Source organism: Mesorhizobium comanense, from assembly GCF_005503535.1.
Taxonomy (GTDB): Bacteria; Pseudomonadota; Alphaproteobacteria; order Rhizobiales; family Rhizobiaceae; genus Mesorhizobium; species Mesorhizobium comanense.
Genome location: NZ_SCNN01000014.1, coordinates 1 through 55,848 on the forward strand (window position 1 = coordinate 1; position 55,848 = coordinate 55,848).

At 63.1% G+C, this 55,848-nt stretch carries 55 protein-coding genes and 1 pseudogene (1 of these 56 only partly in view); 24 read left to right on the top strand and 32 right to left on the bottom strand.

The window, feature by feature from the left end:
* Positions 1-294, bottom strand: a pseudogene (locus tag FFS37_RS22345) (cytochrome c oxidase assembly factor Coa1 family protein); the annotation flags it as partial.
* A gap of 314 nt (positions 295-608) precedes the next feature.
* On the opposite strand from FFS37_RS22345, the gene FFS37_RS22350 reads away from it, so the two are divergent.
* Positions 609-977, top strand: a complete 369-nt coding sequence (locus FFS37_RS22350; protein WP_137933145.1) for a hypothetical protein — start codon at positions 609-611, stop codon at positions 975-977.
* Between the two features lie 86 nt (positions 978-1,063).
* Here FFS37_RS22350 and FFS37_RS22355 read toward each other — a convergent pair whose 3' ends face one another.
* From FFS37_RS22355 to FFS37_RS22380, 5 genes are all read right to left on the bottom strand, one after another.
* Positions 1,064-1,396, bottom strand: a complete 333-nt coding sequence (locus FFS37_RS22355) for a hypothetical protein (protein ID WP_332311491.1) — start codon at positions 1,394-1,396, stop codon at positions 1,064-1,066.
* A 163-nt stretch (positions 1,397-1,559) separates the two neighbouring features.
* The gene (locus FFS37_RS22360; RefSeq protein ID WP_137933146.1) at positions 1,560-2,939 is read right to left on the bottom strand and encodes an aspartate aminotransferase family protein; all 1,380 of its coding nucleotides are present in this window, start codon (positions 2,937-2,939) and stop codon (positions 1,560-1,562) included.
* Positions 2,940-3,183: 244 nt separating this feature from the next.
* Positions 3,184-5,253, bottom strand: coding sequence for a prolyl oligopeptidase family serine peptidase (locus FFS37_RS22370; RefSeq protein ID WP_137933148.1), 2,070 nt, complete (start codon positions 5,251-5,253; stop codon positions 3,184-3,186).
* A gap of 104 nt (positions 5,254-5,357) precedes the next feature.
* Positions 5,358-6,485, bottom strand: coding sequence for an MFS transporter (locus FFS37_RS22375; protein ID WP_137933295.1), 1,128 nt, complete (start codon positions 6,483-6,485; stop codon positions 5,358-5,360).
* 32 nt (positions 6,486-6,517) lie between these two features.
* Positions 6,518-7,699, bottom strand: coding sequence for an MFS transporter (locus FFS37_RS22380; RefSeq protein ID WP_137933149.1), 1,182 nt, complete (start codon positions 7,697-7,699; stop codon positions 6,518-6,520).
* Between the two features lie 243 nt (positions 7,700-7,942).
* On the opposite strand from FFS37_RS22380, the gene FFS37_RS22385 reads away from it, so the two are divergent.
* The 3 genes from FFS37_RS22385 to FFS37_RS22395 all read left to right on the top strand — a co-directional run bounded on the left by FFS37_RS22385 (position 7,943) and on the right by FFS37_RS22395 (position 13,529).
* Positions 7,943-9,520 (top strand): trimethylamine methyltransferase family protein, encoded by a 1,578-nt coding sequence (locus FFS37_RS22385; RefSeq protein WP_137933150.1) that lies wholly within the window; start codon positions 7,943-7,945, stop codon positions 9,518-9,520.
* A 73-nt stretch (positions 9,521-9,593) separates the two neighbouring features.
* Entirely contained in the window at positions 9,594-12,164 is a 2,571-nt protein-coding gene (locus FFS37_RS22390; protein ID WP_137933151.1) for a GcvT family protein, read from the top strand.
* A gap of 9 nt (positions 12,165-12,173) precedes the next feature.
* On the top strand, positions 12,174-13,529 hold the full coding sequence (locus tag FFS37_RS22395) for a M24 family metallopeptidase (protein ID WP_137933152.1): 1,356 nt from the start codon (positions 12,174-12,176) through the stop codon (positions 13,527-13,529).
* On the opposite strand, the gene FFS37_RS22400 is transcribed toward FFS37_RS22395, so the two are convergent.
* Both FFS37_RS22400 and FFS37_RS22405 read right to left on the bottom strand, forming a co-directional pair.
* Positions 13,494-14,321: a phosphate/phosphite/phosphonate ABC transporter substrate-binding protein gene (locus FFS37_RS22400; RefSeq protein ID WP_137933153.1), complete on the bottom strand. Its 828-nt coding sequence runs from the start codon at positions 14,319-14,321 to the stop codon at positions 13,494-13,496. The genes FFS37_RS22395 and FFS37_RS22400 overlap by 36 nt on opposite strands.
* A 94-nt stretch (positions 14,322-14,415) precedes the next feature.
* Positions 14,416-15,435, bottom strand: a complete 1,020-nt coding sequence (locus FFS37_RS22405) for a fatty acid desaturase (protein WP_171026368.1) — start codon at positions 15,433-15,435, stop codon at positions 14,416-14,418.
* 231 nt (positions 15,436-15,666) lie between these two features.
* On the opposite strand from FFS37_RS22405, the gene FFS37_RS22410 reads away from it, so the two are divergent.
* The 3 genes from FFS37_RS22410 (at position 15,667) to bmt (ending at position 18,316) form a co-directional block, all read left to right on the top strand.
* On the top strand, positions 15,667-16,524 hold the full coding sequence (locus FFS37_RS22410) for a helix-turn-helix domain-containing protein (RefSeq protein WP_137933154.1): 858 nt from the start codon (positions 15,667-15,669) through the stop codon (positions 16,522-16,524).
* A 52-nt stretch (positions 16,525-16,576) separates the two neighbouring features.
* On the top strand, positions 16,577-17,179 hold the full coding sequence (locus FFS37_RS22415) for a DUF1989 domain-containing protein (protein ID WP_137933155.1): 603 nt from the start codon (positions 16,577-16,579) through the stop codon (positions 17,177-17,179).
* Positions 17,180-17,293: 114 nt separating this feature from the next.
* Positions 17,294-18,316, top strand: coding sequence for a betaine--homocysteine S-methyltransferase (gene bmt / locus FFS37_RS22420; RefSeq protein WP_137933156.1), 1,023 nt, complete (start codon positions 17,294-17,296; stop codon positions 18,314-18,316).
* Between the two features lie 14 nt (positions 18,317-18,330).
* Here the strand turns inward: bmt and FFS37_RS35810 are convergent, their stop codons facing one another.
* The 4 genes from FFS37_RS35810 to FFS37_RS22440 all read right to left on the bottom strand — a co-directional run bounded on the left by FFS37_RS35810 (position 18,331) and on the right by FFS37_RS22440 (position 22,324).
* A complete protein-coding gene (locus FFS37_RS35810) occupies positions 18,331-18,597 on the bottom strand; it encodes a hypothetical protein (RefSeq protein ID WP_171026369.1) in 267 nt (88 codons plus the stop codon).
* Between the two features lie 133 nt (positions 18,598-18,730).
* Positions 18,731-19,522: a glutamine amidotransferase-related protein gene (locus FFS37_RS22430; RefSeq protein WP_232375738.1), complete on the bottom strand. Its 792-nt coding sequence runs from the start codon at positions 19,520-19,522 to the stop codon at positions 18,731-18,733.
* A 64-nt stretch (positions 19,523-19,586) separates the two neighbouring features.
* On the bottom strand, positions 19,587-21,761 hold the full coding sequence (locus FFS37_RS22435; RefSeq protein WP_137933157.1) for a VWA domain-containing protein: 2,175 nt from the start codon (positions 21,759-21,761) through the stop codon (positions 19,587-19,589).
* A gap of 2 nt (positions 21,762-21,763) precedes the next feature.
* Positions 21,764-22,324, bottom strand: a complete 561-nt coding sequence (locus FFS37_RS22440; protein WP_137933158.1) for an RNA polymerase sigma factor — start codon at positions 22,322-22,324, stop codon at positions 21,764-21,766.
* Positions 22,325-22,522: 198 nt separating this feature from the next.
* Between FFS37_RS22440 and FFS37_RS22445 the strand changes: the two genes are divergently transcribed.
* Both FFS37_RS22445 and FFS37_RS22450 read left to right on the top strand, forming a co-directional pair.
* Positions 22,523-23,101: a chromate transporter gene (locus FFS37_RS22445; RefSeq protein WP_171026370.1), complete on the top strand. Its 579-nt coding sequence runs from the start codon at positions 22,523-22,525 to the stop codon at positions 23,099-23,101.
* Positions 23,101-23,652: a chromate transporter gene (locus FFS37_RS22450; RefSeq protein ID WP_137933159.1), complete on the top strand. Its 552-nt coding sequence runs from the start codon at positions 23,101-23,103 to the stop codon at positions 23,650-23,652. The genes FFS37_RS22445 and FFS37_RS22450 overlap by 1 nt, the downstream gene beginning before the upstream one ends.
* A 50-nt stretch (positions 23,653-23,702) precedes the next feature.
* Here FFS37_RS22450 and FFS37_RS22455 read toward each other — a convergent pair whose 3' ends face one another.
* The 5 genes from FFS37_RS22455 to FFS37_RS22475 form a co-directional block, all read right to left on the bottom strand.
* Complete coding sequence (locus FFS37_RS22455) at positions 23,703-24,440, bottom strand: dienelactone hydrolase family protein (protein WP_137933160.1); 738 nt, start codon at positions 24,438-24,440, stop codon at positions 23,703-23,705.
* A 154-nt stretch (positions 24,441-24,594) separates the two neighbouring features.
* A complete protein-coding gene (locus FFS37_RS22460; protein ID WP_137933161.1) occupies positions 24,595-25,890 on the bottom strand; it encodes a CynX/NimT family MFS transporter in 1,296 nt (431 codons plus the stop codon).
* Complete coding sequence (locus FFS37_RS22465; RefSeq protein WP_137933162.1) at positions 25,887-26,564, bottom strand: FadR/GntR family transcriptional regulator; 678 nt, start codon at positions 26,562-26,564, stop codon at positions 25,887-25,889. Before FFS37_RS22465 ends, FFS37_RS22460 begins: the two co-directional genes overlap by 4 nt.
* Positions 26,565-26,660: 96 nt before the next feature.
* Entirely contained in the window at positions 26,661-27,338 is a 678-nt protein-coding gene (locus tag FFS37_RS22470; protein ID WP_232375739.1) for a 4Fe-4S dicluster domain-containing protein, read from the bottom strand.
* A 107-nt stretch (positions 27,339-27,445) separates the two neighbouring features.
* On the bottom strand, positions 27,446-29,020 hold the full coding sequence (locus tag FFS37_RS22475; protein ID WP_137933164.1) for a trimethylamine methyltransferase family protein: 1,575 nt from the start codon (positions 29,018-29,020) through the stop codon (positions 27,446-27,448).
* Positions 29,021-29,309: 289 nt separating this feature from the next.
* On the opposite strand from FFS37_RS22475, the gene FFS37_RS22480 reads away from it, so the two are divergent.
* Both FFS37_RS22480 and FFS37_RS22485 read left to right on the top strand, forming a co-directional pair.
* The gene (locus FFS37_RS22480; protein ID WP_032930649.1) at positions 29,310-30,008 is read left to right on the top strand and encodes a corrinoid protein; all 699 of its coding nucleotides are present in this window, start codon (positions 29,310-29,312) and stop codon (positions 30,006-30,008) included.
* 105 nt (positions 30,009-30,113) lie between these two features.
* Complete coding sequence (locus FFS37_RS22485; RefSeq protein ID WP_137933165.1) at positions 30,114-30,743, top strand: DUF1638 domain-containing protein; 630 nt, start codon at positions 30,114-30,116, stop codon at positions 30,741-30,743.
* Positions 30,744-30,754: 11 nt separating this feature from the next.
* On the opposite strand, the gene FFS37_RS22490 is transcribed toward FFS37_RS22485, so the two are convergent.
* The gene (locus tag FFS37_RS22490; protein WP_137933166.1) at positions 30,755-31,675 is read right to left on the bottom strand and encodes an NAD-dependent epimerase/dehydratase family protein; all 921 of its coding nucleotides are present in this window, start codon (positions 31,673-31,675) and stop codon (positions 30,755-30,757) included.
* 137 nt (positions 31,676-31,812) lie between these two features.
* On the opposite strand from FFS37_RS22490, the gene FFS37_RS22495 reads away from it, so the two are divergent.
* The 6 genes from FFS37_RS22495 to FFS37_RS22520 all read left to right on the top strand — a co-directional run bounded on the left by FFS37_RS22495 (position 31,813) and on the right by FFS37_RS22520 (position 36,496).
* Entirely contained in the window at positions 31,813-32,388 is a 576-nt protein-coding gene (locus tag FFS37_RS22495; RefSeq protein WP_137933167.1) for a DUF4893 domain-containing protein, read from the top strand.
* 103 nt (positions 32,389-32,491) lie between these two features.
* Positions 32,492-33,274: a formyl transferase gene (locus tag FFS37_RS22500; RefSeq protein WP_137933168.1), complete on the top strand. Its 783-nt coding sequence runs from the start codon at positions 32,492-32,494 to the stop codon at positions 33,272-33,274.
* Between the two features lie 189 nt (positions 33,275-33,463).
* Positions 33,464-33,766 carry a virulence factor gene (locus tag FFS37_RS22505; protein WP_137933169.1) on the top strand — a complete coding sequence of 101 codons (303 nt, stop codon included), beginning with the start codon at positions 33,464-33,466 and terminating at the stop codon, positions 33,764-33,766.
* Positions 33,759-34,355 carry a methylenetetrahydrofolate reductase C-terminal domain-containing protein gene (locus FFS37_RS22510; RefSeq protein ID WP_137933170.1) on the top strand — a complete coding sequence of 199 codons (597 nt, stop codon included), beginning with the start codon at positions 33,759-33,761 and terminating at the stop codon, positions 34,353-34,355. The genes FFS37_RS22505 and FFS37_RS22510 overlap by 8 nt, the downstream gene beginning before the upstream one ends.
* Positions 34,352-35,443, top strand: a complete 1,092-nt coding sequence (locus FFS37_RS22515; protein WP_137933171.1) for a methylenetetrahydrofolate reductase — start codon at positions 34,352-34,354, stop codon at positions 35,441-35,443. The genes FFS37_RS22510 and FFS37_RS22515 overlap by 4 nt, the downstream gene beginning before the upstream one ends.
* 81 nt (positions 35,444-35,524) lie before the next feature.
* Positions 35,525-36,496 (top strand): methyltetrahydrofolate cobalamin methyltransferase, encoded by a 972-nt coding sequence (locus FFS37_RS22520; protein WP_137933172.1) that lies wholly within the window; start codon positions 35,525-35,527, stop codon positions 36,494-36,496.
* A 79-nt stretch (positions 36,497-36,575) separates the two neighbouring features.
* Here FFS37_RS22520 and FFS37_RS22525 read toward each other — a convergent pair whose 3' ends face one another.
* The gene (locus FFS37_RS22525) at positions 36,576-36,836 is read right to left on the bottom strand and encodes a hypothetical protein (RefSeq protein WP_137933173.1); all 261 of its coding nucleotides are present in this window, start codon (positions 36,834-36,836) and stop codon (positions 36,576-36,578) included.
* Positions 36,837-36,907: 71 nt separating this feature from the next.
* Between FFS37_RS22525 and FFS37_RS22530 the strand changes: the two genes are divergently transcribed.
* Entirely contained in the window at positions 36,908-38,977 is a 2,070-nt protein-coding gene (locus FFS37_RS22530; RefSeq protein WP_137933174.1) for an ASKHA domain-containing protein, read from the top strand.
* 13 nt (positions 38,978-38,990) lie between these two features.
* Here FFS37_RS22530 and FFS37_RS22535 read toward each other — a convergent pair whose 3' ends face one another.
* Positions 38,991-39,983 (bottom strand): acyltransferase family protein, encoded by a 993-nt coding sequence (locus FFS37_RS22535; protein WP_232375740.1) that lies wholly within the window; start codon positions 39,981-39,983, stop codon positions 38,991-38,993.
* A gap of 378 nt (positions 39,984-40,361) precedes the next feature.
* Between FFS37_RS22535 and FFS37_RS35815 the strand changes: the two genes are divergently transcribed.
* Entirely contained in the window at positions 40,362-40,547 is a 186-nt protein-coding gene (locus tag FFS37_RS35815; protein ID WP_171026371.1) for a hypothetical protein, read from the top strand.
* 231 nt (positions 40,548-40,778) lie between these two features.
* Complete coding sequence (locus FFS37_RS22545; RefSeq protein WP_137933176.1) at positions 40,779-41,726, top strand: alpha/beta hydrolase; 948 nt, start codon at positions 40,779-40,781, stop codon at positions 41,724-41,726.
* Positions 41,727-41,763: 37 nt separating this feature from the next.
* On the opposite strand, the gene FFS37_RS22550 is transcribed toward FFS37_RS22545, so the two are convergent.
* Entirely contained in the window at positions 41,764-42,219 is a 456-nt protein-coding gene (locus tag FFS37_RS22550) for a DUF5680 domain-containing protein (RefSeq protein ID WP_137933177.1), read from the bottom strand.
* Positions 42,220-42,341: 122 nt separating this feature from the next.
* Positions 42,342-43,241: a LysR substrate-binding domain-containing protein gene (locus FFS37_RS22555; RefSeq protein WP_137933178.1), complete on the bottom strand. Its 900-nt coding sequence runs from the start codon at positions 43,239-43,241 to the stop codon at positions 42,342-42,344.
* Between the two features lie 218 nt (positions 43,242-43,459).
* On the opposite strand from FFS37_RS22555, the gene FFS37_RS22560 reads away from it, so the two are divergent.
* Together FFS37_RS22560 and FFS37_RS36480 are read left to right on the top strand one after the other, a co-directional pair.
* Complete coding sequence (locus tag FFS37_RS22560; protein ID WP_137933179.1) at positions 43,460-43,630, top strand: hypothetical protein; 171 nt, start codon at positions 43,460-43,462, stop codon at positions 43,628-43,630.
* Positions 43,631-44,079: 449 nt separating this feature from the next.
* Positions 44,080-44,214 carry a hypothetical protein gene (locus tag FFS37_RS36480; protein WP_137933180.1) on the top strand — a complete coding sequence of 45 codons (135 nt, stop codon included), beginning with the start codon at positions 44,080-44,082 and terminating at the stop codon, positions 44,212-44,214.
* 57 nt (positions 44,215-44,271) lie between these two features.
* Here the strand turns inward: FFS37_RS36480 and FFS37_RS35820 are convergent, their stop codons facing one another.
* Positions 44,272-44,430, bottom strand: a complete 159-nt coding sequence (locus tag FFS37_RS35820) for a hypothetical protein (RefSeq protein ID WP_171026372.1) — start codon at positions 44,428-44,430, stop codon at positions 44,272-44,274.
* Positions 44,431-44,559: 129 nt separating this feature from the next.
* Between FFS37_RS35820 and FFS37_RS22575 the strand changes: the two genes are divergently transcribed.
* Complete coding sequence (locus FFS37_RS22575; RefSeq protein WP_408631446.1) at positions 44,560-45,498, top strand: GlxA family transcriptional regulator; 939 nt, start codon at positions 44,560-44,562, stop codon at positions 45,496-45,498.
* Between the two features lie 20 nt (positions 45,499-45,518).
* On the opposite strand, the gene FFS37_RS22580 is transcribed toward FFS37_RS22575, so the two are convergent.
* From FFS37_RS22580 to FFS37_RS22595, 4 genes are all read right to left on the bottom strand, one after another.
* Positions 45,519-46,316 (bottom strand): ABC transporter ATP-binding protein, encoded by a 798-nt coding sequence (locus FFS37_RS22580; RefSeq protein ID WP_137933182.1) that lies wholly within the window; start codon positions 46,314-46,316, stop codon positions 45,519-45,521.
* Positions 46,313-47,086: an ABC transporter permease gene (locus FFS37_RS22585; RefSeq protein ID WP_137933183.1), complete on the bottom strand. Its 774-nt coding sequence runs from the start codon at positions 47,084-47,086 to the stop codon at positions 46,313-46,315. The genes FFS37_RS22580 and FFS37_RS22585 overlap by 4 nt, the downstream gene beginning before the upstream one ends.
* Before the next feature lie 67 nt (positions 47,087-47,153).
* Positions 47,154-48,104, bottom strand: a complete 951-nt coding sequence (locus tag FFS37_RS22590) for an ABC transporter substrate-binding protein (protein ID WP_137933184.1) — start codon at positions 48,102-48,104, stop codon at positions 47,154-47,156.
* A gap of 143 nt (positions 48,105-48,247) precedes the next feature.
* Positions 48,248-49,042, bottom strand: a complete 795-nt coding sequence (locus FFS37_RS22595) for a class I SAM-dependent methyltransferase (RefSeq protein ID WP_137933185.1) — start codon at positions 49,040-49,042, stop codon at positions 48,248-48,250.
* A gap of 92 nt (positions 49,043-49,134) precedes the next feature.
* Between FFS37_RS22595 and FFS37_RS22600 the strand changes: the two genes are divergently transcribed.
* Positions 49,135-49,980, top strand: coding sequence for an ATP-grasp domain-containing protein (locus tag FFS37_RS22600; protein ID WP_137933186.1), 846 nt, complete (start codon positions 49,135-49,137; stop codon positions 49,978-49,980).
* 138 nt (positions 49,981-50,118) lie between these two features.
* On the opposite strand, the gene FFS37_RS22605 is transcribed toward FFS37_RS22600, so the two are convergent.
* The 5 genes from FFS37_RS22605 to FFS37_RS22625 form a co-directional block, all read right to left on the bottom strand.
* On the bottom strand, positions 50,119-50,460 hold the full coding sequence (locus FFS37_RS22605; RefSeq protein ID WP_137933187.1) for a peptidase inhibitor family I36 protein: 342 nt from the start codon (positions 50,458-50,460) through the stop codon (positions 50,119-50,121).
* Positions 50,461-50,558: 98 nt separating this feature from the next.
* Entirely contained in the window at positions 50,559-51,407 is an 849-nt protein-coding gene (locus FFS37_RS22610) for a DUF1194 domain-containing protein (RefSeq protein WP_137933188.1), read from the bottom strand.
* Positions 51,408-51,498: 91 nt separating this feature from the next.
* The gene (locus tag FFS37_RS22615) at positions 51,499-54,060 is read right to left on the bottom strand and encodes a GcvT family protein (protein ID WP_137933189.1); all 2,562 of its coding nucleotides are present in this window, start codon (positions 54,058-54,060) and stop codon (positions 51,499-51,501) included.
* 166 nt (positions 54,061-54,226) lie between these two features.
* A complete protein-coding gene (locus FFS37_RS22620) occupies positions 54,227-54,964 on the bottom strand; it encodes a siderophore-interacting protein (protein WP_232375741.1) in 738 nt (245 codons plus the stop codon).
* A 53-nt stretch (positions 54,965-55,017) separates the two neighbouring features.
* Positions 55,018-55,848: the 3' portion of a PNPOx family protein gene (locus tag FFS37_RS22625; RefSeq protein ID WP_137933190.1), read on the bottom strand. The gene runs 180 nt beyond the window's last position; 831 of the gene's 1,011 nt are visible here — the last part of the coding sequence; its start codon lies beyond the right edge, outside the window — the gene reads right to left on this strand; it ends in the stop codon at positions 55,018-55,020.

Here is a 55,848-nt window from a genome sequence, read left to right on the forward strand (position 1 = left end):
CGCGCAGCCACCGATGCTGACCACCCAGACGGCAAGGCCGGCGATCGCCCAGTTGCGTTGCGTCTTGCGGAATTGCTCGGCGTCGCGCCAGGCCCGGTTCTGCCAGGCCCAGCGGCTGCCGCGCGCGCCGAGCACGAAGATCATGACCAGATTGACGATCGGGACCAGCGCCAGCAGTGCGATGAAGGTGCTGTTGCCGATGCCCCAGATCCAATTGAGAAAGAAAGCGCCCCAATTCCAGCGATCGAGCTCGGGGGGAATTTCGGCGGGTTGGTTGAGCGGTTGTCCGGCCATTCTGTCCCCCATCGGCAAAGACTCCTTCGCGGGATTCTAGAGCAATTCCCGGAAAAGTGTGCAACGGTTTTCGTGGAAGAAGTGCGAAGCGCTTCCTCTTGGGAATTGCGTAACAACAAGGAATTAGAGCAGACGCCGCCAAACCGGAACGGGCTTAGGTCGACCGCCGGCGGCAATCAGCCTCTTGCCGGCAATTCACCTTCGCCGCAAGGCTGGCCACAAGCTCCTCGAGCCAATTCGGGCGCACTCCCACGATGGCACGGCTTGCCTATTGCTCGACCTTGCTGGATGTTGATTAAAAGCGGGGGCAGGACATGGCTATATTGAACAACATGCGGGCACTACTTGCGGCCCTGGTGTTGTTGGCATGCTCTTCGGCATTTGCGGGGGTCAACGATCCCACCTGGAACCCACCCCGTCGCTTCGATCATGCCTTTGCCGGCAAGCTGACCATCAAGCGGCTGCCTCAGCGGGAAGTCGAAAGAGCCTGTCGTGCGCTTTTCGCGAAGCACAAAATCAGGGCAGAGTCTCTCACCAACTGGCGCGGCTGTTCGCTTCCCGTGTCGAAACACTCATGCATAGTTATCGTCGTGAACAAGACATTCATGCGCGCAACGCCAGCGGCGGTTATTCGACACGAAGTCGGCCACTGCAACGGTTGGCCGGCAAACCATCCGAACTGATTCAGGACGGCCTTGTGGAATACTGGCCCTCGGACGCGCTTGCGTCTCTCCGGGCCACGCTACAGGTTCTCACAAGGCGGCCTGGCTTATGCCTTGGTGGACAAACGCCGGAAATTTGCTTTCACCACGCGGCTGGCCGGTTTCAACCCGGCGCTGATCGAATTCGCCGCCGCGATGCCGTTGAACAGCGACGGCGTGCGGCCGGAAAGCACCTCCGGCCAGAAGCGCGCGGCCGATTGCCAAAGAGCCATTTGCGCGGCAAATGCGCCCTCAGCCGCAGCTGTTGCCTTTTCGTGCACGGCGCGCGCGGTTTCAGGGCTATTGACCCTGCCGTTTTCCGCAACCATCAACGGCAGCCGCATCATCGCCACCATGGGCGCGAGCATCAAATCCGCGCCGATGCCGGCAGCTTCCCGCACGCGCCGCGTCCTGCGATTTCTTGGCATTGGCCACCCCTGTCGCGACCGTGATGGCCGCTGCCGTCCCAATACGCGCCAGCGGCCGGATTCGTTCCCTGACCGGGACGGGATGTTTACGGGCCGGGCCTCCTGCTCGAGGAAGCGCCCGGCCCGGTTTCGGGCTTTAACGCTTGCGCAGATCGGCTTGCGCCAGGTCCAACGCCTTGCCGATACGCTCGCAAGCCATGTCGATGGTGTCGCGTGTCCAGATCAGCGGCGGCGACAGGATCATCGTGTCACCCGTGGCGCGCAGCATCATGCCGTTGGCGATTGCGTGGTCGCGCACGGTGACCGCCGCACTTCCCGACGGCAGGAAGCGTTCCTTGGTCGCCTTGTCCTTGACGATCTCGATCGCGCCCATCAGGCCGATCGAACGCACCTCGCCGACCAGATCGTGCCCGGCGATGCGCTCCTGCAGCGCCTTGGCGAAATAGGGCCCGGTGTCGTTCTTGACGCGTTCGACCAGCCCTTCCCGTTCGATGATCTCGAGGTTCTTCAGCGCCACCGCGCAGGCCACCGGATGCCCTGAATAGGTGTAGCCGTGATTGAACTCGCCGCCCTTCTCGACCAGCGTCGAGGTGATGCGATCGCCGACCAGCAATGCGGACAGCGGCTGATAGCCCGACGTCAGCGCCTTGGCGGTGGTGATGGTGTCGGGTTCGATGCCGAGCGTCTGGGCCGCGAACCATTCGCCCGTGCGGCCATAGCCGGTGATGACTTCGTCGAGCATCAGAAGCACATCATATTTGCGGCAGATGCGCTGCACCTCGGGCCAGTAGCTCGCCGGCGGGATCTTGACGCCGCCCGCGCCCATCACCGGCTCGCCGATGAAGGCCGCCACCTTGTCGGCACCGGCCTCGAGGATCGCATCCTCGACGGCCTTGGCCGCGCGCAGGCCGAAATCATGGTCGCTTTCGCCCGGCAGCGCCAGTTCGTAGGCATAGGGCATCATCACATGGACGATGTTGGGCACCGCGCCGCCGAGCTGCTTGTGCATGGCGTCCATGCCCCCGAGCGACGTGCCAGCAACCGTCGAGCCGTGATAGGCCATCTTGCGCGAGATGATGCGGTTCTTCTCCGGCTTGCCTTCCAGCACCCAGTAGTGGCGTACAAGGCGCAGCGCCGTGTCGTTGGCTTCCGAGCCGGATGAACCATAGAACACCTGGTTGACATGCTTCGGCGCGATCTCGGCCAGCTTCTTCGACAACAGCACCGGCGTCGGCGTCGAGCATTTGAAGAAGGAGTTGTAATAAGGCAGTTCCTTCATCTGGGCATAGGCGGCTTCGGCCAGTTCGTCGCGGCCATAGCCGATGTTGACGCACCACAGCCCGGCCATGCCGTCGAGGATTTCGGCTCCCTCGGAATCGTAGATGAACGGCCCGTTGGCGTGGCTGATGATGCGCGAACCGGCCTCGCGCAATTCCTTGTGGTCGGTGAAGGGATGCAGGTGATGTGCGGCGTCGATCTGCTGAAGCTGCTTCAGCGAATAATTCTGATAGGTCATGTCTCTGATCTTTCCTCTGAAATCATTCCGGCGGTGCCGGGGCGAATTCGTCAGAGGCTGGCTGGCGGCGAATAGCCAATACGGGCACACAGCCGCAAAAGCTCGGCGCGCAGCGTGCGCGGTGACGGTGTCACCGCGACCCGGAATGCGCGAGCCAAAATACTGACGAGAGCCATGGCCCGCACCTTAGAGCAAAGGCTGGTCCAGGTGAACCACCCTTTGCTTGGCCCATCCCGAATTGTGTCTAGACCTTCGGGTTGAGCGCCCGCTGCAGGAACACATACTTCATCGCCGTCTGCGCGGCTTGTGGCCGGCGATCGCCACGTCCGCCATGTCCGCCTTCTGTTTCCTCGAAGAACAGCGTGCCGTCATGTCCAGCCTCCTGCAGGCGCGCCGCCATCTTGCGGGCATGGCCGGGATGGACACGGTCGTCGGCGGTCGAGGTTGTCAGCAGCACCGGCGGATAGACGACATCCGCCTTGACATGCTGGTAAGGCGAATAAGCGGAAAGCCACTTGGCGTCTTCCGGCTTGGACGGGTCGCCATATTCGGCCATCCACGAGGCCCCCGGCGGCAGCTCGGTGTAGCGCAGCATGTCGAGCAGCGGGACCTCGATGATGACAGCTCCGTAAAGCTCTGGATGCTGGGTCAGCGAAACGCCGGTCAGAAGGCCTCCGTTGGAACCGCCCTGTATGCCGAGCGACGCGGCAGTGGCGATGCCGCGCCGGACGACATCCTGCGCAACAGCGGCGAAATCGTCGAAGCCGTTCTGGCGTTTACCTTTCAGTGCAGCCTGATGCCAGGCCGGGCCGAACTCGCCGCCGCCGCGGATGCAGGCCTGCACATAGGCGTTGCCCTTTTCCAGCCAGAGCCTGCCGCGCACGCCGGCATAGCCGGGCTGCAACGGCACTTCGAAGCCGCCATAGCCATAGAGCAGCGTCGGCACCGGCCCTTTCTGGTCGCGCCGCCTGACGACGAAATACGGGATCATCGTGCCGTCCTTCGAGCGAGCCTCGAACTGCTCCGAGATCAGCGGCGAGGCATCGAAACGGGCCGGCTGCGACTTCACCGTCGCCAGCGTCTCGCCATCGTCGTCGGACCAGATGATCGAACTCGGCGTCAGAAAATCGGTGAAGGAGAAGGACACGCTCGAGCCGAAATGCTCGGCATGGCTGATGCCGACGGTGCCATTTTCGGGCAAGGCGACAGGCTTCAGCGACCAGTTGCCATTCTCGCGCTCGCACACGAGAACCTTGCCGCGCACATTATCGAGCAGGTTGATGAAAAGCCTGTCTTGCGTCCTGGCGATGCCGGCGATCGACGCACGATGCGCCGGCGCCAGCAAGGTCTCGACGGTTCCGAAAACACCGGTTTCGATCCAGTGCGCGAAATCGAGCGAATAGAGACCGTCCGGCTCACATTTGGTACCGTCCGGCGCGGCCCAGGGCGTGCGCACCCCGAACACCAGCTGATCCTTGAAAAGCGCGGTGTCGGTGACATCGTCCGGCAGCGGGATACGCCTGTTTTCACCCGAGGGCAGGCGCAGGAAACTGTGCGAGGCGAAGAAATTGAGGGTCCTGGCAAGAAACACGTGACGCTTGTCGCCGTCGAACTCGACGCCGGCGCCAACCGCAAGATCCTCGGTCAGCCCTTCGAAGATCGGCGTCGCGTCTTCCAGCCTCGTACCGCGCTTCCAGAGTTTGACGACGCGCGGATATCCGGACTCCGTCCTGTCGGTCTCCTCGAAAGCCGCGGAGACGATCACCGTGTCCTTGTCCAGCCATCCGAAGGTCGACTTCGATGCCGGCGCACGGAACCCGTCCTCGACAAAAGACCTGGTTTCGATGTCGAACTCCCGCATCTCGCTAGCGTCGCCGCCATCGGGCGACATGGAGAGCAGGCAGCGGCTGAACTCCGGATAGAGTCGGTTGGCGCCGCTGAAAACCCACTTTATGCCTTCCTTCGCCGCCAGCTGGTCGAAGTCGAGGATCGTTTCCCATTCGGGCTTGTCGGTCTTGTAGGAAGCGACCGACGTGCGCCGCCACAGGCCTAGCACATTGGCCTTGTCCTGCCAGAAATTATAGACGTGACCGGCTATCGCATTGCCGACGGCAACGTTGTCCTCCGCCGTCATCAGGTCGAGCGCCGTCTGGAACATGGGCTGGTACGACGGGTCGCCCTGCAACTCACCGACCGTGATCTCGTTCTGGCGGCGCACCCAGTCCAGCGACTGTTTGCTGGTCCTGTCTTCCAGCCACAGGAAGGGATCGCTTGCCTTGTCGGAAGGCTGGGCTTTGGTCGTCGAGGAAGTCATGCAAGTCTCCGGAAGGATTTTCAGGCAGCCTTGCCTACATCGCGTCGTCGGCGCCGACATTCAAGATGCGACATGGTGTTTTGCGGCCCGCCGTTCATGCCGCCTCAAAGCACCCGCCGGCGTAAAACCGTGGCCAGGGCCAGCACGGCGCAGATGGCTCCGAGCGTGAGCGGCAAGCCGCCCGCGCCGATCACGTCCATCACGCTGCCGGCAAGCGGCGGGACCAGAATGCCTCCGACGCCCCACATCAGGGAGAATGCCGCATTGCCGGCCACCAGCGCCGAGCCGCTGAAGCGCTCGCCGAGCTCGATGATCGACATTGTGTAGATGCCATAGGACACCGCTCCCCAGACGAAGACGCAGGGCCAGATCAGCGGCGTTTCGATCAGCACCGGCAAGGTCACGCAGCCGAACAAGGTGAGCAGGAGGCAGATGAAGCGTACCAGGCGCGCGGTCAGCCGCTCGGCCAACAGCCCCAGCGGCACCTGCATGGCGATGTTGCCGGCGATCATCACAGACAGCAGCGCCGACATGCGCACCTCGGCGATGCCATGATGCGTGCCGTAGACGGGCAACAGCGCCAGCACCGCCTGTTCGAATCCGGCCGCCACGATCACCGCCGACAGAAGCAGCCAGGCGAGTGGCATGAACCCCATCACCGAAACCTGATGCCCTGCTTCATCCACCTTGGGCAGGCGCGGCAGCACCGACGCCAGGCAGATGCCGCACAGGACAAAGGCGCAGATGCCGACGAGGAAGGGCGGCCATCCCTGCGTGCCGACGGCAAGCAGGCATAGCGGGCCGGCGGCGAAACCGGCGGAGATGATCGTCGAATAGACGCCCATGATGCGGCCGCGCTTTGCCGGCGGCGCCAGCGCGATGACCCAGATCTCGCTTAAGACATAGAGCGGATTGGTCACCACCCCGATGAGGAAGCGTAGCGGAAACCAGAGATAGACGTTCTGCGTCCAGCCGATGAGCGCCAGCACAACAGCCGAAAGCGCCGCGCATGTGAGCGCCGTGCGCCCTGCCCCGAAGCGCCTCGCCAGGCCCGGGATCAGAGGAGATGACAGGATGAAGCCGATCGGCGTCATGGCGGCCGACAGGCCGATCATCGCCGGAGAGACGCCCTGTCTTTGCAGGATGAAGCTGAGCAGCGGATAGGATAACCCCTGTGCGATGGCGAACACCGAGACCGTCGCAATGACGCCGGTGATCCGGGCCCATTGCATGCCGGTTTCGCTGGTATCCGGGCCGGACGCGCTCACGCCTTGCCGCTCCGGCGTACCGACGAGCGATAGAGCGCAAAGATGACCAGCAGGGCGTCGAGGGCAGCGATCACCACGGGTAGTCCCAGCGGGCCGATGCCTTGCATCAGCAGACCGGCGCCCGGCGGGCCGACAATGCCGCCGACGCCCCACAGCAAGGCAAAAGCTGCATTGCCGGTGACCAGCAGCGTGCCCTTGAAGCGGCCGCCGAGCTCCACCAGCGCCATGGTGTAGACGCCGTAGCCGACCGCGCCCATCACCAGCAACACCCCCCAGATCAGCGGCGTGGTGATCAGCAGCGGCAGCAGGGCCGCGCAGATAGCCGTCGCCACCGCGCAGGCCAGGATCATCGGGCGACCGCCGAACCGCTCGGCCAGCAGGCCGAGCGGAATCTGCAACAGGATGTTGCCCAGGGAAAGCGCCATCACCAGCGCGGCGAGCCTGGCCTCCGGCAGGCCATAGCCGGTGCCGAAGACCGGAACCAGCGCATAGGTGCTCTGCTGGACGGCCGCCGACACCAGAACGGCCAGAAGCAGCGCCGGCGCCAGCCGGGCAAAGCCGATAAAGCTGCCGGCGGGCTGCCCGTCATCCTCGAAGCCCGTAAGCTTCGAAGAGACAAGGCGCAGAATGATCGCGCAAAGCAAGAAACCGCCAATGCCGACGCTGAATGGCGCCCAGCCTTCAATGCCGACGAAGGTCAGCGTAAACGGACCGGCGGCATAGCCGGCGCCCATCAGCGTGTTGAACACGCCCATGACCCGCCCGCGCCGCGACGGCGGCGCCAGCGACAGCGCCCAGACCTCGCCGAGGATGTAGAGCGGGTTGATGACGACGCCGATTACGAAGCGGATGACATACCAGGCCACCCAGTTCTGCAGGTATCCGATGCCAAGGAAGCACAGTGCTCCGATCAGCGAGCAGCCGACGGCGAGATTGCGCGCACCCACCAGCCGTACCGCCGCCGGCACGAACGAGGCCGACAGGATCAGCCCGAGCGGCATCATGGCCGCCGACAAGCCGATCAGGCCGGGCGACAGGCCCTGCTTCTGCATCAGCAGCGTGAACAGTGGCGAGCTCAGGCCCTGCGCGGCGCCGAACATGGCCAATGCGGCGGTGACGCCGGCAAGCGCTGCCCACTGCGTTCCCGCTTCGCCGTCGCTCGAGCCGGTTGCCACCATGCCGTCATTCCATGTGAGGTACCGGCTGACCGGCAAGCTGCACTAGCTACGGGCTTGGACAGGCGAAAGAAAGGGCCGGCAAGTGAAATCCGCTTGCTCCAAGAGGGCGTGGCAGGCGACGGCACCTCGTGCTTGCCGTTTGGGCATGTCGCTTCCCTCGCCCTAGTGGTCGCCGCCTCCGCAATGGCCGGACGGCAGCCGGTCCATTATGCCGCCCGCTATTCGTACCCTGCGAGGACCACCATGACCGCCGCCACACAACCCTTGGAACCGGCCCAGGCGCCAGACCGTGCCCGCCGCGGCGGGCGCGCGGGAAAGCGCGCCGGCGGCTCGGCCGCGTTCGAGCAGCCCGCTTTCCGGCAGTTGAAGAACCCTCTGACCCCGACCAAGCTGGTTTCGGAGGACGAGCTGGAATCGATCCACCTCGCCTCCCTGCGCGTACTCAGGGAAATCGGCGTCGATGTCCTGCATGACGAGGCCCGGCGCATCATGAAGGCGCATGGCGCCGACGTGCGCGAAGGCTCGGAGCGCGTGCGCTTCGACAGCGACATGATCCTCGAGCTGGTTTCGCACTGTCCCTCGGAGTTCACACTCCATGCGCGCAACCCCGCGCACAATCTGCGCTTCGGCGGCAACAACGTCATCCTGTCGATGATGGCGTCGGCGCCCAATTGCTCCGACATCGATCGCGGCCGCCGGCCCGGCAACCAGGCCGACTACCGCAATTTCCTGCGCCTGGCGCAGATGCACAACATCTTGAACTGCACCGGCGGCTATCCCGTCGAGCCGATCGATATCCACCCCTCGGTCCGCCACCTCGAATGCATTCGTGACCTCGCCACGCTGACCGACAAGGTGTTCCACATCTATTCGCTCGGCAAGGAGCGCAATGTCGACGGCATCGAGATCACCCGTATCGCACGCGGCATCAGCCGCGAGCAGTTGATGGCGGAGCCGTCGGTCTTCACCATCATCAACACCAATTCCCCGCTGAAGCTCGACGTGCCGATGATGGAAGGCATCATCCAGATGTCGAGCATGGGCCAGGTCGTCATCGTCACGCCGTTCACGCTCTCCGGCGCCATGGCGCCCGTCACCATCGCCGGCGCACTGGTGCAGCAGAATGCCGAGGCGCTGTCGGGCATCGCCTTCGCACAGATGGTCAGGAAGGGCGCGCCGGTCGGCTATGGCGGCTTCACCTCCAATGTCGACATGAAGTCGGGCGCCCCGGCTTTCGGCACGCCCGAATACATGAAGGCGCAACTCGTCGGCGGCCAGCTCGCCCGCCGCTACCAAATTCCCTACCGCACCTCGAACACCTGCGCCGCCAACACGGTCGACGCGCAGGCGGCCTATGAGAGCGTGTTCTCGCTGTGGGGCGCCATCCAGGGCGGCGGTAACCTGATGATGCACGGCGCCGGCTGGCTCGAAGGCGGCCTGCGCTGCTCGTACGAGAAGACCATTCTCGACATCGACCTTCTGCAGATGGTGGCCGAATTCCTGACCCCGCTCGACCTGTCGGAAGAGGCGCTGGGCTTCGACGCCATCCAGTCGGTCGGTCCCGGTGGCCACTTCTTCGGCACCCAGCACACGCAGGACCGCTACAAGACCGCCTTCTACTCGCCTGTTCTCTCGGACTGGCGCAATTTCGAGACCTGGGCGGAAGCCGGATCGCCGACAGCGATGGAAAAGGCCAACAAGGTCTGGAAAGAGCGGCTGGCATCCTATGAGGAACCCTACATGGACCCGGCGATCCGCGAAGAGCTCAATGATTTCGTCCAGAAGCGAACCGCCGAAGGCGGCGCACCGACCGACTTTTGATCAGCCTGGTGCGCGATATCGCGCGGTCGGCAGACACATCTGATTCAATTTACACAAAAACGGACCTATCTTCATGAAATCCCATGTAAAAGCGGTGGTTATCGGCGGCGGCGTCGTCGGCTGCTCGGTGCTCTATCACCTGGCCAAGGCCGGCTGGACCGACATCATGCTGATCGAGCGCTCGGAGCTCACCTCCGGCTCGTCCTGGCACGCGGCCGGCGGCTTCCACACGCTGAACGGCGACCCGAACGTCGCCAAGCTTCAAGCCTACACTGTGCAGCTCTACAAGGAGATTGAGGAAATCTCGGGCCAGTCCTGCTCGCTCCATTTGACCGGCGGCGTGATGATGGCCGACACGCCCGAGCGCATGGACTTCCTGCGGCTGGCGCACGCCAAGGGCCGCTACCTCGGCATGGACACCGAACTGATCACGCCGTCCGAAGCCAAGGCGATGTTCCCGCTGATGGACGAGACCAATTTCGTCGGCGCCATGTGGGATCCGGTCGAAGGCCATCTTGATCCCTCCGGCACCACCATCGCCTATTCCAAGGCGGCCAAGAAGCTGGGCGCCGAGATCGTGCTGCGCAACCGCGTCGTCGACCTGACGCAGCAGCCGGACGGCACCTGGAACGTCGTCACGGAACAGGGCACGGTTCATGCCGAGCATGTCGTCAATTGCGGCGGCCTGTGGGCACGCGAGATCGGCCGCATGGTCGGCGTCGAGCTACCGGTGCTGGCCATGGAGCACATGTACCTCTTGACCGAGCCGATGCCCGAGGTCGAGGAATTCAACAAGTCGACCGGCCGCGAGATGATCGGCGTGCTCGACTTCAAGGGCGAGATCTACACGCGCCAGGAGCGCAACGGCATCCTGCTCGGCACCTATGAGAAGGCCTGCAAGCCGTGGTCGCCGGTCAACACGCCTTGGGATTTCGGCCATGAACTGCTGCCGCCGGACCTCGACCGCATCGCACCGTCGCTGGAGATCGGCTTCAAGCATTTCCCCGGCATCGAGAAGGCTGGCATCAAGCAGATCATCAACGGCCCCTTCACCTTCGCGCTCGACGGCAACCCGCTGGTCGGCCCGGTGCAGGGGCTGACCAACTTCTGGTGTGCCTGCGCGGTCATGGCCGGCTTCAGCCAAGGCGGCGGCGTCGGCCTCGCTCTGTCCAACTGGATGGTCCATGGCGACCCCGGCTTCGACGTCTGGGGCATGGATGTCGCTCGTTTCGGCGAGTGGGCCGGCCTGCGCTACACCAACGCCAAGGTGCGCGAAAACTATTCGCGCCGCTTCTCGATCCGCTTCCCCAATGAGGAATTGCCGGCGGCACGCCCCGCGCAGACGACGCCGCTCTACGACACGATGCTCGCCAACAACGCCGTCATGGGCGACAGCTGGGGTCTCGAAACCCCACTGTGGTTCGCGCCGAAGGGCAAGGAGCCCAAGGACGTCGTCTCCTTCCATCGCTCCAACGATTTCGGACCGATCGGCGAGGAAGTCCGCGCCACGCGCGATGGCGTCGGCGTCACCGAAATCGCCAACTTCGCCAAATACGAAGTGTCGGGACCGGGCGCCGAAGAGTTCCTCAACCGGCTGATGACCAACCGCATGCCGAAGACCGGCCGCATCGTGCTGACCCCGATGATCAACGAGTTCGGCAAGCTGATCGGCGACTTCACCATCGCCAAGGCCGGTGAGGACCGCTTCATGATCTGGGGTTCGTCCGCCGCCCAGAAATACCATATGCGCTGGTTCGAGAAGCACCTGCCCAAGGATGGTTCGGTGCGTATCCACCGCTTCGACCAGACGCTGGTCGGCCTTTCCATAGCGGGTCCGAAATCGCGTGACCTGCTGCAGAAGCTGGTCGATGTCGACGTCTCGACCAAGGCTTTCCGCTTCATGGACTTCCGTGAGATGGCGGTGGGCGGCGCGCCCTGCCTGGTCAACCGCATCACCTATACGGGCGATCTCGGCTATGAGATCTGGATGGCGCCCGCCTATCAGCGCCTTGTTTACAAGGCGATCAAGGACGCCGGCGAGGAATTCGGCATCGTCGATTTCGGCATGCGCGCGCTGCTGTCGATGCGCCTGGAAAAGAACTTTCCGACCTGGTTCCGCGAGCTCAGGCCGATCTACGGCCCCTTCGAAGGTTCGATGGACCGCTTCATCAAGCTGGAGAAGAACGACTTCATCGGCCGTGAAGCGGCCGCCAAGGAACAGGCCGAAGGGCCGAAGCTGCGCCGCGTCTCCTTCATCGTCGATGCTGCCGATGCCGACGTGATGGGCGATGAGCCGATCTGGGCCAAGGTCAGCAAGGACTATGGTACGGTGGAAAAGCCGCATGGCTACGGCGCACCGCGCTTCGACGACAAGGGCAAGGAAGTGCGTGGCTCCAAGGCCGCCGAAGGCGCCTCCGCGGTGCGCGGCATCGTCGATGGCGAATGGCGCGTGGTCGGCTGGGTGACTTCGGGCGGCTATGCGCATTATGTGCAGAAGTCGATGGCGCAGGGCTACGTTCCCGCGGCACTGGCCGAGGACGAAAGTGCTGGCCTGTTCGAGATCGAGATTCTCGGCCACCGGCGTCCGGCCCGCATCAATGTCGAGGCGCCGTTCGACCCAAGCGGCGAGAAGATGCGGACCTGAGACCCGGCCATGGACAGCGTAGCGCCAAAGGGAAGCTTCGGACGGCATCGCAAGATCATGCCGTTCGAGCCGGGCTCGATCGAGGCCCTGCGGGAAGCTTCTCGCGAAAAGGCGGCATCGCTGAACCAGCATGTGCTGGGTTACGGCGCCCAGGCTGAATCGGAATGGGCGGCGGCAGGCATTGCCGCGCCCGATCTGCCGGCGATGCGCAAGTACCGGCTGGACCGCATCCGCGCCGAGCTGAAGCGTCGCGGCTACGCCGGCGCCCTGCTCTACGACCCGGTCAACATCCGCTACGCTACCGACTCGACCAACATGCAGCTGTGGGTGGCGCACAATCCGACCCGGCACTGTTTCGTCGCCACCGAAGGTCCGGTGGTCCTGTTCGACTATTTCTCCTGCGAGCACCTGTCCGACCATTCCGGTGTCGTCGACGAGGTGCGGCCGGCGGTGTCGTGGATGTATCTCTATGGCGGTGAATTGACGGATCAGAAAGTCCGGCGCTGGGCCGCGGGCATCGCCGATCTCGTCAGGGAGCATGGCGGCGGCAACAATCGTATCGCCGTCGATCACCTCAACCCTGAGGGGGTCGAGGAACTTGCCCGTCTGGGCATTTGCATCGGCAATGGCGAAGCGGTGATGGAAAATGCCCGGCTGATCAAATCGCCGGACGAAATCCTGGCCATGCGGCGCTCGATCGTCGCCTGCGAGGCGGCGATGGCCGAGATGGAACAGGCGCTGAAGCCCGGTATCTCCGAGAACGAATTGTGGGCGCAACTTCATCGCGGCAACATCGCGCGCGGCGGCGAGTGGATCGAGACGCGGCTTTTGGCGTCGGGTCCGCGCACCAATCCCTGGTTCCAGGAGTGCTCGTCACGCATCATCGAGGCGGGCGATCTCGTCGCCTTCGACACCGACCTGATCGGCCCTTACGGCTTCTGCGCCGACCTCTCTCGGACCTGGCTGTGCGGCGATACAAAGCCGACTAATGAACAGCGCGATCTGTTCCGCATCGCCGCCGACCAGATCGAACACAACACAGCGCTGATGCGACCAGGCATCTCGTTTCGCGATCTTGTCGAGCGCTCGGTCGTCCCACCGGGAGACTGCTTTCCGACGCGCTACGGCGTGCTTTATCACGGCGTCGGGCTGGCCGATGAGTATCCAACCCTGCCGCATGCCGGCGACTGGACGACAGACACGCCGGATGGCGTGATCGAACCTGGCATGGTGCTGTGCGTGGAAAGCTATATCGGCCGGCTGGGCGGCCGTGAAGGCGTCAAGATCGAAGAGCAGATCCTGATCACTTCAGACGGCAACGAGCAGCTTTCAACCTACCCGCTGGACCCGCGGCTGCTCGGCTGAGCCGCCAAGGGCTTCGCGCATTGCCCGGACCGTCTTCTCTGGCGTCGTCCGGGCGGTGATGTACGGAAGCCCCTTGCGCCGCATAGTCCAGCCGACGATCACGACCTTGCCCGCCGCCGGCTCGAAACGCTGCGCCAGCGCCCAGCTCTCGCAATCGATCGCGGCTATGTCGGCCCTGCCCTCGGCAACGGCGACGATGGAGGCGCGATGGCCGCCGCTGGCGCTGCGCGACGAGAAGATGTCCAGCGTTTCACCGGCTGCTTCCAGGTCGCGCGTCAGCCCGATGATGCCCGACATCGAATCGGTGCTGTTGAAGGTGAAGCGCTTGCCGCGCATGAGACCGAGCGGCAGCGAGGCTTTGCCGTCCGAAGGCGATCTGACCTCCGGCCCCTCGCCCGTCCGCATCACCAGCGCGCTCGAATAGAGTTCGCCCTGCCCGCCTTCGCAAGCATCGTAGCTTGGCTGGCCGACCACCTGCACATGCTTGGACAGGCCGAGTTCCATCGGGCCCCAGCAGGTCTGCGCGAACAGCAACGCCGGATGCAGCCAAAGCTGGTGGTAGTCGAGTTCGTCAGACGGCAACGTTGCCGGATCCGGCGCGATCAGAGCTCCCCGGGCATCATGGATGCCGCCCGGCACGGCGGGCAGATAACCGTTGCGGCGCACGATCGTTTGCGGCGCCTCGATGCCCATTTGCCGGAAGGCATCCCGCAACTGCGCCCATTGCGCGTCGACCTCGCCGCGCACTTCGGGCCAATCATACATCGGCAACGCCGCAATCAATTCGCTCATGCCGATATCAAACCATCATGTCTGGAGAAAGGATCGCAAAAACGCGTCGCCCAATCAGACTTGGCCGACACGGACATCGCGTTGCCAGCGGATGTTATTCCTTGGGCGGCTCGGCCGGAACCGGCGCCGTGCCAAGCCCATTGATGCTGCGCGCCCGCACGCGCGGCTTGAAGGCCCTGCCCGGCTCGGGCGCCCGACGCAGCACCGGATGCACGATCGGTTCCTTGGCCTTGAAGGCATAGGCTTTGACCAGCGCAAAATAGTTCGGATAGGCATAGCCATTGTTCATCCGCAGCCACTCCTCGCGACGATCGCGAAAAAGCTTCGGCAACCGGTACCAGGCGATGGTCGGGCTTTTGTGGTGGACGAAATGCAGGTTGTTGTTGAGGAACAGGAACGACAGCGGCGAACGCTCGATGATCACCGTGCGGCCTTCCGGATGTTCGGACCACTGATGTTCGGCATAAGTGCGGATCGAGATCAGGGACTGGCCAAGCCAGACCGGCACCAGGACATAAAGCCAAAGCGGAATGCCGAACCCGAACTGCACGACAGGCAGCACGACGGCAAGACCGATGGCATGCAGCAGCCAGGCCTTTCGGATCGCCCTGTCACCGGCGATCACATGCTTGGCGTCATCGATGAAGAAGCCGATGCAGGACAGCCACGGGCCGAGCACCAAGCGGCCAACCATCGTGTTGTTGACCTTGAGCAGGAACTTCATCCACGACGGCATTTCCTCGTGCACCCAGAGCGCCTGGTAATAGCTCTCAGGATCGTCCAGCGGATCGGTCAGCCGCTCGTCGGCATGGTGGCGCAGATGGATGGTCTTGAAACGGCGGAACGGCCAGGCAAGGCCGATCAGCAGGAAAACGAAAGCCTCGTTGACCAATGCGTTGCGCGTCGGATGACCATGCAGAACCTCATGCATGATCGAGGACTGAAGCGCCAGCGTCAGCGCCATGACGATGAGGGCAAGGACGGGATAGGATGGCCAGAGGAAGAAGCCGGCGGCAAGCCAGGTGCCGTAGCAGAAGAAGGCGAGAACCACGGTCGGCCATTCCACGACCGCTTTGCTGCTTCGACGGATGCTCTTGCCAGGTATGCTTGCCATGCTATCGACCACTGTCCCTCAGTCGCCGGAACCCCAACTGGTTCCTGACAGCATAGTGTCAGGAGAAACGATTCCACTCAACGCGACAAAGTATACAAAATGTTGCGATTGCGCATTTTTGACAGCACATGTTACACATTGTAAACAAGCTTAGGGATTCATTTACGCCTGGAAGGTCGTGATAACCGGCCCCCGCGCAAATTTATCCTCCCCCTTGCGTGAGGACGGACGATGGACAAACGCGATCTGTCAGCAATCTTTCGGGAGCGCCTGAGGCTGCTCCTGACACGGTCGGACCTAAACCAGTCCGCTTTCGCGACAGCGGTCGGCATCGATCGCTCGGCGCTGTCACAGCTCATGTCTGGCGCTTCGACACGGCTTCCCAGGGCGGAGACGCTTCTCAACATCGCCGCCGAATTCAAGGTGTCGCTCGATTGGTTGCTGGGCCTTAGCCAGGACGAAGGCGTCACCGGCGAGATCCGTGAAAGTCTCGAGATCGAGGAAGCGCCCGACGGCTTCGACCGGACGTTGCTCGCCAAATGGTTCGCCGAGGCCGCGGGCACCAAGATCCGTTATGTGCCGGCCGGCATTCCCGATCTGCTGCGGACCCGCGCGCTGGTCGACTACGAGGCCAACATCACCAATCGGAGCCGCCTCGCCCAGGCGAGCGAAACGCAATACCGCATCGAATACAACCGGCGTCCGGAAACCGACATGGAAGTCTGCATGCCGCGCCATACACTTGAAATCTTCGCCCGCGGCCTAGGCGTCTGGGACCGTTTTCCGGAGGCCGACCGTCGCCAGCAGCTCGCCCATATGGCGACACTGCTCGACGATCTCTACCCGACCTTCCGCCTGTTTCTCTATGACGGCCGCATGCGCTACTCGATCCCGCTCACCATCTTCGGCCCCTATCGCGCCGCCATCTATGTCGGCGACATGTATGTGGTGCTGAACGCCACGCAACCGATCCAGGCCCTGACCCAGCATTTCGACAATCTGATCCGGGCCGCCGACATCAACCCTCATGAGGCGGCAGGCTACGCACGCAATCTGGCTGGCATGTCGTTCCCATCAGGCTCTGTCTGATCGGCGGCGATCGTGATCATTCGAGACTATCCGCATCTCGAAAGGACAGCCCATGTCAGAACCTCGCCGCATCGTCGTTCCCCCTCAGTCCGGCCGCTCCATCCGCGTCGCACGGGGCGACCTGATCCGCATCATCGACACGAAAGGGCAGCAGGTCGCCGACCTCTGGGCGTTCGCCACACAGCCGACGCTCGACTGGCTGAGCACATCGCAGACCCGCGACATCACCGAGCGGCTCTTTCCCGGTATCGGCGACCATTTCTACAGTGCCGCCGCGAAGCCGATGCTCACGCTGATCGAGAACGCATCGCCCGGCCCGCACGACATGCTCTACCCTGCCTGCGACTCGGCGCTTTACGAACGTGCCGGCTTCCCCAACCATCCCAACTGCCGGGACAATCTGATGCAGGCGCTGGCCGCCGAGGGCATATCGCTGCCCTTCGCACCCGACCCCGTCGATCTCTTCCAGAATTCGCTGCCGCAGCCGGATGGAAGGCTGGTGGTCGAGGCTTCGATCAATCCGCCGGGCGGCAATGTGACGTTGCGCGCCGAACAGGACCTGCTGCTGGTGGTCACCGCCTGCTCGGTCGACTACTACCCGACCAATGGCGGGGTCTGCACCGAGATCGAAGTCGAAATCACCTCCGGCTCGTGAGCCGGCCTTCGATTCGAACGCAATGCCAAGGGCAAATCCCTGGGGGCAAACATTGACTGGACATAAAGACTTCTTTATATCCTTATCCGAATTCTAAACACGAAAGCCAATCCGATGCCTCAGACCAATCCGATCGACGCCCTGCTGGCCGAAAAGGGCGTGCTTTTGGCCGATGGCGCCACCGGCACCAACCTGTTCGCCATGGGGCTGGAGGCTGGCGAGGCGCCGGAACTGCTGAACGAAACCGCGCCGGACACCATCACCAGCCTGCACCAGAATTTCGTCGATGCCGGCGCCGACATCATCCTCACCAACTCCTTCGGTGGCACCCGGCATCGCCTCAAGCTGCACCATGCGCAGGATCGCGTGCACGCGCTGAACAAGCGTGCCGCCGAGATTGCCCGCGCGGTCGCCGACAAGGCCGGCCGCAAGGTTATCGTCGCGGGCTCGGTCGGCCCGACCGGCGAGCTTCTGGTGCCGCTGGGCGCCATGACTTATGAAGAAGCGGTGGACGCCTTCGCCGAGCAGATAGAAGGGCTCAAGCAAGGCGGCGCCGAAGTCGCCTGGATCGAGACCATGTCGGCTCCCGACGAGATCCGCGCCGCAGCCGAGGCGGCGATCCGCGTCGGCCTGCCCTACACCTATACCGGCTCCTTCGACACTGCCGGGCGCACCATGATGGGCCTGCTGCCGAAAGACATCCATGGGGTCGCCGATGGGCTGTCGCAGGCTCCGCTCGGCGTTGGCGCCAATTGTGGCGTCGGCGCCTCCGATATCCTGGCCTCGCTGCTCGACATGACCGAGGCGAAGCCGGAGGCAACCGTCATCGTCAAGGGCAATTGCGGCATTCCCGAATTCCGTGGCACCGAAATCCATTATTCCGGCACGCCCGAATTGATGGCCGACTATGTGCGCCTGGCTGTCGATGCCGGCGCCAGGATCGTCGGCGGCTGCTGCGGCACCTCGTTCCAGCACCTCGCCGCCATGCGCAAGGCGCTGGACGCCCATACCAGGGCGGATCGCCCGACGGTGGAAACCATCGTCGAGCGCATCGGCCCGATGCGCAACAAGGTGGCGACGGCAAACACCGCCGAGACCAGCGAAGCCCGCCGCGAACGACGCCGCGGCCGGAGCTGAGACTATTGCTTTGATTATTCGCTGTTGTCGGCGTAGCTCGACTGCGCCGACTTGAAGTCGACCACGTTGTCGCCGCGCATCGTCATCAGCGCGCCTGATGAGGCCGGGTCGGTTATCTGGTCCAGCATGGCGCGAAAGCGGTCATTGGTCAGCGCCGACATCGCAGTGTGACGTGCTTGCGCGACATTGTCGCTGATGCGCCTGGATTCGGCTGATGGAGACGATGAAACCGAGGCGTCGCGTGACGGCGGTGTCCAACTGGCGATGGTGGTGATCTGCAATTCCGGCTCCCTCAAGCCCAAGTCTGGAGCACTGAATAGCAATTCGGAATTGCGATCACGTTCCGCAAATGCGTTGCAATTTAACGATCCCGCATTGATCCGCATGCCGGTGGAAAATATCGCGGCCGAACCGCTAGCTCAAAGGCGGAAAAAGCTTTCGCAAAAACCCGTCGAACCACGCCGCCTGGATCGGATCGTGAAGGCTCATCAGGCGATCCTGTTCCTCGCGCGTCTGCGCGCCCGGCTTGTCGTAATTCGCTGCCGGGCGGTCCTGCACCCGCTTGAACGCGGCTGGCGTCACTTCGGCATGAAACTGCAGCCCGTAAACCTTCTCGCCGATGCGAAAGGCCTGATTGGGAAAGAGATCGCTCGAGGCAAGGCGCTGGGCGCCTTCAGGCAGGTCGAACCCATGCCAGTGTGACTGGGTGACATGGATCGGCGCGGACAGGAAATCCTGTGCCCCGTCGGTCGGGTAGATCGGATAGCAGCCGAACTCATGTACACCGCTCTCCGGTGGGCCGACATGCGCGCCGTGAAGCCAGGCGATTTGCTGAGCGCCCTGGCAAATGCCGAGCAGCGGGACACCGGCATTCATGCAGAAGTCGATAAAGCGATATTCGTCCAGCAGGAATGGATGCAGCGCCGTATCATAGACATTGTACATGCCGCCGTAGACGACGCCGCCTGCGACACCGTCATCCGCATCGAGCGCTTCTCCGGCATAGGCTCGGCGCAGGACTGGCTCGTAGCCGTTTTGCTGGAGGTGGGCGAACACACGATCATCGGCGGGTTCGTCGCTGTGCCGCACCAGAACGATACGCTTCTGCATGGTCCTGCCCTTCCTCTCGCCAGAATGGGTGGTCCAAGGCAGCCACGCAATCAAAAAAAGGCCGGCAAGGGAATTACCCTCGCCGGCCTGCCTCACCCGCCCGTAGGCCGGTTTCCCGTATCAGAACGATCCCATCTGAAGGAAACCGGCCGTATCACCCCTACCGATTATCACCCAGCGCCGAGGCAAGGCGCACAAGCGAGAGGAACTCGGACCTGTACCCAAACGGGTCGGCTCCTCGGGCGGCAGTGGCGATCTCCATGATCTTGTCGTAACCGAACTTGGCGGTCGCATCCTCGTCGCGCAGCTTCTGGCCGAAGGCTGCGACCGCGACGGAGAAACGCTGATCGGTGCTGGCTTCGTCGAAGGACGCGACCTCATTGGCCGATGTCACCGGCGTGGTGATCAGCTTGGAGACATCCTCGTTCGGCAGCTTGTAGCGGATCTTGACGAAGGCATATTCGTCCGCATTGGCGACACCGCCATCGTTCACCGTCGCCTGGCCGTAGCGCAGCTGATCGATCTGCTCGCCGCCGCTGCCTTTCGGCGTGATCTCGTAGATCGCGGTGACCGAATGACCCGAGCCGATGTCGCCTGCGTCGACACGGTCATTGTTGAAATCCTCGCGGTTGAGCGCCCGGGTCTCGTAGCCGATCAGCCGGTATTCCGAGACCTTCTGCGGGTTGAACTCGACCTGGATCTTGACGTCTTTGGCGATCGGGAAGAGCGTCGAGGACGCATCCTGGACAAGCACCTTCTCAGCCTCGGCCAGCGTATCGATGTAGGCGGCGGTGCCATTGCCGTTCTGGGCGATTGTCTGCATCATCTGGTCGTTGAGATTGTCGTGGCCGAAGCCGAACACCGACAGGAAGACGCCGCTCTTGCGCTCCTGCTCGATCAGCCGCTTCAGGTCGTCGTCGTCGCTCTGGCCGACATTGAAATCGCCATCGGTGGCAAGCATCACCCGGTTGACACCGTCCTTGATGAAGGATTGCTGGGCAAGCTTGTAGGCCTCCTTGATCCCAGCCTCGCCAGCGGTCGACCCGCCCGGCTGCAGATTGTCGATGGCGTTGAGGATCTTGTCCTTCTCGGCGGCCCTGGTCGGCATCAGAACGGTGCCGGCCTCACCGGCATAGGTGACGATGGAGATCGTGTCGTCGGCCTTCAGCTTGCTGACCAGCAGCCGGAACGCCGACTTGAGCAGCGGCAGCTTGTCCGGTTCGTCCATCGAACCCGAGACATCGATCAGGAAGACCAGATTGGCCTTGGGCTGCTCGGTCGGCTTGATGTCGAAGCCCTTGATGGCGACATGCATCAGCTTGGTGTGGCTGTTCCACGGCGTCGGCATGACGCTGACCGTCGAGTTGAAGGGGGTGGAGGCGGAGTCCGGCCCCTTCCAGTCATAGGGGAAGTAGTTGATCATCTCCTCGACACGCACCGTGTCGGCCTGCGGCAAGGCCCCCTCCTTCAGCGAACGGCGCACGAAGGAATAGGACGCGGTGTCGACGTCGATCGAGAAGGTCGAGACCGGATCTTCGAGCGCCGCATGGACCGGATTGGTCTTGAAGTCCTCGACGCGATTGCGGTTTTCCTCTTGCGCCGTCACCTGGTCAGCGGGCGCGATGGCCGGCCGCGGCGCCATCAGCTTGGACTCGGCCATGGGGGCAACCCTGGAATTCCTGGGCGCACTGGTCGTGCCGTCCAGCGCGAGTTCTTCGGTCGGCGCCGGCGCAGGCTGCAAAGTGCCCGCCGCCGGCTCATTGACCGTTGCCGGAGCATCAGCCGGCACACCACGTCCCCGCGTATCCTGCTGCGCAGCGGCACCGTTTGCAGCGGATTCGGATTTCGTCGGCGCGGCCGGCGCCACAAGCGCGTCGCCGGCATCACGGCTTTCCACATCCGCGTCGGTCTTCTTGTCCTTGGCCTGCGAAGCGACGGCCACCGGCTCGGTGACCGTCTGATCCCCCGGCGCCTGCTTGGCCAGCGGCTTCACGGTGGTCGGCTTGTCGGCCAGCGTCTCGGTGATCTTCTCGTCGCCGCCGAATTTCGGCGGCTGTTCCCTCAGCAGATGGAAGGTGGCGTATCCGGCGATCGGCAGGGCGACGAGCCCGGCAAGGGCCGGCGTGGCAATGAGTTTCTTTTGCATGATCTCGCTCCAGAGCTTTTGTGCTCGCTCTGTGAGACGAAGCCCGCCGGCCGATCCTTGGGTAACGGCGGAAATATTTTCCTGATCATAGGCACGCATGGCGGCTTCGAAGGCGCGGGCCTTCGCGCCCTGGCCCGGTGCCGGTACAGCTGTGTCGCGCAGCCTGTTGAGTTCGTTGTCGTCGACCATGGTCACACTTCCCCGGCCGAGCGCATCAGCGTCTTCAGCCGTTTCTTCGCTTCATGGATGTGCCAGGAAACCGTCGTCTCGGAGATCGCCATCGCCTCGGCGGCCGCCGCATGGCTCAAGCCTTCGCCATAGACGAGCAGCACGGCGTCGCGCTGCTTGTCCGGCAATTGCCGCACCGCCGCCCATAGTGCCTCGGCGGGATCCTCGCTCTCGGCCGGAGCCTCGCCCGAGATCAGCGCGTGAACGCCATAGGCCTCGGTCTTGACCGTCTCGCGTGCGGTTTTTCGCATCATGTCCCGCGCGGCGTTCATCGTCATGGTATAGAGCCATGTCGTGAAAGCGCCGCCGCCGCGATAGTCGCGGATCGCCTTGCCGAGCCGGACGCAGACTTCCTGGGCGATGTCTTCGGCGTCGGCTTTCCTGCCGCACCAGCGATAGGCGGCGCGATAGACGAAGTCATAGTGGCGCTCCAGCAATTTGCCGAAGGCCCCCCTGTCTCCGCCCTTCGCCCGCCCGATCAGGTCGGCGTCGGAGGCTTCGCTCTCATCCAGCATCATCGCCATCATTTGCCTGTTGGACGAAGGCTAATGACCAATCCTTGGGGCGATGCAAAGATTTTTTTCGACCTGGTGCTTTGACGCCCGGACGCTCGCCGGGGCGGCTTCACATCAGGCGCAAGAAAGCGTGACCTGTCGTCATCGGCCACAGCGCTGGCAATTCCATCTCGACTCGGGTCTCTGGTTCTCTTGTCCAACAACGAAATGGCCACAGCCGAAACGTTGAACATGTCGGAACCGGAAGCACCATCCGCGCCCAGCTATTCGCAGCTCTTCTGGATTTTCACCCGCATCGCCCTGACCAGTTTCGGCGGTGGATTGAGCGGCTGGCTGCTGCGGGAGTTTGTTCAAAACCGCAAGTGGATGACGCAGGAGGAGTTTCTCAACGGCCTGTCGATTTCCCAGGCGCTGCCGGGCGTGAACGTCAAGAACATGGCGGTCTGGATCGGCTACAGGCTGCTTGGCTGGCGTGGCGCCGCCATTGGGTTTGTCGGCATCATCGTCCCGCCTGCCATCGTCATTGTCCTGCTGGGAACGCTGTTCTCCTCGTTGTCGCACTATCCGCTGACGCATGTGGCATTGATGGGAGCAGCGGCGGCGGCGGTTGGCCTGTCACTGTCCATGGGCATCACGGCGGCGCGAGCTGTGCCTCGCAACGCTGTGCCCCTTGCGATCATGGCGGCCACCTTCATTGCCGTCGCACTTCTGCACTGGCCGCTTTTCTGGGTCGTCCTGACCGCCGGTTTCGTCAGCGTGGCCTATGCCTACGCCAGGGCAGGTTGATGAGCGACAACCCGCAAACTTCGTTGTTACTAAGCCTGCTGGCGGTATTTGCGCCGCTTTCCCTCGTGACCATCGGCGGCGGACAAAGCGCCATTGCCGACATCAACCGGCAGGTTGTCGACGTCCATCAGTGGATGAGCCAGGCGCAGTTCGTCGACGCCTTCGCCATCTCGCGGATGGCTCCGGGACCGGGATCCCTGCTGGTGACGTTGATCGGCTGGCAAGTCGCGGGTTTTTGGGGCGCCGTCGTTGCAACGATGGCCATTTTCGGTCCGACCACCTTTCTCATCTACGCGGTCGCCCATATCTGGTCCCGCAAAGGCGGGGAGCGTTGGAAGCGGGCGCTGGAGGCCGGGCTCCGGCCGGTGGCCGCGGGTATGATCCTTGCCGCGGGCTATGTGTTGCTGCAGGCCATGGATGGCGGCTGGTTCGCGCGCGCCATCGCGTTCGCTTCAACGGCAACCCTGCTCCTGACCAAGGTAAATCCGCTGCTTTTGATCGGTGCCGGCGTCACCGTTTTCATCGGGCTGCATGCGCTCGGCCTAGTCTAGACCATCATCTCCAGTCGCGGATCGCTTGTGACAAATGTCCGCACGAAGGCTCAGATCAGCGTCTCGGCAAACAGCGTGATCAGCCTTTGCCAATGCCGCTCCGCGCCGGCTTGGTCGTAGACGCCGTGATCGGGCACGCACCAGCCATGCGCCATGCCGACATAGTTCTCCAGCAGGTGGTCGACTTCGGCGTTTCTCAGCGCCTCCTCGAGCCGCGTCGACTGCTCTGGCGGAAAGCTGCGGTCGACGCCGGCCATGCCGACATAAACGCGCGCCTTGATCGAACCGGCCTTGCGGTGCGGGCTGTCCTCGGCATCGCTGGCGAGATTGCCGCCATGGAAACTGGCGGCGGCCTTGATCCTTTCGGGATAGGTCGCGGCGGCATTGAGCGCCCGCGCGCCGCCCATGCAATAGCCGACGGAACCGATCGGACCGGTGACCCCCTCGCCTGCAAGCGCATCAAGGAAGGCCGAACTGTCGTTGATCGTCATGGCCTGCGTCGTGCCGGTCACCAATGCCATCAGCGCCGCCTTGGTCTTTTCCTCGGTGAAGGCGGTCTTGGCGTCGAACGGGCCATAGGGTGCGTTGCGATAGAAGAGGTCGGGCACCAGCACCGCGTAGCCCTCGGCCGCAAGCCGATCGGCCATGCCGTCGAGCGCCGGGCGCGGGCCGAACGCGTCCTGGTAGAGGATGACACCTGCCTTGGCTTGGGAAACTTTAGCCGATCGGAACAGACCGGCTGTCGCCACGCCGTCGCTGGTCCTGATGCTGAGGTTCTGTTTGGTCATCACGCGCTCCGTTCGGCAGATGTGCGATACATATCCGTGCGAACCGTCACGGCAAGGCGTCCCCTGCCGCTGACGGTCAACATTTCGTGCAGGATCGTACGAGACATCGCAAGAACGGCTGCCGCCGTTCCATGCACAGGATGTTTATGCAAGCCTAGCTGTCGAGACGCACGGTCCGCGCGCCGACAAGCTGCGCGCGGCCGGCGCCGAACCCCATGATGGCCGCCCCGAGCCCAAGCGCGACGAACAGGAAAGCCGTCTCCGAAAAGCTGCCGGTCCAGCCGCGAATCAGCCCCACCAGCAACGGTCCGAATGCCGCGAGCACATAGCCCACGCCTTGAGCCATGCCGGAGAGATGGGCCGCGACGTGCGAATCCGGCGACCGCAGCACGATCAGCGTCATGGCGGCTGCGATCAGCCCGCCCTGTCCTATTCCTTGCAGAACCGCCCAGAACAGGATGGTCGAGGTCGGCGCGAAAAGAATGCCGAGCAGCGCTGTCACCGCGATGGCGATGAGAACAACGTTGACGACCCGCTGGTCCTTCAGCCTGACCGCGATCGAGGGCACGGCAAGGCAGGTGATGACCTGCGTCATCACCGACAGCGAGGCGATAGCGCCGGCGGTCGCCGCATCGAAGCCACGCTCGCGCAGGATCGGCGCCAACCAGCCGAAGATGCAATAGGCGATCGCCGACTGCAGGCCCATGAAGAGCGTCACCTGCCAGGCCAGACGGTCGCGCCAAAGCCCAACGACGCGAAAGCCGTTGTGGCTGATCTGCCGCCGGCTGCCCAGCGCCTGCGGGATCCAGATCAAAAGCACGAGCAATGTCGGCACCGCCCAGGCGGCGAGCGCTCCCGACCATGAGCCGGTAACCCGATGCTCGATCGGCAAAGTGAAGCCCGAGGCGACGGCTGAACTGGCGCAGAGCGCCATGGTGTAAAGCCCGGTCATGACAGCGGTGTTGTCGGCGAAATCGCGCTTAACCAGCCCAGGCAACAAAACATTGCCGATGGCAATGGCGCTTCCGGCAAGGAAGGTGGCCACAAAAAGCAATGGCACGGATTCGAACCCGCGCAGGCCCGTTCCCAGGACCAGCAGCGCAAGCGCACCCAGCAAGGTGCGTTCGGCTCCGTAGCGCTGCGCCAACCTTGGCGCGAAGGGCGCGAACAGACCGAGGCACAGAACGGGCAGCGTCGTCAGCAGGCTGGCGCCCGTCGTCGACAGCCCGGTTGCCTGCATCACTTCGGGCAACAGCACAGACAGGCTGGAAAACAGGAAGCGCAGGGTGAAGGCGATCAGCACAAGGCTCGCGCCAAGCACGATGCGGGCGACACGGCTGCGCCCTTCGGGCGCAAGCGGCTGCGGCAGGTTATCGGCCTCGGCGTCGATGAGGCCCAGCCCTGCGAAGGCCTCGGCCTTCGGGGCGGGTTGGGGAAATGCCTGGTTCATTGGGACAGCAGTCTTTCAAGTTGGGCAAGCACCGGCGCCATGAAGGCATGGACGGCGGCAAGCGCGCGGTCCGGATCGCCTTCGGCTATGGCGTCGACGATGGCCGCATGCGCCTGCTGGTCCGGTTCGGGCAGGTCGCCGCCGATGGTGGCATGGATGGTTTCCGCGATGGCGGCGGTGAAGAAGTCGTAGAGCTCCATCATCGCCTTGTTGCCGGACGCCGCGACGACCGATTTGTGGAAGGCGATGTCCCGGCGGATAAAGGCTTCGCTGCCGCCCTCCGCGACGGTGCCGCGCTCGGCCAGCAATCGGCGCATCCTGCCGAGATCGGCGGGCGTTCTTCGTAAGGCGGCCAGCCGCGCGGCCTCAAGATCCAGCGCTGCCCGCGCCTCCCATTGATCACGCAGGCCGGTACGCTTGACGCGGTCGAGCGCCGCTGAAGAATCGACGGTGGAGCGCACATAGGTGCCCGAACCCTGGCGCGTATCCAGCAACCCTTGCGAGACCAGCACCCTCACCGCCTCGCGCACCGTGCCGCGGCTGACCGACAGAAGGTCGCTGAGAGCCGCTTCATTCGGGATGCGCTCGCCGACATTCCAGCGGCCACCCAGGATTTCGGCGCGCAGGCTTCCGGTCGCACTGTCGGTAAGGTTGAGTCTGCTGGCTGGCTGCATGGGTCTATTCATCAAATCATCGGATGACTTGATGAATAGACCTGCTTCTGACAGCCGTCAAGGTGCGCGCTGGACGCGGCCAATTGCAGGTATGGATCAGTCGGCCGGCCGCGCGAAGCTCGCCATGTGGAACGCCTGGACCTCGGGCGGGTAGCGATAGGATGTGCCATAGGGGCAGGCATTGCGGTCGAGGCAACCACCGCTCCGGCACGGCTCGCCGTCGGGTCCCCGCACATGCGACAGGCAAGCCTGGTAGGCGAAGCCCTCTCTCGAATAGGCATCGACCGGACAGGACTTCAGGCAGGGCTTTTCGATACAGCGGTCGCAGAGGTGAATGGTCTCACCAGCCTCCGGAAACTCGATCTGCTGCTCGAACAGCAACGCACCGCGATAGGCGTGCCAAAGCCCGTATTGCGGGTGCATGAGAATACCGAGCGGCGACGGCTTCAGCCCTTCCGCCCGCATCGCCCATTGCTGGAACGGCAGATAAGGCTTGTCGGACGGAGAGACCGCGCGCGCGCGGAATACGAGTGCCACCTCGCCGATGACCTGCCGTGACCAAGTGTCAAGCGGATTGGCAATCGCTTGGGGCTGCTGCCCCCGCCAACGCAGGAAATGCGGCCAAGGCGCCGCACCCGCCTGCCCGACCAGCAGCACTGACTTGGCCGTGACATTCGAGATGCCGGTCGGTGGCGTATCGCCTGATCTGAAATTGAAGCCGCCGCGAAGGATGAGGCCATTGACGCCAAGCGCGGCGGTGATCTCTTCGATCATGCCGCGCGCACAAATCATCCCTTCCTGTCCGGATCGGAGAAGGCACTCCGCCAGACTTCCTTGTGGATGATGTTGGCGACTTTAGCCCCGCCTGACTCGGGCTCCTTTCAAGTGAAGGCGTCGGGCATCGATCCCTTCTTCCTGGCGATGAATTCCTTCAGGGCTTCGTCGATACCCTCGTCGAGATGCGGCGCCTCGTAGCTCTCCAGCCAGCGGCGGGCGAGTTCGTTGGCGCGTTGCGGCGCGGTCTTCTCGCCTTCGGCCAGCCACTGCTCATACGAGTTGTTGTCGGCGATGTTGGAGCGGTAGAAGGCGGTCTGGAAATTCGCCTGGGTGTGGTCGCAGCCGAGATAGTGGCTGCCGGGACCGACCTGGCGAATGGCGTCCATCGCCTGGCCGTTTTCCGACAGGTCGACGCCTTCGGCGAATTTCTGCTGCATGCCGAGCTGGTCGATATCCATCATGAATTTCTCGTAGCATGACGCCAGCCCGCCCTCGAGCCAGCCGGCCGAGTGGAGGACAAAGTTGGTGCCGGCGAGAATGGTCGAATTCAGCGTATTGGCGCTTTCATAAGCCGCCTGCGCATCCGGAACCTTGGAAGCGCAGAGCGAGCCGCCGGTGCGGAACGGCAGGCCGAGGCGGCGTGCGAGCTGCGCGGCGCCATAAGACACCAGCGACGGCTCGGGCGTGCCGAAGGTCGGCGCGCCAGACTGCATCGAGATCGACGAGGCGAAGGTGCCGAACAGCACAGGCGCGCCGGGCCGGATCAGCTGCGTGAACGAGGCGCCGGCCAGCACTTCGGCCAGAACCTGCGTCAGCGTGCCGGCGACCGTCACCGGGCTCATCGCGCCGGCGAGGATGAACGGCGTGACGATGCAGGCCTGGTTGTGGCGCGAATAGACTTTCAGCGCGCCGAGCATGGTTTCGTCGAACACCATCGGCGAGTTGGCGTTGATCAGGCTGGTCAACACCGTGTTGTTCTCGACGAAGTCGTCGCCGAACACGATCTTGGCCATCGCCACCGTATCCTCGGCACGCTCCGGCGCGGTCACCGAGCCCATGAACGGCTTGTCGGAATATTTGATGTGCGAATAGACCATGTCGAGGTGGCGTTTGTTGACCGGCACGTCGACCGGCTCGCACACCGTGCCGCCCGAGTGATGGATCGATGGCGCCATATAGGCGAGCTTCACGAAATTCTGGAAATCCTCGATGGTGGCATAGCGCCTGACGCCGTCGAGGTCGCGCACGAAGGGCGGGCCGTAGACCGGCGCGAACACGGTGGCGTTGCCGCCGATCTGCACCGAGCGCTCCGCGTTGCGGGCATGCTGCGTATAGATGGAGGGCGCGGTCTTGAGCAGTGAGCGGCACAGCCCTTTCGGGAAATGCACGCGCTCGCCCTTGACGTCGGCGCCGGCCTCTTTCCACAGTTGCAGCGCTTCGGCGTCGTCGCGGAAGATGATGCCGATCTCCTCGAGCACCGTATCGGTGTTCTTCTCGATCAGCGCCAGCCCTTCCTCGTTCAGCACCTCGTACACGTTGATCTGGCGCTTGATATAGGTCAGCTGCGTGCCGGGTCCGCCGCCGGACCGTGCCGCGCGCCGGGCCGCCGCTCCGCCGCTGGCGCTGCGCCCGCGCCGTCCGCCTGACGCTTCCTGGTCGACTGCCGCCTGTTCGCTCATGATCGCTCTTCCCTGACTGTGGACTGGCCTGAACAGGGCCTGTCCTGAACCGTTATGGCCGCATGGCGCGGCTTTGACCGGATCGTAGCCATGCACCCTATTCGAAACGGCCCGTCCGCGCCAACGCCTGTCGCAAAATCGACAAGAAAACCGATAGATTTTCCAGTCGCTTTCCTTTTGCGGGAAGTCGCAAATCAGCTATGGATGGCTGCCCGTTGCGGGTTAGGTATGAGCGCCATTATTTTGTGCCTTGCGACACAGTCGCGATGCCGTGAGGAGCTGGATTAAAATGTCCGACGACGAGATCATCCTTTCTGAACTTTCCGACGATGAGTTGGTGCAGCAGATGCACGACGACCTCTATGACGGGTTGAAGGAAGAGATCGAGGAAGGCACGCGCATCCTGCTCGAGCGCGGCTGGGCGCCCTACAAGGTGCTGACCGAGGCGCTGGTCGAAGGCATGCGCATCGTTGGCGAGGATTTCCGCGACGGCATCCTGTTCGTTCCCGAAGTGCTGCTTTCCGCCAACGCCATGAAGGCCGGAATGTTCATCCTGCGCCCGCTACTTGCCGCCACCGGCGCGCCGAAGCAGGGCAAGATGGTGATCGGCACCGTCAAGGGCGACATTCACGACATCGGCAAGAACCTCGTCGGCATGATGATGGAAGGCGCCGGCTTCGACGTCATCGACCTCGGCATCAACAACGCGGTCGAGAAATATCTCGATGCCATCGAACAGCACCAGCCTGATATCATCGGCATGTCGGCGCTGCTCACCACCACCATGCCCTACATGAAGGTGGTCATCGACACGATGAAGGAAAAGGGCATCCGCGACGACTATGTCGTGCTGGTCGGCGGCGCGCCGCTCAACGAGGAATTCGGCAAGGCCGTCGGCGCCGACGCCTATTGCCGCGACGCGGCGGTGGCGGTCGAGACCGCCAAGGACTTCATGAAGCGCAAGCACAACGTGCGCGCTTCGGCCTGATCCAAGGCATCAGGAAGAACCGGAAAAGCCGCGCCTTGCAGCGCGGCTTTTTTGTTACCAGATGAAGGACGTGATTGCGGGCAATGAAAGCATTCGGCTGAGATCATGGCCAGGGTTCGAAAAACGCAGGCGAATCAAGCGGACAGGCTTCTGGTCATTGCCTGCGGGATGATCGCGCGCGAAGTTCTGGCCATCAAGGAAACGCTGAAGCTGGACCACCTCGAACTGACCTGCCTCCCGGCGGAGTTCCATTTCTATCCCGATCGCATCGCCCCCGCCATGGACAAGGCGATCGAGAAGGCCAAGGCGGAAGGTTACGCCAATATCTTCGTCGGCTATGCCGATTGCGGCACCGGCGGGCTGCTTGACCGGGTGCTGGAGAAGCATGGCGTCGAGCGCATGGCCGGCCCCCATTGTTTCGCCTTCTACCAGGGAATGGATGCCTACGCGAAGGTTGCCGACGACGACATGATGTCGTTCTACATGACCGACTTCCTGTGCCGCCAGTTCGACGCCTTCTTCATGAAGCCGCTCGGCCTCGATAAACATCCGGAGCTGATCAAGGACTATTTCGGCAATTACGAGAGGCTGATTTATCTTGCCCAGACCGACGACCCGGAACTGGACAAGGTCGCGGAAAAGGCGGCGGCCCTGCTCGGCCTCGCCTATGAACGACGCCCCACCGGCTATGGCGACCTGACGGGCGAACTCGCGCGGGCGGCACAGAGCGCCTGACCAAGGCCGCGTCAGACTGCCCCCTCCTCCCGCAATACGGCCAGCACGTCGGCGAAGCTCGTCTTGCAGACAAAGCCCAGCCTGTCCCTGGCGCGCGAGGCGTCATAGACCCGATCAATCGACGCAAACATCGACCAGCCCCGTCGCGCATAAAGCGATGAAAAGTCCGGGAAATAGCGCTCGACGACCGAGGGCGCATCCCTGATGAGGGCATCGCAGTCCTGCGGCCGGAACGGAGTCGGCGCGCAGACGATGAAGATGTCGAAGCCGAGTTGCGGCGCCTTCGCCAATGCCGCGACATGCGCCTGCGCCGCGTCTTCCATCGTCAGCCGCCGAAACAGCAGTTCATTCGCCTTGGTGTTGGCATCGGACTGTTCGATGGCATGCGCCATGTCATCGGCCTCTGGAAAGAAGCGCGCGGTGCGTAGCACCACCACGGGCAGGCCATGCTGGAGATGATAGAGCCGGCACAAATGCTCGGCGGACAGTTTGGTCACTCCATAGATGTTGCGCGGCTCGGGCGACATCTGTTCCGTCAGCCAGGCGGCCTTGCGCGCACCTCCATTGAAGCCTTCACGTATTGCCTGCGAAATCATCAGCGAAGTGGTCGATGTGAAAACGAAGCGCTCGACCCCGGCGGCCACCGCGGCATCGAGCAGGTTGAGCGTGCCCTGCACGTTGGTGGCGACGAAGGCGCTGTTGCCATGGCTTTCTATGTTGGGCTTGTGGAGGGCGCCGCTGTGGATGATGGCTTCAATGCGGTGTTGCCGGACGGTATCCATGACGAGGTCACGATCGGCGATCGAACCGACAATCTGCGTTTCCCCCGACGCGACCGGGTCGAGGCCGACGACATCATTGCCAAGCCCGCGCAGGCGCGGCGCGAGCACGCTCCCCAGCCAGCCCGACGACCCTGTGAGCAAGATTCGCATTTCACCACGCCATGATTTTTGACACCCGATGCTGTTAAGCACGGATGACAGCCCGTCGCGAATGGGTAAATTCTGCCCCGGACACCGCAAGGACGACTCTCCAGCCGTCAACTGCCATCGCCAACCGGAGAATCTGGATGAACCTTCGCCCGCTGCTCGCCACTGCCGCCCTGTTTTGCGCCGCCTTGCCTGCCCATGCCGATGGCCAGGTCCAGAAACTGATCACCGCCGCCGACAAGGCGCGGCTCGCCAAATATGACGAGACCCGCAAGGCCGCCCTCGCCGAAGCCAAGGCCGGCAATCCCGCCGAGGTCAGCCAGCTCAATGCGCTGCTGGCCAAGCCGCTTGTGTCCTTCTCGGACAAGGACCTTACCGGAAACTGGCAGTGCCGCACCATCAAGGTCGGCGGGTTGAGCCCGCTCGTCATCTATGGCTGGTTCAAGTGCAAGGTCACCGATGACGGCTCCGGCTGGCGGCTGCAGAAGATCAACGGCTCGCAACGCACCCAGGGCCGCTTCTTCGACGATGGCGAAAAACGCTCGATCTATCTCGGCTCCGGCTCCGTCAACAATGATCGTGCGAAACCCTATGGCAGCGGTCCGCAGACCGATCAGGTCGGCTACGCCTTCCGCAGCAGCGCCAGCCAATGGCGCATCGAATTCCCCTCTCCCTACTACGAATCGAAACTCGACATCATGGAGTTCAAGCGCTGAACCCCGCCTCCATGTCCTGAGGGAACGTCCGGCACACCAAGGATTAACCCGCCTGCCCTAAACTTGGCCCTTTCAGCCGATCCCGTGGAGCGTAGCAAGATCAATGGCAGCGTCGGAATCCAGTCCGCGACCAATCGTGGTCGTCACCGGCGGCGGCGCGCATGTCTGGGCGATCGTGAATGATATCGCCGACCGTGTCGGCCCCGTCAGCGTCGTCCTGGAAGTCCCTGAATCCAAAAAGCGATTGCTGCTTGGCCGCGCTCGCCGCCAGGGCTGGATCTCCGCCATCGGCCAGCTCGGCACCATGGTTCTGAGCAGGCTTGGAAAAAGGCTGCTCGCGGACCATGCCGCGCGCCTGATCGCCGAAGAGAGGCTTGAGACGGAGCCGAGGCAAAATCAGCCTATAGTTCATGTGGCATCGGCCAACAGCCCTGAATGCCTGCAGGCGATCGAGAAGATGAAGCCTGGGGTAGTCCTGCTCAACGGGTGCCGGCTGCTGTCCAAGGACATGCTGGCCGCGATGCCGTGCCCCGTTCTCAACTATCATGCCGGCATCACGCCCAAATATCGCGGCATGAATGGCGGCTATTGGGCCCTGGTTTCAGGCGACGCCGGGAATTTCGGGTCGACCGTTCATCTGGTCGATGCCGGCGTCGATACCGGCGGCGTGCTCAAGCAGGCGCGCGGCAAGCCGGGAAAAGGCGATACCATCTCGAGCCACGCGCTGCGCCAGGCGGCGTTTTCCCGCGACATCTGCGTCGAGGCGGTCGCCGATGCGCTGGGCGGAAGACTGGTGACGATCGATCCGGGGCTGCCGTCGAAACAGTGGTACCATCCGACGATCTGGTCCTATGTCTGGACTGGATTGAGGACCGGCATCTGGTAGCGCATTCTTCGTCCGCGATGATATTTTCGGGTGCCTCGCGACGAGCGCCGGCATCCCTCGCAAACGAATAAAACCACCTTTCATTTTACGACATCCAAATGCGTCGCTTTTGAATGCGCGCGCGTCGTCCCATAACAAGCGGCTCCATTGCGCTTGCGGCAATGCTCTGACATCGAGGAGCGAGAATTCATGGCCGATCTTATCGTCGTCTACTGGCGCGACATCCCTGCCCAGGTCATCGTCAAGAAAGGCCGTCAGAACGCCAAGCGCGAACTGCCGCTGCGCTTCACCGAAGCGATCGACATGTGTGCCATGCGCACCGGCGCCGGGGGTACCGACGACTATCTGGCCGAATGGCGCAAGGCCGATCCGGTTCCCGTCGGCGACGACCTCGAAGCCGAGGTCGAAAAGGCCTTCCACGAGCTCGATGCGAAATACGACCGCGAGCGGCTGGTCGCTCTGGTCAAGGCGGGCGGAAAAGAAAATGTCTGACAAAGAGCCGGCGGTTACCCAGGCCACACTGGTCAAGAAGGCAGCGCCGAAATCCGACTACAAGCCGGCCGACGTGTCGCCGCAGCGGCGCGTGCAGCGCTCGTTCGCGGTGCGGCTGTGGTCGATCAGGCACTCGCGGCTGCTCGAATGGTTCTACAGCAGGTTCGCCGATGCCTTCCTGCTCTTGCATCCGCTCTGGAAAGGCCTCGGCTACGGGCGCGTCGAAGCCCCGATCAAATTCGTCGAAAAGCGCGTAAAAGGCTTCATGTTCGACTGCCGCATGTGCGGCCAGTGCATCCTGTCCTCCACCGGCATGTCGTGCCCGATGAACTGCCCCAAGCAGTTGCGCAACGGCCCCTGCGGCGGCGTACGCGCCAACGGCAATTGCGAGGTCGAGCCCAACATGCCTTGCGTCTGGGTCAAGGCCTGGGAGGGTTCGCAGAACATGGTCAACTCCGACAAGATCCTTGCCGTGCAGAAGCCGGTCGACCAATCGCTACGCGAGACATCGGCATGGCTGCGCGTCACCGCGCAGGCAGCGGCGGCCCGCGAAGCCGCGGCCAATGCCGGCACCGGAGCCGCCGCATGATGGCCCGCCAGCGCGACGAAAACCCTGCCGGCATTCACCTGCCGCTCGATCCCCTGCCCGGCCACTCCTCGCGAGGACGCCTGGAGCGTGTGCTGCGGCGCGGCGAATTCGCGGTCACCACCGAACTCAATCCGCCAGACAGCGCCGACCCCGAGGACGTCTACAACAGGGCCAAGATTTTCGATGGCTGGGTCGACGCCATCAATGCGGTCGATGCCTCGGGCGCCAACTGCCACATGTCGTCAGTCGGTATCTGCGCGTTGCTGACCCGCATGGGCTATGCGCCGATCATGCAGATCGCCTGCCGCGACAAGAACCGCATCGCCATCCAGGGAGACGTGCTGGGCGGCGCGGCCATGGGCGTCGCCAACATGCTGTGCCTGACCGGCGACGGCGTGCAGGCCGGCGACCAGCCTGGTGCCAAACCGGTGTTCGACCTCGATTCCATGTCGTTGCTGGAAACCGTGCGCATCATGCGCGACAACGGCAAGTTCCTGTCGGGCCGCAAACTGACGACGCCGCCGCAGGTTTTCCTTGGCGCCGCCGTCAACCCGTTCGCGCCGCCCTTTGATTTCCGGCCGATCCATCTCGGCAAGAAGATCGCCGCGGGCGCGCAGTTCGTGCAGACCCAGTATTGTTTCGACGTGCCGATGTTCAAGACCTTCATGCAGAAGGCGCGCGACCTCGGCCACACGGAGAAAGTGTTCGTCCTGTGCGGCGTCGGGCCGCTCGCCTCGGCCAAGACAGCCAAATGGATCCGCTCCAACGTGCCGGGCATCCATATTCCGGACGCTGTCATCAAGCGGCTGGAAGGCGCGCAGGACCAGAAGAAAGAGGGCAAGCAGCTCTGCATCGACATCATCAACGAGGTGAAGGAAATCCCGGGCGTCGCCGGCATCCATGTGATGGCCTATCGCCAGGAGGAATATGTCGCCGAGATCGTCGATGAATCGGGTGTGCTGAAAGGACGCCAGCCTTGGAAGCGTGAGGTGCGCCGCGATGACCAGATCGTCGCCGACCGGCTCGACCGCATCCTGCATGACGAGATTACCGAAACCCAGGTGGACATGGTGAAGACCGCGCACTGAACGGCGCGGAGACCCATCATTCGCTTGATCGACAAGAGATAACGATATAAAGAAATCTTTATATCATGACGGAGAGATTTCATGACCCGGACCATCGTCGCCTCGGCGACACGAGAAATCATCATCGGCTTCGACCAGCCCTTCTGCGTGATCGGCGAGCGCATCAACCCGACAGGGCGCAAGAAGCTGGCCGCCGAGATGGTGGCCGGTAATTTCGAAACCGTCATCAAGGACGCGCTTGAGCAGGCCGCCTGCGGCGCCACCATGCTCGACGTCAATGCCGGCGTCACCGCGGTCGATCCGAACGCGACCGAGCCGGCACTGCTGGTGCAGACGCTGGAGATCGTCCAGGGCCTCGTCGACCTGCCGCTGTCGATCGACTCTTCCGTCACCGCCGCCATCGAGGCCGCGCTCAAGGTTGCCAAGGGCCGTCCGCTGGTCAACTCCGTCACCGGCGAGGAAGAGAAGCTTGAAGCCATCCTGCCGCTGGTCAAGAAGTACAATGTCCCGGTCGTCGCCATCTCCAACGACGAAACCGGCATTTCGATGGATCCGGATGTGCGCTTTGCCGTCGCCAAGAAGATCGTCGAGCGCTGCGCCGATTTCGGCATTCCGGCGCATGACGTCGTCGTCGACCCGCTGGTCATGCCGATCGGCGCGCTGGGCGACGCCGGCCGACAGGTGTTCGCCCTGCTGCGTCGCCTGCGCGAGGAACTCAAGGTCAACACCACCTGCGGCCTCTCCAACATCTCCTTCGGCCTGCCGCACCGCCACGGCATCAACGCCGCCTTCATCCCGATGGTGATAGGCGCCGGCATGACTTCGGCGATCATGAACCCGGTCCGTCCGCAGGAAATGGAAGCCGTGCGCGGCGCCAATGTGCTCAACGGCACTGATGAGAACTGCACCAACTGGATCCGTACCTACAAGGACTACAAGCCGGCCGAAGGCGGCCATGCGGTTGCCGCTCCGGTCGCGGTCACCGCGCCGGGCGATGGCGCCGCTGGCGGTCGCCGCCGCGGCGGCCGTGAGGCCCGCATGGGTCGGGGATAAGCGCGCAATCGTGAACCGTACAGCAAACCACGTTGGACCGATCGCATCATCGATGCGGTCGGACGCGTCTGCTTTGCGCTCAGGCCATGCCCAACATGGCGTCGAACACCGCCATTCCCGCCCACGATCCGAATATGCCGGTCACCCCGCCTACGATGAAATCATCGTCATAGGCCGGCCAGACCCCATGCAGCAGCAACACCGCGACGATCGCGCCGAGAATTCCGGTGGCCAGATATTGCGGATTGCGCAGCCACGGGCCCTTCAGCAGCCGCACCATGGTAAAGGCGGTGAATATGCTGGACAGCAGGAGATCGGACATGATTGGCCTCTGGACCATCAGACACTCCGCCCAATAGTAAAACGATCCGTTAAACGGTATCGACAATCCCTACCGAGACACGTGTACGCATGAACTCGCCTGCCAACATCACCGATCCACTCGTGCTGTTCATGCCGTCGGGCAAGCGCGGACGGTTTCCTGTCGGCACGCCGGTGCTGGATGCCGCGCGCCAGCTCGGCGTCTATGTCGAGAGCGTGTGCGGCGGCCGCGCCACCTGCGGTCGCTGTCAGATCGAGGTGCAGGAAGGCAATTTCGCCAAGCACAAGATCGTCTCCTCCAACGACCACATTTCGCCGAAAGGCCCCAAGGAAGAACGCTACGAACGCGTGCGCGGCCTGCCCGAACGGCGCCGCCTCTCCTGCTCGGCGCAGATCCTGGGTGACCTCGTCATCGACGTCCCGCAGGATACCGTCATCAACGCGCAGACCATCCGCAAGGATGCCGACACCAGGGTGATCGCCCGTGATACGGCGATCCGCATGTGCTATGTCGAGATCGAAGAACCCGACATGCACAAGCCGCTCGGCGACCTCGACCGCCTCAAGATCGCGCTGATGAAGGATTGGGGCTTTAAAAACCTCGAATTCGACTTCTACCTCTTGCCGCAGGTGCAAGGCATCCTGCGCAAGGGCAACTGGACCGCCACCGCCGCCATCCACAAGGATGCCGACAGCGACATTGCAAGGGTCATCGCACTCTGGCCGGGCCTCAAGAACGAGGCCTACGGTCTCGCCTGCGATATCGGCTCGACCACCATCGCAATGCACCTTGTTTCGCTGCTGTCGGGCCGCGTCGCCGCGTCGTCGGGCACGTCCAATCCGCAGATCCGCTTCGGCGAGGATCTGATGAGCCGCGTCTCCTATGTGATGATGAATCCGGACGGCCGCGAAGGCATGACGGTCGCCGTGCGCGAGGCGATCTCCAGCCTCGTCGACAAGGTGTGCGCCGAGGGCAACGTCCAGCGCGCTGACATCCTGGATTCCGTCTTCGTCGGCAATCCGATCATGCATCACCTGTTCCTCGGCATCGATCCGACCGAACTCGGCGGCGCCCCCTTCGCGTTGGCCGTATCCGGCGCGGTGCGTATCAAGGCCTCCGATATCGGGCTGAAGCTCAACCAGGGTGCGCGCCTCTACATGCTGCCTTGCATCGCCGGCCATGTCGGCGCCGACGCGGCGGCGGTGACGCTGTCGGAAGGCCCGCATCGCCAGGACGAGATGATGCTGATCGTCGACGTCGGCACCAATGCCGAGATCGTGCTCGGCAATCGCACGCGGGTCGTGGCGGCCTCCTCGCCCACGGGTCCGGCCTTCGAGGGTGCCGAAATCTCCGGCGGCCAGCGGGCGGCGCCCGGCGCCATCGAGCGCGTGCGCATCGACCCAGACACGCTGGAGCCGAAGTACCGCGTCATCGGCTCGGAATTGTGGTCCGACGAACCGGGCTTCCTCGACAGCGTTCAGGCGACCGGCGTCACCGGCATCTGCGGCTCCGGCATCATCGAGATCGTGGCCGAAATGTATCTCGCCGGCGTCATCTCGGAGGATGGCGTCGTCGACGGATCGCTGGCCGAGCGCTCGCCGCGCGTCGTAGCCAATGGCCGCACCTTCTCCTACGTGCTGAAGGAAGGCGAGCCTAAGATCACCATCACCCAGACCGACGTTCGCGCCATCCAGCTGGCCAAGGCAGCGCTCTATGCCGGCACCAAGCTATTGATGGAAAAGCAGAACACCGAGCATGTCGACCGCATCCACTTCGCCGGCGCCTTCGGCTCCTTCATCGATCCGAAATACGCCATGGTGCTGGGCCTGATCCCCGATTGCGACCTCGACAAGGTGTCGGCCGTCGGCAACGCCGCGGGTGCCGGTGCGCGCATGGCGCTCTTGAACCGCGGCTATCGCCGCGAGATCGAGGAGACGGTCAGCCAGATCGAGAAGATCGAGACCGCGCTGGAACCGAAATTCCAGGAGCATTTCGTCTACGCCATGGCGCTGCCCAACAAGGTCGATCCGTTCCCGAAACTGTCGGCTGCGGTGAAATTGCCGCCGCGCAAGACGGTCAGCGAGGACGGCGTCGCCGGCGATGCCGCCCCGCGCCGGCGCTCGCGCGAAGGCCACGCTGCACGACGCAGCCGGGAATAAGGCGCACTGCGGCCTAACCTGTCGCCGGCTTTTGGCGCGTGAGAGGTTTGAGCAAGCCGGTCAACGGCTTTTCAACAATCAGATAGAGCCCCGCGGAAATCGCAATACTGACAAAGGCGATCGACGCCGGCTGTCCGCTCGGCGGAACCCCAAGCCGCAGTATGATGCCGGTGACCACGACAACCACCAGCACATGCCAGACATAGATCGAATATGAGGCATTGCCGAAAAATGTGAGCAAGGCCATTGGGCTGAACGGTCTGGCGCGCTCGGCGAAAACCGCACCGGCAACGATCAGCATCGACGGAATACCCCAGCGCAGGACACGGGGCATTTCGGGGTCGAGCATCTGGACCACTATGAGCAAGAGAAATCCGCCGACAACCAGCGACAGCGCCAACACAAACTGAAGCCGAACATCGTTCATCCACAGGCGTCCGACGACAATGCCGGCCGCGAACTCGAGCACGATGGGCGAGGTAAATGCCTGGGCGTACCCCTTAAGCAGCAACAGGTTCAACACCACCATCGCCGTCAGCACGCCGATCAGCACGGCAAAACGCTGCTTCTCGCCCAGCAGGAGCGACAAGGCGAAAATGGCGTAGAACATCATTTCATAGCACAGCGTCCAGCCCTGGATCACCACGGGGTGCAGCGATCCATTCTGCACGATCGGAAAGAACAACAGCGAGCCGACAAGATTTGCGGGGCTCAGCACGTGTCCGAAGAGAAATTGCGGTTTGACGAAAATTGCCAGCGCCGTCAGCAGCGTCACAATCCAATAGAGCGGCACGATACGAACAATACGCCGCCACATGAAGCGCTGTGGGTCAACGGGGCGACCGACCGTGGTGACCCACATGATGAAACCGCTGATGACGAAAAACAGATCGACCCCTGCCGCGCCAACCGTGAAGGGACCGCCAAACTGCTCGCTGATGTGAAAGAAGACCACGGCGAAAGCGGCAAGCCCTCGAAGGTATTGAATACTATGGATGTCATTCACGCCCATACCCCTACTGACTGGCTTAGCACCCCCAAATGCTGCACTGCACAATAGCGGACACCCGCCACCTGCTGTCAACCGGGTAAAACCTTGGGTAGCGCTACAGTTGTCGTTGCCGGTTGGTTAGGGCACCGCCAAGCAACCGCCAGTTCGGGCCCAATCCCACGCAAATTTCATTTGCATGCAAATGTTTCCAGATCGCGCTAAATTGAAACCAAAACGCGATCTCCACGAAATCCACCCGATACATGGACGGAGCATTAAGCACGCATTGAACGGCGGCCAACGACCCTGTCGCCCAAAGACGCTCGGCGGGTTTGGGAAAGCGACGTGCAGTTGCAGGTCCTCGGTCGCCACTGTTCTTCAAGGGAGATGACAATGTCGATGTTCGAAAATCTCAGCCGCTTCGGTGTAACCATCCGGCAGACCCACGCCAGGAACAAGGCGGTCCGCGCGCTCAACAGCCTGCCGGCGCATGTCCAGAAGGACATTGGCTGGCCGGCCTCGCCGCCCGCCGATCCGCAGGCAGCGCTTGCCTCATTGCTTTTGGGCACGGCGCGCTGATGACCTTTGCCGAAAAATGCAAATTGCTCGGCATCCGCCGGGGGTCGAACAGATCCCCGGCGGTCACCGGCAATCGGCTGCGCACGGCACTTCTGCCGCGCCGCTGACCACGGCGCACGGGCAACCGCTATCGTGGACACTGCGTAAATCTTGACATTTCCGGCCGGCGCACGATCTTCGTAAAAAGGGGGAATTCTCTTAGTCGGCTGCAGCCGAAGCTCGTGTATCCGCATGCCAAGTTTGAAAAGCCACGTCGTTTCCTTCGTGCTCAGGCATAGCCGCAAGAAGGCCTTTTCCAGCCCGCAGAACCTGCAGCGCTGGATAGCGGCCGCGCGCAAGAGAGAGGATCATCATCCACCGGCCTCCCTGCGCCAGCGTCTCACCATCGAGACACGCACCGTCGACGGCTTTCCGGTTTACGAGATCGCCCCTCGATCCGGCATAAGCAAGCGGATTCTCTACCTGCACGGCGGCGCCTATGTCTTTGAAATCACGCCCTATCATTGGAACCTGATCGGCGACATGGCCGACCGTCTGGGTTACGGCATCACCGTGCCGATCTACCCCATCGCGCCCGAGCACGACTTTCACGCCATGTTCGGCATGGTCGGCGATGTTTACCGGCAGATGCTCGATGAAACGGAAGCCCGCGACATCGTCTTCATGGGTGATTCAGCCGGCGGCAACATGGCCGTGGTGCTGACGATGATGGCCGCCGAGGAAGCCCTGCCGCTGCCGTCGCGCCACGTGCTGATCTCGCCGGGCGTCGACATGTCGCTCACCAACCCCGCAGTGTTCGAGGCCGAGCGCAACGACCCCTGGCTTGGCATTCCAGGCGGCCTGGAGGCGATCCGCATGTACAGCGCGGGCATCGAGCGTGACGACTGGCACATCAGCCCGCTCTACGGCGACCTGTCAGTGCTCCCCAAGACCTTGCTCCTGACAGGCTCGCGCGATCTTCTCACACCCGACAACCTGGTCTTCGCCGAAAAGGCGCGCGCGGCCGGCGTCGATATCGAAGTCGTCTACGAGGAAGGCATGTTCCACGTCTGGCCATTGATCGACATGCCGGAATCTCGTCGGGCGCGCCAGCATATCGTCGCGTTTCTAGGCGGAGAAACGAAGGTATCGCGCGGCTGGACCGCGGGGTGGTCGCTGCAGCGCCAGCCCGCAACATGATCGTTGCAATGGGCGCGGGTTGATACGCGCCTCGCCGCTACGGTTTGATCAGTCCGCCATGGTATTCCAGCCGATAGACTTCCCGCTCCTCGACGTAGATGCGCTCGATCCCGCTGAACGCCTCGACGTCCTGGCTGCTGTTGTCGACGTAGCGGTATTGCCGAACAGCATATTCAAAAGCGCCGAGGAACCTGCCGAGCCCATAGAGGGCGGACAACGCTTCCCGGATGACCGCACCGGCGGCGGTTGCGTCGATCAATTCCGGATCGAGCACACGGCCATAATAATTCATGGCCCAGACGGGTTCGTCATCTTTCCAGACAAGTTCCTGGCCAAGAAAGTCGGTCCCGCCAAAATAGCTGTCCAGATAGCGCCACGGCCCGCGCTCGTAGCGAATGTCATGCGAGGCTGTCCGGCATGACGATGACGGGCTGCCGCCTCCGACATAGGCCGCCGACTTTGCTTCCAGGATAAAGGTCCCGAGACCATTCATGACTTGCCCGCTCAGTGGAACTTACGACGCCCCAGGAAACATCGACCCGCGCAGAACTGATCGCCCGCACTCCCTGAAACGGATCAGGTTCCTCCCCAACAAGCCGGATGGGCTCGCCCGGATCAGAACTTGCCGGTCTCCCGGAACACTTCGAAGGTCGCGCGGATATGGTCGGCAACCGCCTTGACCGGCGCGCTGGCGTCCGGCGCCACCACCATGGCCAGATTGTAGGTGCCGATATCGGGCATGCCGTCCTTGGGGCAGAGTTCGACCATGTCGTTGCCAAGGAAGGATCGTGGCAGCGGCGCGACCGCGAGGTCGGCCATGATGGCGGCGCGCTGGCCGGCTGTATGCGCGCTCATATAAGCGACACGGTAGTTGCGGCCCTCGCGTCCGAGCGCATCGAGCGCGCCGGCCCGCCAGGCGCAGCCCTCTTCCCACAGCGACACCGGCAGCGGTTCGCGCAGATGCGCGCAGCCGCCCTTGGCGCCGGCCCACACGATCGGTTCGGTCAACAGCACTTCAGCGCCGAGCGCGCTCGTCTTGTAGGAGTTCGTCAACAGCGTGATGTCGAGCGCCCGGTCGTCCATGCGCCGGCGCAGATTGCTGCTCTGATCGATGGTGACGTCAACCGCGATCGAAGGATGCGACTGCGCGAAACGCTTCAAGACATGCGGCAGCACGCGCTCGCCGTAATCGTCCGGAGAGCCCAGCCGAACCACGCCGACGATGTCGGGAATGATGAACTTCGACACCACCTCGCGGTTGATCGACAGCAGCCGGCGGGCATAGCCGAGCAGCATTTCGCCATCGGTGGTCAGCGTCACCGAACGCGCGTCGCGCGCGAACACGGAGCGGCCGAGAATGTCCTCCAGCTTCTTGATTTGCATCGACACGGCCGACGGCGTGCGAAAGACCGCGTTGGCGGCCGTGGTGAAGCTGCCAGTCTCGGCAATCGCCACGAAAGTGCGCAAAACGTCGAGATCGAGCAAAGGCAGCGGATGATTGAGCGGGGCGTTCATGGCGATTAGCCTTCAATTTTTCTGATACAAAGCATCATTCCATTTCGTTTGATTGAACATTAGATCGGGAGCATAGTCAACTCCATCGATTGAGGATGCTGCCACAAGCAGCCATGAAACGACCCCGACACAGTCCCGCAATCGACATGAAATGAAGCTGAAACAGACCTGACGTAACCAGCGGCTGCCGGGCACTCCCCGGCGCAAAGGAGAAAGAAATGTCTATCCTGTCGTCCCTCGGCCGCATCGCGACCGAATTCAGCGCGGCCCGCGCCCGCTATCAGACCGAACGCGCCATCCGTTCCCTGCCGATCGAATTGCAGAAGGATATCGGCTGGCCCGAGGCTTCCGACACCAAGACCGGCATTCGCAATGGCATCGGATCCTAGGCTGGAGCGAAGTAAACCGTGTGTACCTTGTGCTGAAGGCCTGCCGCGCGACCGCCCGGCAGGCCTTCTCATTTGCATTCAAATGATTTCAGGAGCCATGCCGCCGCTGCATGGCGCATATGAGCAAGCCGCATAGCGCCGCAATTTTCAAGCTAACCAACTGTAAACAATCAAAGATTCTGAGCACCCTGCCCAAATATGTCGCATCCGGTGTCGCTTTTCATATCAAGTGCTTCGCTTTTGCGATTTAGTTTCCGCTCACACAAGCCTATATCACCGCCAGCAAACGAGCTGCCCCACTCCATCAAGCGAAGGCGACCCGTTTAGAGCGACGTGCGTCCAATTGGACGCACAAAATACGCTCTAACACTTTGAGTCTGCGCATCGTGCTTTCCGAAAATCGGTTCGATTTTCGGGCCGATGCGCTGAGCAACCGATTGGAGATGATCATGAAGCTTTTTGCCCGCCTCTTCGCCCGCCGCGAAATGAACCTGACCACGGCTCTCGAGCGTCAGCGCCTCGCCAACACCATGCCCGGCCAGACCGGCGCGATGGCTGCGGCTCGCCTCGGCTTCATCGCCTGACATTTTCTGAAGGCAGCGCATCCCTGCCGCTGCTTCATGCCTGCAACGCCGCCTGGCTCAGCCACGGCGGCGTTTTTGTTGCGTCCGGCCGCCCGCGCCCTCCATTGCAAGCGCAATTGCCGCCGTCATGCCGGCGATCGCGAACAACAATTGCCCATTTGCGACCCATGTCGCAAATTTAATCTCGGCCAGGCGGTGTAGCCGATTGACAGCCAAGGTTTTTCCTGATGTCGCTATGCTATTCGCGACATCCTGTTCGCGTCATCGCCAGATGAGGTTCCCGTGAACGCCGTCAAGCATCCGATCAAGCGATCGTTTGTGTTCTTCCTTGTCCCCGATTTCACCATGATCGCTTTTGCGACCGCTCTCGATCCGCTCCGCTCCGCCAACCGCATGCTCGGCTACGAGGCCTACCGCTGGCGCCTCGCCAGCATCGACGGCAAGCCGGTGCGGGCCTCCAACGGCGTCGAATGCGCGGTCAACACCTCGCTCGAGGACGAGCGCAAGAAGATGGCCGGACCTGACCGGCCCAACATGGCCATCGTCTGCAGCGGCATCAATGTCGAGCGCTACCAGAACAAATCGGCCTTCGCCTGGCTGCGCGAAGAATACAATCGCGGCGTGGCCGTCGGCGGCCTGTGCACGGGCGCGCATATCCTGGCTGCGGCCGGCCTGCTGTCGAACAAGCGCTGCGCCATCCATTGGGAAAACCTGCCCGGCTTTTCCGAGGCGTTCCCGAAAGCCAATGTCTTTGCCGACCTCTTCGAGATCGACCAGAACATCTACACCTGCGCCGGCGGCACCGCCGCGCTCGACATGATGCTCAAGCTGATCGGCGACGATTTCGACGAGAGCCTCGTCAACCGGGTCTGCGAGCAGGTGCTTACCGACCGCGTGCGCAGCCCGACCGACCGCCAGCGCCTGCCGCTGCGCGCCCGGCTGGGCGTGCAGAACTCGAAAGTGCTGACCATCATCGAGCTGATGGAGGGCAATCTTTCCGAGCCGCTGTCGCTGATCGAGATCGCCGACCATGTCGATCTGTCCCGCCGCCAGATCGAGCGCCTGTTCCGCACCGAAATGGGCCGTTCCCCTGCCCGTTACTATCTGGAGATCAGGCTCGACCGGGCCAGGCACCTGCTCATCCAGTCGTCGATGCCGGTCGTCGAGGTGGCGGTCGCCTGCGGCTTCGTCTCGGCCTCCCATTTCTCCAAATGCTACCGCGAGCTCTATGCACGCTCGCCGCAGCAGGAGCGCGTCGACCGCAAGCAACTGCTGGCTGCTTGAGGATCAAAGCTTGATCCGCATCAGGCCCTGGCCGGCTGAGCCTGTGCCGTCCGCATCGCCTCGGCACGGATGTCCTCGGTCAGCCGGGCCTTCAGGCCTGAGAATTCCGGACTGGTCTTGAGCGTGTAGTGGCGCGGATGCGGCAGGTCGATGGCGACATCCGACTTGATGCGGCCTGGCCGCGCCGTCATCACGATGACGCGCGAAGCCATGAAGATCGCCTCCTCGATATCGTGGGTGACGAACAACACCGTCTTCTTGCGCCGTTCCCAGATGCCGAGCAGCAATTCCTGCATCAGCCCGCGGGTCTGGTTGTCGAGCGCGCCGAATGGCTCGTCCAGCAACAGGATTTCGGGATCGTTGGCGAGCGCGCGGGCGATGGCCGTGCGCTGCTGCATGCCGCCGGAAAGCTGCTTTGGCCAATGGTTCTCGAAGCCCTTCAGCCCGACCAGATCGACATAGGAGGCGACGATCCCGTCCCGCTCCTTTTCAGCCATGCCGCGTTCACGCAGGCCGAAGGCGATGTTCTCGGCGACCGTCAGCCATGGGAACAGCGTGTAGGACTGGAACACCATGCCGCGGTCCGGTCCCGGCCGCGTCACCGCCTTGCCGTCAAGCAGCACGCGGCCCTCGCTCGGGGCCTCGAGACCGGCGACGATCCTGAGCAGCGTCGACTTTCCGCAGCCTGACGGCCCCAGGATGGTGATGAAATCGTTGGCGGCAACCGCCAGGTCGACCGGCATCAGCGCCTTGACCGGCTGTCCGCCGCGCACGCCGGCAAAGGTGCGCGACACGCCTTCGATCAGAAGCTTGCTCACGCCAGGCTCCACGGAAAGAGCCAGCGGTTGAACGCCTTGAAGGCGAAATCGGACAACAGCCCTATAAGCCCGATGACGATGATGCCGAAGATGATCTGCCCGGTCGCCAGCCGCGACTGGCTGTTGATGATCATGTAGCCGATACCAGAGGACGAGCCGATCAGTTCGGCGACGATGACATAGGTCCACGCCCAGCCGAGCACCAGCCGCAGCGTCTCGGCGATTTCAGGCGCATTGGCCGGCATGATCACCCGCTTGACGATGCTGTTGTTCGTCGAGCCAAGCGTATAAGCGGCCTCGACAAGGTCGCGCCGCGTCGACCCCACCTTGACGGCGATGATCAGGATGATCTGGAACACCGAGCCGACGAAGATGACCAGCAGCTTCTCCAGTTCACCAATGCCGGCCCACAGGATGAGCAGCGGAATGAAGGCCGAGGCCGGCAGGTAGCGGGCGAAGGAGACGAAGGGCTCCAGGAACGCCTCCACCGGCTTCCAGGCGCCCATCGCGATGCCGATCGGCACGGCGACGACCGATGCCAGCAAAAAGCCGCCGAAGACCCGCCAGATGGTGATCAGTATGTCGAGCCAGAAACGGTCCTCGACCAGCAGCCGCCAGCCATCCCTCAGCATCGATAGCGGATCGGCGAGGAAGATGCGGTTGACGTGCCCGCCAAGCGTGATCCAGGCCCAGAAGGCGATGAACAGCACGAAGAAGGAGATGCCGAGCACGGTTCGCAGGCCCGGCGAGACTGGATGCAAGGGGCGCATCTTCATCCTTTGTCAGCGGGAAGCGACGGCGCCTGGCGCCGCCGCATGATGGGCAAAGGTGAAGCTGTCAGTTCGACACCGCGCTGGTGTCGGCCAGCGTCGCCACATCGGGCGCGTCCTTGATCAGCCCCATCTGCAGCAGCAGCTCGCCGGCGGTCTTGGAAAAGTCCTGGAATTCCTTGGTGAAGAACTGCTTGTTCTCTGTCCTGTCGGCCCATTTCAGATATTTCGCCGAATCCTCGAACTCCTTGGCCGACTGCTTCACGTCGGCGCCCATGATCCCGTAGGATTTCTGGGGATCGGACTTGATCAGGTCGAGCGCGTCGAAATAGCTGTCGGCCAGCGCCTTGGCGGCATCCGGGTTGGCCTTGAGGAATTCGGGCGTGCAGCCGACCGTGTCGAGCACCATCGGGTAATCGAGCGTGGTCGCCAGGATGTGGCCCTGGTCGGCCTTGTCGCGCACCGCCGAGATGAACGGCTCATAGGTAACCGCGGCATCGTTCTGACCGGCGAGGAACGCTTGTGCTGCCGCGTCGGGCTCGAGGTTGACCACGGTCACGTCCTTGGTCGACAGGCCGTTCTTGTTCAGCACCCAGGCCAGCATGAAATAAGGCGACGTGCCCGGCGCCGACGACGCGACGTTCTTGCCCTTGAGATCAGCGACGGTCTTGATGTCGTTGCGCACGACAATGCCGTCGGCGCCATAGGATTTGTCGAGCTGGAAGATCTGCTTGGTGGTCACCCCGCTGGCGTTCCACACCAGCCATGTCTCGACAGTGGTTGCGGCGCATTGCAGGTCGCCGCTGGCGATGGCGAGCGGGCGGCTTGCCTGCGGCACCTTCTTCAAGGTCACGTCGAGCCCATGCTTCTCGAAGAGCCCTGCCTGCTTGGCAAGCGTCAGAGGCGCGAAGCCAGTCCAGCCGCTGATACCGATGGTGACCGATGTGGCGGCCATCACCGGCGCGGACAGACCGGCGGCAAGCGTCAAGGTTGCGGCGAAAACGGCGATCCTGCTCATGCGAGTTCCCCTTTTGTTTCTCCGGCGAAATTGTTCACAGACGCCAATGGGCTTGTCAATCAACAGGAACGTGTTCCGTCTCGGCAGGGCTTGGCTCACCCAACTCAGAATCGCGCTTCCGGGAAACCCGTGCCAGATCCTTGCTATTGGCGCGGCGAACCAAGGAGAAGAATCGGACAGCGATCGGCGACCGGATACGTTCCGCTTGGCACGAGACGAACATCGGCGAAGTAGTGTGAAGCCTCCGCCACATGGACGGCCTCGTTAAGCCAGCAGCAAATCGTGTCGGAGCCCTTGTAAAGGTCGATGAAGGCGAAGGCGTCCGGCTGCCATCCGCCCGCCGCCATCAATGCCTTGCGGTCGCCGAACATCTCGTTGATGGCATCCAGGACGGCGGACATCTTCAAGCCATAGTCGGGCGCCGCGACAGGAAGCGACAAAGCGGTGCGCAGCACGATCTCGGCGAGTGCCTTTATCCTGCCGCCCAGCGCATCCGCCCTTATCGCGTCGAGCGGCTCGGTCTTGGCCGGGCGCGCAAAAAGCCTGATGCCCGCGCGACCGCCCGGTCTCAGCACCCTGGCCATTTCCTCCAGGCACCGGAGCCGCTGAGCTTCGCTCGTCACGGCCGAAAGACATCCGTCGCCGACAATTGCGTCGATGCCCTTGTCCGGCAATGGAAGATCGAGCCAGTTTCCGAGAACCACCTTGCGGGTCGCGCTATCGCCGATCCACAACGCGCCGATCATATGCGGGTTGGCGTCTATCGCCACCAGGGCCTTGCCGAGCCTTGCCAATTCCGGCGTGACGCCGAGCAGAGCCATCTCGGCGCCGTCCGTATCGATCAGGCTTTTCAGCACCTCCACGACATCGACGGGCGGCCGCAGAGGCGCTTTTATGAGATCCCATGTACGAAACAGATTAGCCCACAGGTCGGACATGCCCCTCGCCCCCTTGTTGCGCTTACGCACTTTGCCCCAGCGGATTCCAGTATATTATCACTTTCTGAAACGAAAGATGGCCGGGGGGCCGAATGCCGCACATCGTGGTGATCACGCACGAGTACGATCGTTTGATCGAGCGCAAGTTTTTCCGGCGCGAGAGCGGCTATATGATCCACACAATTCTCGAAGACCTGCGCATGCGCGGCCACTCATGGGCGATCGCGCGGGGCCTGTCGAACAAGATGAAGGGGGACGCCGCGGTCCTTCACGTCGACGCCACGCGCGTCGATCCCGCTTATATCGAATATGGGCGCGGCTTTCCGTTTTGCCTCAATATTGCGGTGGCCGATATCTCGAAGGGACGGATCAGCCAGGCGAAGGTCGCGCCCGGTGACGGCTGGACAGGACCGGTCATCGTCAAACCAGTCCTGAACAGCGGAGGCGTGCCGGAAGAGCGTCTCAATCGCCGGGCCCGGCGCGCGGGCAAGCCAGCGCCCTTTCCAGCCGCAAAGGCCATGAAGGACTACCAGCTGTTCGATCGGGCGTCGGATGTGCCTGCGGATTTCTTCGCGGATCCAGACTTCCTTGTCGAACGGTTCCTGCCCGAAGTCGTTGAAGATGGCTTCGCCCTGCGCTTCTGGGTCTTTTGTGGCGGCTATGATTTCTGTGGCCGTTTTGTTTCACGCGACTCCATGGTCAAGGGCTCCGGCGTGTTCCGCAGCGAGCCTTGTGCCGTTCCCGAAGACCTGCGCCGCCGCCGCGAGGAGTTGGGGTTTGACTATGGCAAGTTCGATTTTGCCGTTCATGACGGCAAATCCTACCTGATGGACGCCAACAAGACGCCAGGAAGGGTCCCCAAGTCGGCGGGCGAAGTCGCGTCGCCAGCAGGCATGGCCAGCGAGTTCGAGAAAATGATTCAGACCGCGCTGCGATGACTGTCTCTCTGGTTCACCGTTCCCTGGAAACGGTGAACCAGAGCACACAGCGCCGCCACGGCTCATGCGACGCGACACAGGATTTCGCCACGCATGTCGCCGCCCCGGAAGGCCGCCATTCCTCTGGACGGCATCCGGTCAATAACCGTTGCAATAACACTCGGCCGACGATATCCGGTCATTCCAATAATCGCCCAATGCGCGGGCCCGGCGCCTGATTTCGATCGAATTGCCGCCCATATTCGTGTCTTCATAGGCAACAAGAGTACAGCCACGGCGGACGAACACGGACGACACGCGGTCGTTCCAGAACTGGCCGCCACGAAAACTGACGGAATCGTTGGGATCCATTTCGAGCGCGCGCCCACGAAAATTCACATGCTCGAACATGACGCAGGCAGGCTGGTCGTTGTATTGGGCGCTGGCGCCGCCGGTAAAAAGCACCGACGCGACAGCTGTCAGGATGGCAAGACGTTTCATCTGATGTTTCCTCGGTTCAACCGCGGCCCCCGCCGGCTGGATAGCGCGGCGCGGCCGATTTGCCAATGCTCCCGAACCCGGGGCTGAACGGGAGATTTCTAACGGCTATCCGGCGTCCAGCTGCGGTTGCGCCACATTTTCTCGCCGACCTGGCAGTCGGCGGCGGGCTTGTCCTGGGCCAGCGCCACCGGCGGGTGATCCGCCTCCTCGATCGTCCATTGCGGCGAAGCCGGGCCGGCCAGTTCCAGCACCAGCTTGCGGCGGATGGCTTCGGGAAATTGCGTCCAGTCATTGACCGGGATCATGAAGGCGCCCGGCCCGCCGATGACACAGTCGCTGTAGTAGCGGTCGAGATCGTTGACGTCGTAAGCCCCGCCGAAGCTGCTGCGCGTCATCAGCGGCAGGCCGTTGATGATGATGCCCTGCCTGACCACCCCATCGCGGACGAGATTGACCGGTGCCCCCTGATTGTTGGGTCCGTCACCGGAAATGTCGATAACCCGCTTGGTGCCTTGATATCCGCTCTCGGCGAACAGATCACTGCCGAACTCCAGCGCCCCGGAGATCGAGGTGCGCCGCGCGCTGTTCGGCGGCTGGGCGGACAATTGCGCAACGACCCGCTCCGCGTCGGCCCGGTTCGCGATCACTGTCCATGGCACGATAACGCGTTGCCAGCTCGTGCCGGCCCATTCGACATAGGTGACCGCGATCTTGCCGTGGGCGCCGTCGGCAATCGCCCGCAGCACATTGTCATGCGTCAGCGCCGCCGCGTAGCCATGACGCTGGATCTCCAATTCGTCCGCCGACATCGACAGCGAAACGTCCACCGCCAGCACCAGTTCGACATCGACGGGTTCGTCCGCGCGGGTTGCCGGGGTCGACGACAAGATCAGCGCCAGCGCGGCGCCGCCGGAAAGCATATGTCTTGCACGGGTGAAAGCAGACATGCCGCGAGGGTAAGCGAAAACCGTCCGGTTAAAAAGACAAAAGCCCGGCCGATGGCCAGGCTTTTGCGATCAGTTCCACCACATGCGCCGGTCAGCTACGCGGCTTGAGATTCTCCGGATCATAGAGCGGCTTGTAGCCCACGCCGGCGACTTCGACCGGATAGGTCTCGCCAAAGTACTCGACATTGAGCTTGCGGCCTTCCTGCGCATAGGCGCGCGGCAGATAGGCGAGCGCGATGTTCTTGCCGATGGTCGGGCCATAGGCGACCGAAGTGGTGAAGGAGCGGCGACCGAGTTCATCCACCAGCGTTTCGCCGGTGGCGGGATCCAGCACCGGCATGATGCCCACGGGATAACGCGCGACGCCCTTGGAGTCCGTGTTCTCCGTCATCACCAGCGTGCACAACGTCGCCGGCTGCTGCTCCCGGGCGCGGTACTCCAGATGCCTGGCCTTGCCGCAGAAATCGTTCTCCTTGACCTTCGGGCGCGCGAGATCGGCTTCGAGCAGATTGTATTCGGTGAGCAGGTCGGCGTTCTGCAGCCGCAGGCTCTTTTCCATGCGGCGCGTGTTGGCATAGGTCTCGACGCCGAACGGCATCACCCCGGTCGAGCGCAGCGCGTCCCATACGGCAAGACCGTCCTCGTAGCGCATATGCAATTCCCAACCCTGTTCGCCGACATAGGAGATGCGGAAAGCAGTCACGTCCTTGCCGCCGATGCGGATCGGCTTGATCGCGGCAAAGGGGAAGTTCTCCAGCGACAGGCCTTCCGGGTTCTCGACCACTTTCTGCAGCGTCGTGCGGGCATTCGGGCCCCAGATGCCGATGGTGACATATTTCTCGGTCACGTCGGTGATCGTCGCATCGAAGCCCTTGTCCTGCGCGGTGCGCTGCATGTAGCGGAAGTCACGCGGACCGGCATCGGCGCCGTCGATCACCCGGCAGCGGTCGGCCATGCGGATGACGGTGAAATCGGCGCGCACCATGCCTTCCTCGTCGAGGAAGTGGGTGTAGATACCCTTGCCGATATTGTTGTCACCGCCGATCTTGGCCGCGCACAGCCATTCCAGCAGCGCGACATGGTCAGGTCCTTCGACATCGTACATGGAGAAGTGCGAGAGATTGACGATGCCGACATCCTCGCTCATCGCCAGGTGCTCGGCATTGGAGACCCGCCAGAAGTGGCGGTTATCCCACTCGTTCTCGCGCACCGGCACGCGGTTGCCGTATTTTTCCAGCAGGTGCTCGTTGGCGGCATAGCCATGGGCGCGCTCCCAGCCGCCCAGTTCCATGAAGTAGCCGCCGAGTTCCTTCTCGCGCTCCCAGAACGGAGAACGCCTGATGTTGCGGCCCTTGGAGAAGGGTTCGCGCGGGTGCACGGCCGGATTGTAGACCTTCATCGCCGTTTCGGTGCAGCGGTCCCAGATGAACTGTTCCTTCGTCTGGTGCGGATAGAAGCGCGCGTAGTCGATGGCGTGGTGGTCTATCTCGGTGCGGCCGTCCGTCATCCAGTCGGCGATCAGCTTGCCCATGCCCGGGCCGTCCTTGACCCAGATGGCGACAGCGTACCACAGGCCCCTCACCTTCTGGCTCTCGCCCATGGACGGGCCGCCATCGGCCGTCACCTGCAACAGGCCGTTGAAGGAATGGCTTTCATTGTAGCCGAGTTCCCCCAGGATCGGCGTCAGCTCCATGGCGCGTTCCAGCGGCGCCAGGATCTGCTCCATGTCGAGATCGCGCTGCGACGGCGACAGCCGTGCCTGGTCCTTTTCCAGCAGGTCGCGCGGATGGCAAAGGCGCGGATTGGTCTCCTCGTAATAGCCCCATTCGATCTGCCCGCCCTCGGCGGTCTTGGGGTCGCCGGTGTCGCGCATATAGGCCGAATTGCCCTGGTCGCGCAGCAGCGGCCAGCCGATTTCCTTGCCGGTGCCGGCGAACTCGGTGTACGGGCCGAAGAAGGTCAGCGGATGGTCGATCGGCATGACCGGCAGATCCTCACCCACCATCTCCGCGATCAGCCTGCCCCAGATGCCGGCGCAGACGATGACGTAGTCGGCCTCGATCGTGCCGCGGTCGGTCACCACGGCGCTGATGCGGCCATCCTTGACCACCAGCGACTTTGCCGGCGTGTTGGCGAAGGATTTGAGCTTGCCCGAAGCTTCCGCCTGGTCGACCAGCTTGCCGGCGACCGTCTGCGAGCGCGGAATGACCAGACCGGCGTCCGGATCCCAGAGACCGCCCTGAACCAGATGCTCCTCGATCAGCGGAAACTTTTCCTTGATCTCGGCCGGTTCGATCAGCCGGGCGCGCGTGCCGAACGACTTGGCCGAAGCGATCTTGCGCTTGATTTCGTCCATGCGGCTGTCATCGCCGACACGGGCCACTTCGAGGCCGCCGACGCGCGCGTAGTGGCCCATCTTCTCGTAGAAATCGATGGAGTAGAGCGTCGTCCAGCAGGACAGGAAATCATGGCTGGTCGTGTAGCAGAAATCGGAGGCATGTGCCGTCGAGCCGATGTCGGTGGGAATGCCCGACTTGTCGATGCCGACAATATCGGTCCAGCCGCGTTCGATCAGGTGATGGGCGATCGATGCGCCGACAATACCGCCAAGGCCGACGATGACGACCTTCGCCTTTTTCGGAAACTCTGCCATTGCCCTCGACTCCAAAGTGATAAAGCGCGCGGACTATAGGGCGGAGCGACAGGCCAGATGAAGCCTGTTTGCGACATTGGGAAAAAGCCGTGCGACCAGACGGTCGAATGCCGGCCGGCCATAGCCAGCCGCGCGAGCGTGAAGGCCGGCGATCGCCGGCCGAAGCTTAATCCAGCCCGGTCTTGCCCGGTGCCCAGTAGGCCTTGGCTTTCATCCGCGACGAGCCGACACCTGCCGCCCTCAGAGCACGATTGACATGCTGGATCGCCGCCGCCCTGCCCGTCAGCACGAAATGCACGCCTGCGGAGGCGTGCGCCACCACCGCGCCGGCAGCCGCGCCGAGATGAGCATCATCGGACGCTCGCGCAATCACGGTGGCATCGCCCAGGCCGATGCCCTCCAGCACGGACCTGGATTGGGCAATGTCGGTCACTTCGAAGATCAAGATCGGGCGTAGCCTCCGGACCGCGCTCAGCGCCGACGCCAGGGCGAAGGAGGTTTCATCGCCAAACAGCACCAGCGGCGCTTCTATGCCGGAGGGATCGAGAGAGCGGCGCGGCCCGAGGAACTGGCACATGTCGCCTTCGCGCAAGCCCTCGACCCATCGGCTGCCGGGGGCGTCGCCGTGCATGAAGGCGAGCAGCCTTGTCCTGCCATGCTCCGGGTCCCAGGACATCGGCGTGTATGTCCGCGCGGTCAGCCCTGTCCCCATCGATATCTGGAGCTTCTGGCCGACCGTCCAGTCGATGTTCTTGAGCGCATCGCCTTCAAGATCGATCAGCCGGAAATTATCCGAGATAGCCGCCACCGCTGCGACGCGGGCCGGCCGCATGAACCATCGCAGCAGGGTCCGCGCAACATAACCCGGCTGCGGTTCCTCGAGACGGTGGGCGGAATCGGTCAAGGCTTCACTCCATTGCTAACCAAGGGATATCGGCGCCATGCGCCGGCAGCACGTCAGGACGACGCACGCCCGCAAATGGCGCCGCCATCCGTTTCCAGACCTTTCCTCAGAAGCTCGCCGACACCCGGCACCGAAACGGCCGCACGCGCCAGTTCGGCCCCTTGGCCTTCATCCCGGTCGGGCCTGATGTGCCCGGCAAATGGCTTGGCCATGCCGTATGACGCCATGCCGGGCCAAAGATCGAGGCGCAGCAGCGCCAGGCTCTCGCCGATTTCGGCAACCGCACCCTCAAGGGTAGCGGCCAGCATGGACGTCTGGTCCCGGAAGACGAATTGTCCCGATGCCGCTTGATCCGATATGCGGGCGCTGCCCGATACGCGGATGACCTGCGCCGCCCCCAGGACCAGCACCATCGCGGCGGTCCGAGGTGGCGGCGGACCTTGAAAGAAGCAGGTGGCAGGATTGACCGGACTGCCAGGAAGACAGCTCCCGCCAGCCTCGATCCGGGCCAATATGCCGGCCGGATCGTCGCTTGGGCTGAGTTCGACACGCCCCCAGCCATCCACGGTCGCCAGCGCCATGAAGCGACGGGTGGCAGCCAAGGCGCTGATAGTGCGTGGCGCCAGCATCTCGAGCAAGGCCGACCAGTATTGCGAGCGCATCAAGGCATGGCCGCTGTGGCCATAACACTCCTCGACCGCGATGCGGATTTCACCGTCACGCACATCCCTCACGGTGCCGTTGACGCGCATCATCTCGCCGATGCAAGGCAGCAGGAACAGCGAGCCGAAGCCCAGGCCAGGCACGGCCAGAGACGGATCGTCGATCCGCGCGACCGGCAGCCGCAGCTCATAGGCATCGCCACTGGCGAAACCAATCTCGCC

What these genes read in the sequence shown, in the direction of transcription:
- FFS37_RS22350 (WP_137933145.1), top strand. Translation starts at nt 609, where the DNA reads ATGGCTATATTGAACAACATGCGGGCACTACTTGCGGCCCTGGTGTTG.
- FFS37_RS22360 (WP_137933146.1), bottom strand. Translation starts at nt 2,939, where the DNA reads ATGACCTATCAGAATTATTCGCTGAAGCAGCTTCAGCAGATCGACGCC.
- FFS37_RS22370 (WP_137933148.1), bottom strand. Translation starts at nt 5,253, where the DNA reads ATGACTTCCTCGACGACCAAAGCCCAGCCTTCCGACAAGGCAAGCGAT.
- FFS37_RS22375 (WP_137933295.1), bottom strand. Translation starts at nt 6,485, where the DNA reads ATGCAATGGGCCCGGATCACCGGCGTCATTGCGACGGTCTCGGTGTTC.
- FFS37_RS22380 (WP_137933149.1), bottom strand. Translation starts at nt 7,699, where the DNA reads ATGGTGGCAACCGGCTCGAGCGACGGCGAAGCGGGAACGCAGTGGGCA.
- FFS37_RS22385 (WP_137933150.1), top strand. Translation starts at nt 7,943, where the DNA reads ATGACCGCCGCCACACAACCCTTGGAACCGGCCCAGGCGCCAGACCGT.
- FFS37_RS22390 (WP_137933151.1), top strand. Translation starts at nt 9,594, where the DNA reads ATGAAATCCCATGTAAAAGCGGTGGTTATCGGCGGCGGCGTCGTCGGC.
- FFS37_RS22395 (WP_137933152.1), top strand. Translation starts at nt 12,174, where the DNA reads ATGGACAGCGTAGCGCCAAAGGGAAGCTTCGGACGGCATCGCAAGATC.
- FFS37_RS22400 (WP_137933153.1), bottom strand. Translation starts at nt 14,321, where the DNA reads ATGAGCGAATTGATTGCGGCGTTGCCGATGTATGATTGGCCCGAAGTG.
- FFS37_RS22405 (WP_171026368.1), bottom strand. Translation starts at nt 15,435, where the DNA reads ATGGCAAGCATACCTGGCAAGAGCATCCGTCGAAGCAGCAAAGCGGTC.
- FFS37_RS22410 (WP_137933154.1), top strand. Translation starts at nt 15,667, where the DNA reads ATGGACAAACGCGATCTGTCAGCAATCTTTCGGGAGCGCCTGAGGCTG.
- FFS37_RS22415 (WP_137933155.1), top strand. Translation starts at nt 16,577, where the DNA reads ATGTCAGAACCTCGCCGCATCGTCGTTCCCCCTCAGTCCGGCCGCTCC.
- bmt (WP_137933156.1), top strand. Translation starts at nt 17,294, where the DNA reads ATGCCTCAGACCAATCCGATCGACGCCCTGCTGGCCGAAAAGGGCGTG.
- FFS37_RS22435 (WP_137933157.1), bottom strand. Translation starts at nt 21,761, where the DNA reads ATGGTCGACGACAACGAACTCAACAGGCTGCGCGACACAGCTGTACCG.
- FFS37_RS22440 (WP_137933158.1), bottom strand. Translation starts at nt 22,324, where the DNA reads ATGGCGATGATGCTGGATGAGAGCGAAGCCTCCGACGCCGACCTGATC.
- FFS37_RS22445 (WP_171026370.1), top strand. Translation starts at nt 22,523, where the DNA reads ATGGCCACAGCCGAAACGTTGAACATGTCGGAACCGGAAGCACCATCC.
- FFS37_RS22450 (WP_137933159.1), top strand. Translation starts at nt 23,101, where the DNA reads ATGAGCGACAACCCGCAAACTTCGTTGTTACTAAGCCTGCTGGCGGTA.
- FFS37_RS22455 (WP_137933160.1), bottom strand. Translation starts at nt 24,440, where the DNA reads ATGACCAAACAGAACCTCAGCATCAGGACCAGCGACGGCGTGGCGACA.
- FFS37_RS22460 (WP_137933161.1), bottom strand. Translation starts at nt 25,890, where the DNA reads ATGAACCAGGCATTTCCCCAACCCGCCCCGAAGGCCGAGGCCTTCGCA.
- FFS37_RS22465 (WP_137933162.1), bottom strand. Translation starts at nt 26,564, where the DNA reads ATGCAGCCAGCCAGCAGACTCAACCTTACCGACAGTGCGACCGGAAGC.
- FFS37_RS22470 (WP_232375739.1), bottom strand. Translation starts at nt 27,338, where the DNA reads ATGATCGAAGAGATCACCGCCGCGCTTGGCGTCAATGGCCTCATCCTT.
- FFS37_RS22475 (WP_137933164.1), bottom strand. Translation starts at nt 29,020, where the DNA reads ATGAGCGAACAGGCGGCAGTCGACCAGGAAGCGTCAGGCGGACGGCGC.
- FFS37_RS22480 (WP_032930649.1), top strand. Translation starts at nt 29,310, where the DNA reads ATGTCCGACGACGAGATCATCCTTTCTGAACTTTCCGACGATGAGTTG.
- FFS37_RS22485 (WP_137933165.1), top strand. Translation starts at nt 30,114, where the DNA reads ATGGCCAGGGTTCGAAAAACGCAGGCGAATCAAGCGGACAGGCTTCTG.
- FFS37_RS22490 (WP_137933166.1), bottom strand. Translation starts at nt 31,675, where the DNA reads ATGCGAATCTTGCTCACAGGGTCGTCGGGCTGGCTGGGGAGCGTGCTC.
- FFS37_RS22495 (WP_137933167.1), top strand. Translation starts at nt 31,813, where the DNA reads ATGAACCTTCGCCCGCTGCTCGCCACTGCCGCCCTGTTTTGCGCCGCC.
- FFS37_RS22500 (WP_137933168.1), top strand. Translation starts at nt 32,492, where the DNA reads ATGGCAGCGTCGGAATCCAGTCCGCGACCAATCGTGGTCGTCACCGGC.
- FFS37_RS22505 (WP_137933169.1), top strand. Translation starts at nt 33,464, where the DNA reads ATGGCCGATCTTATCGTCGTCTACTGGCGCGACATCCCTGCCCAGGTC.
- FFS37_RS22510 (WP_137933170.1), top strand. Translation starts at nt 33,759, where the DNA reads ATGTCTGACAAAGAGCCGGCGGTTACCCAGGCCACACTGGTCAAGAAG.
- FFS37_RS22515 (WP_137933171.1), top strand. Translation starts at nt 34,352, where the DNA reads ATGATGGCCCGCCAGCGCGACGAAAACCCTGCCGGCATTCACCTGCCG.
- FFS37_RS22520 (WP_137933172.1), top strand. Translation starts at nt 35,525, where the DNA reads ATGACCCGGACCATCGTCGCCTCGGCGACACGAGAAATCATCATCGGC.
- FFS37_RS22525 (WP_137933173.1), bottom strand. Translation starts at nt 36,836, where the DNA reads ATGGTCCAGAGGCCAATCATGTCCGATCTCCTGCTGTCCAGCATATTC.
- FFS37_RS22530 (WP_137933174.1), top strand. Translation starts at nt 36,908, where the DNA reads ATGAACTCGCCTGCCAACATCACCGATCCACTCGTGCTGTTCATGCCG.
- FFS37_RS35815 (WP_171026371.1), top strand. Translation starts at nt 40,362, where the DNA reads ATGTCGATGTTCGAAAATCTCAGCCGCTTCGGTGTAACCATCCGGCAG.
- FFS37_RS22545 (WP_137933176.1), top strand. Translation starts at nt 40,779, where the DNA reads ATGCCAAGTTTGAAAAGCCACGTCGTTTCCTTCGTGCTCAGGCATAGC.
- FFS37_RS22550 (WP_137933177.1), bottom strand. Translation starts at nt 42,219, where the DNA reads ATGAATGGTCTCGGGACCTTTATCCTGGAAGCAAAGTCGGCGGCCTAT.
- FFS37_RS22555 (WP_137933178.1), bottom strand. Translation starts at nt 43,241, where the DNA reads ATGAACGCCCCGCTCAATCATCCGCTGCCTTTGCTCGATCTCGACGTT.
- FFS37_RS22560 (WP_137933179.1), top strand. Translation starts at nt 43,460, where the DNA reads ATGTCTATCCTGTCGTCCCTCGGCCGCATCGCGACCGAATTCAGCGCG.
- FFS37_RS36480 (WP_137933180.1), top strand. Translation starts at nt 44,080, where the DNA reads ATGAAGCTTTTTGCCCGCCTCTTCGCCCGCCGCGAAATGAACCTGACC.
- FFS37_RS22575 (WP_408631446.1), top strand. Translation starts at nt 44,560, where the DNA reads ATGATCGCTTTTGCGACCGCTCTCGATCCGCTCCGCTCCGCCAACCGC.
- FFS37_RS22585 (WP_137933183.1), bottom strand. Translation starts at nt 47,086, where the DNA reads ATGCGCCCCTTGCATCCAGTCTCGCCGGGCCTGCGAACCGTGCTCGGC.
- FFS37_RS22590 (WP_137933184.1), bottom strand. Translation starts at nt 48,104, where the DNA reads ATGAGCAGGATCGCCGTTTTCGCCGCAACCTTGACGCTTGCCGCCGGT.
- FFS37_RS22595 (WP_137933185.1), bottom strand. Translation starts at nt 49,042, where the DNA reads ATGTCCGACCTGTGGGCTAATCTGTTTCGTACATGGGATCTCATAAAA.
- FFS37_RS22600 (WP_137933186.1), top strand. Translation starts at nt 49,135, where the DNA reads ATGCCGCACATCGTGGTGATCACGCACGAGTACGATCGTTTGATCGAG.
- FFS37_RS22605 (WP_137933187.1), bottom strand. Translation starts at nt 50,460, where the DNA reads ATGAAACGTCTTGCCATCCTGACAGCTGTCGCGTCGGTGCTTTTTACC.
- FFS37_RS22610 (WP_137933188.1), bottom strand. Translation starts at nt 51,407, where the DNA reads ATGTCTGCTTTCACCCGTGCAAGACATATGCTTTCCGGCGGCGCCGCG.
- FFS37_RS22615 (WP_137933189.1), bottom strand. Translation starts at nt 54,060, where the DNA reads ATGGCAGAGTTTCCGAAAAAGGCGAAGGTCGTCATCGTCGGCCTTGGC.